This is a genomic window from candidate division WOR-3 bacterium, from assembly GCA_039801905.1.
GTDB lineage: Bacteria > Hydrothermota > Tepidihabitantia > Tepidihabitantales > JBDRVQ01 > JBDRVQ01.
On record JBDRVQ010000004.1, the window covers coordinates 1 to 57,671 of the forward strand.

Genomic DNA, 57,671 nt, shown 5'->3' on the forward strand with positions numbered 1-57,671 from the left:
TTATTCAGGCGACATAAAAGTCGCCTATTAAAAGAAGGGTCTTTCTTTTAAGTTTCGCATTTCCAATAACTTAATTATTTTAGGTTAAATTGAAGTGAGCCCCACCACCGCCTCCTTCACCACCCCCCTACCCACTTCTTATCCGGCATTTTATCCCTAATTTAAGGGGGGATTTTATCTCCAATTAAAGTTCCAATCTCTTCCCCAATTTCTCTCCGGAAAAAAGGGATAGTTTTATCCCCACTCTCTTCTCCCGAAAAAGGGAGAAGAAAATCTCCAATCCCATTCCCAATTCAAGGTCTAATCCTAATAGGGAAAGGATTAGGGGTAAGGCATTCGGTTTTTTCTATTTTTGATTTCTAAATCCGATGTGAAAGAAGTTTAATTAGAAATAGGTCTTTCTTATTTGCAGGTTCCTTATATTATTTTGGTAAGGAGGGCGTCTTAGGGCCTGTTTTCCTTGACGGTTGAAGATAATTGGCTATTATGAAGGATGGCCAAAAGGGTCTTCCTCTTAGATGGTCATTCCATTGTCTACCGTTCCTATTATGCCTTCATCCGTAATCCATTAAAAAATTCTAAGGGTTTAAATACTTCGGCGGTCTTCGGTTTTGTCAATACCTTAAAGAGGTTATTTACGAAGTTCCATCCGGAATTTATCGCCTGCGCCTTTGATACCGGAGAAGAGACCTTCCGCCATAAGGAATATAAGGAATATAAGATTGAAAGACCGGAAAGTCCAAAGGATTTGGAATGGCAGACACCGGTAATTAAGAAGTTATGTTCCGCCTATGGGATAAAGGTATTTGAGATGCCCGGCTATGAGGCGGACGATGTTATCGCCAGTCTCGCTTTAAGGTTAAAAGATAAGTCTTTTGAGGTTTATATCGTCTCTTCGGATAAAGATTTACTCCAGTTGGTATCAGATAAGATTTTTATGTATGACCCTTATAAAGATTTGCTTTATGACCCAGAGAAAGTAAAGGAGAGATACGGGGTCTCGCCGGAAAAGGTCTCCGATATTCTGGCGCTGGCAGGTGATAGTATTGACAATATCCCAGGGGTGAAGGGGATTGGTGAGAAGCGCGCCCAGGAGATAATTTTAACCTACGGCAGTTTAGAAGAGGCTTTGAAGAAGGATGAGCGGTTAAAGGGACATGAGGATGAAGTTCTCCTCTCTAAGAAACTCGTTGCCTTAAAGACCGACCTCTTCCCGGAAATTTCCGAAGATGATTTGCGATTGGAGGAGAGGGATGAGGCGACAATCAGGGAGATTTTTACCGATTTGGAGTTTTTCAATCTCTTGAAGGAATTTGGAGAAACCGCACCCGAAGAGAAGGTTATTGTCCAAGAAGGATTACCGGAGATCGGAAAGGAGATGGCTTTCTTTCTCTTTGAAGACTATTTTTATCTCACACCGGATGGGAGGAAAGTCTTTAAGGTCTCTAAAAATAGGGGAGAGGATCTCTTAAAGAAGGGAGAGGTCTTAAAAATCTTTTATGACCTAAAAAGTTTATTGCATAAAGGGATGGAGGTAAAACCTCCGCTCTTTGACATTAAGATTGCTTACTATTTAATTGAACCGACGAGAAAGCGCTACGAACTAACCGATTTGATTTTGATTCGGAAGAAGAGATTGGTGGAGCGTCTCAGACCGGAGGAGGCGGTCCTTTATCTCTTCTCCCTTTATCAGGATTTGGCACCGGAGATCTCTGCCCGGGGTCTTGATTATCTATTCTCGGAGATTGAGTTGCCTTTAATCTTCTGCCTTTATGATATGGAAAAAAGGGGAATTAAGATTGACCTTCCTTATTTTGAACAATTGGCGAAAGAGGCGGAAGGAGAGATGGAAAGAATTGAGAAGGGAATCTTTGCCGATGCCGGAATTAGATTTAATGTGAACTCCCCTTCCCAACTCGCCACTATCCTCTTTGAGAAGTTGAAGTTACCCCCCAAGAAGATGGGAAAGAGATTACCTTCTACGGACTCTTCGGTCCTTTTGGAACTTCTGGGTAAGCATCCGATAATTGAGAAGTTATTAAAATATCGGGAATTGAGTAAGATGAGGAATACTTATCTTTTACCCATCCCTGACCTTCTCAATAAAGAGACCGGACGCCTCCACACCACTTTCCATCAATGGGGAACGGCAACCGGTCGGTTATCTTCCTCAGATCCGAATTTGCAGAATATACCGATCAGGGGGGAATGGGGAAAGAGGATAAGGAAGGGTTTTGTGGCGGAAGATGGTTTTCTCTTCATCTCCGCGGATTATTCTCAGATTGAGTTGCGAATTTTAGCCCATTTTGCCCAGGAGGAGAATTTGATTGCGGCATTTGGGCGGGGGGAGGATATCCACACCGCAACCGCCAAGGCGATTTTTAAGAGGGAGGAGATTGATGAGAATTTAAGGAGGATGGCGAAGGCGGTCAATTACGGTATAATTTACGGGATGAGTGAGTTTGGTCTGGCGGAAGGGATGAAGATTAGTCGGGAGGAGGCGAAGAGATTTATGGAGGAATACTTTAACCTCTATCCCAAGATAAAAGATTGGCGAGAGAAGATAATTAGGGAGACAAAAGAAAGGGGCTATACCAGAACCCTTTTCGGCCGGATGAGACCCATCTCGGAGATTTTTTCTAATAATAAGACGGAACAAGAACTGGGACAGAGGTTGGCGATAAATTCTACGGTTCAGGGTTCGGCGGCGGATATTATTAAGAAGGCGATGGTTGAGATTTACGAGGAATTGAAGGCAAGAAGATTTCGGGGCGGGATATTGGTTCAGGTGCACGACGAACTCCTTTTTGAGATTGAAGAGGAAAGGATTGAGGAGGCGAAGGAAATAATTAAGGAGAAGATGGAAGGGGTGGTGAAACTAAATTGCCCCTTGGCGGTCAATATCGGTATTGGCAAAAATTGGGACTGCCACCCTTAAAATGGGCGGTTTGGGATTTTTGGAGAAGGGAGGATTTATGTTAAAGATCTTATTTTGCTTACTATTTTTTACTTCCCTTTTTGGGGAATGGGTGAAAACCACGGTCGGAAGCGGAATGGGTTGGGCATCCAGTTTGGTGATTACCCGGGGACGAAATGACGACACGAACCGGATTTATGCGGCAGGTTGGAATCGGCTTTATGAGTTCACCTGGCGGAATAATAGTTGGCAGGGTTTAGATATGGGAGTGACTTCGGGCTGGGGAGTGAGTGCGGGTATGGGAAGGAATGATGGGCGGATAAGAATCTATGCCACATTTACCGTTGTCAATCCCCAATACGGTGGCGTTTACGAATATTCTTGGGAGAACGGAACCTGGCAGAGGAGTGTTGTCGCCACCTTCCCTTCCGGTCCCAGTTCTTCGGCTGGGCATGCGGTTGCCTTAGGTCCGGCAAGGAATGATGATACGATTCGGGTTTACAGTTGCGACGGCAATAACGGCCGGACCTTTGAATCAACCTGGAATGGGACAAGTTGGGTGACCAACCAGATTTTCAACTGGGCAGGAACCGATATGATTATCGCTCCGGGACGAAATGATGGGATTTACCGAATTTATTTAACCAAGCAGGGAACGGCGATTCGGGAATATACCTGGAACGGTCAGAGTTGGGAGTATCAGGAGTTGGATACATTGAGGGCTTATTATGATGTTGCCGCGGGAGAAGGGAAAAACGATTCTGTTTTAAGGATCTATGCCGGTTTGGGTTCCAGTCCTTATGCGGTCTATGAATTTACCTGGAACGGAGAGAGGTGGGAAAAGGAGCGGGTGAGAGGTTTTCCCCGGATTCCGAGGTGTGTGGTGGTGGGAGAGGCAAGGAATGACGGGAGAAAAAGGGTTTATGCCGGTGCCACGGGGATATTATCCGCTTTGGAATATACCTGGAACGGAACGGAATGGGATTCTTCTTGGGTTGATAGTTCACAAATTTCCGGTCGCACCTACGGCGATGCGATAATTGGGGACGGCCGAAATGACGGGACAAACCGGCTCTATTTTGGCTGCTCGGATGGTTATGTTTATGAGTTCACTTATTCTTCCCTGGGGATGGAAGGGGAGAAAATTAGCGGGAGAAAGGATTTTGTGAAAAGGAAAAGTCAATTCTCTTTTCCCGAAGGAGGCGGGAAGGTTTTCACAACCGCGGGACGGTTGGTGAAGGAGGTAAATGGTTTGGGGAAAGGGGTCTACTTTTTAGTAGGGGAGGAGAATGATGGGTTAAGGATAAAGAAGGTGATTTTAAGATAGTTGACAAAAAGAGAAAATTTTACTAAACTATTAAGTTATGGACAGTTTAATAAAACTTCTTCTCGCCGCACTCCTCTTCTTCAATTGTTTCTCCTATGCCCGAAAAGAAGAGAAAACTAATCCGGAAAATTTGCTCTCTCAGGAAACTGATGTCTCAGTCTTAGCAGAAAGATATTGCGAAAAGAAAAATATCTCTCAGGAACGGCTCGTCTCCTATATCCATTCTTTCATCCCGACGGTGAATACCTGGTCGGATATTAAAAAGATAAGCCCCGGAAGTTGGCCGGAGGTGGAAAAGAAGGTAGATGCTCTTTTAGCCAAAGAGGGGATGAGGCTTTTTACGGTCTTCAGCACTTGGTTTATTGGTTGGAATTTTGCCTATCTCCTCTGGCGTTTCGGGACAAAATGGTAAAAATTAACTTTTTTATTTGTCACCATAAACTTTAGGAGGCTTTATGGAAAAGGAGTTAGTCACCTTAGCCTTAGAGGTGATGGATAAGGAAGGGGTCTCGTATGGTGATTGCCGGTTGGTGAGAATTGAAGAGGAGACAATTTATCAGGAGAACGGGCGGATTGCCACCTTAAAGAGAGACGAAGACCGGGGGATTGGCATTCGGGTGATTAAGAATGGTGCCTGGGGTTTTGCCGCTACTTCGCGTTTGACCAAAGGGGATGTGATAAGAACTGCCAAATTGGCAGTCCGGGTGGCGAAGGTCTCCGGTAAACTAAAGGAGAAAGATGTCATTTTGGCGCCCGCGGAGAAGGTTTCGGATACCTATACCACCCCCATCCAACGCGACCCATTTTCGTTCCCTCTGGAGGAGAAGATTAACCTTCTAATCAATTGCGATGAGATTATGAAAAAGGTGGAGGGGGTGAAGCGCCGAAGAGGGGAGTTATATTTTTATAAGAAGTTCCAAATTTTTGCCTCTACCGAAGGTTCTTTCATTGAGCAGACAATTTATCATTCCGGTGGCTACATTGAAGCCCTGGCGGTGAAAGGTAATGTCACCGGGGAGAGGTCTTATCCGGGAATGCGGGGACATTATAAAAGCGCCGGTTATGAGTTTATTGAGGGATTAAAATTTCCAGAACATGCCCTGAGGGTTGCCGAGGAGGCGGTCGCTTTAACGACCGCTCGGGATTGTCCGGAGATGGTGACCACGGTCATCCTTGATGGGTCAATGGTGGCAATTCAAGTCCATGAGACGGTTGGCCACCCAACGGAATTGGACCGGGTCTTAGGAACAGAGGTTTCCTTAGCGGGAACGAGCCATTTGACTCCGGATAAAAAGGGGAGTTTTAAGTTTGGTAGTGAGATTGTGACAATCACCGCGGATGCGACCATCCCCGGTGGTTTGGGGACATTTGGCTATGATGACGAAGGGGTGAAGGCGAGTTCCACTTATCTGATTAAAGATGGAATTTTCACCGGTTATCTCACTTCCCGGGAAACGGCGGCGGTTTTTCAAGAGAGAAGCAACGGGACAATGCGTGCCACTTCTTGGGCTTTTATCCCCTTAATCCGGATGACCAATATCAATCTCCTGCCCGGAAAGGGAAAATTAGAAGACCTAATTGCGGATACGAAGGAAGGAATCTATTTTGAGTCGGCTGGCGCACCGAGTATTGACGATAAGCGATTAAATTATCATATCTCTTCGGAGGTTGGTTGGTTGATTAAAAATGGAAAGAAGGTGGAGATGATAAGGCGGCCGGCCTATTCGGGGATTTCTTATGAGATCTGGCGGAATTGTGATGCGATATGCGGCGAAGAGGAATGGGAAGTTTGGGGTGTGCCGAACTGCGGTAAGGGTGACCCGATGCAGGTGGCTCATGTTGGTCACGGTGCCAGTCCGGCAAGATTCCGTAATATTAAAGTCGGAAAATGAGGGGGGAGAGATGATTGACCGGATAAAAACGAAAGAATATTTAGATTTGATTATTAAGAGAAAGGATTTTGACGAGATTGAAGGGGGGCTTTATTACTCGGAAAAAGGGACAACCCGTTTTGCCAATTCCATCATCCATCAGAATATGGTAGTGGAAGAACCTTATCTCTGGTTACGGGGAGTGGAGAAGAGAAAGGTGGCTGGAGTTTCCACCAAGGATTTCCAAAAGGAAGGGATTGAGAAGGCTCTGGTGAAATTAAAAGAGAATCTGAAAGGGATAAAACCGGATAAGGAATTTAGGGGTTTACCAGAGCCCCCAAAAGGGATGCGGATAAAGATCACGAGAGAGCCGGAATTTATTTCCCCGGAGGAAAGGGGGAAGGCGGTAGAAAGGATTGTTGGGGTTTGTAAAAAGTATAACCTCCAGGCATTCGGCGTGATTCACAATACCCGCATCTCTTTGGGGGTGGCGAATTCCAAAGGGATTTTTAACTACGGAATGACGGGAATAAATTTTGTTTCGGTGACGGCAATGGGAGATTCCGCCGCTGGCTACGCGGTGGATATTAGGAAAAAGTTTTCCGAAATTGATTTTAAGGAATTGGCAGAAGTTGCCTGCGAAAAGGCTTTGCTCTCTAAGAATCCGAGAGAGATTGAGCCGGGAAGATATACTGTCCTTTTGGAAGAACCGGCGGTGGGGGAGATGCTCTCTTTCTTAGCCTGGCTGGAATTTGGTGCGAAACGTTTCCGAGAGAAGTCTTCTCTCCTTTCCAAAAAGATTGGTAAGGTAATAACCGGCAGGAATATCACCATTTACGATGACTGGGCAGAAGAGGGAATGCCCGGTTTTGCCTTTGACTTTGAGGGTTATCCGAAAAAGCAAGTGGTCTTAATTAAAAATGGAATAGCCAAGGGAGTGGTCTTTGACTCTTTTTACGCCCAACTCCTCAAAAAGAAAAATACGGGACATTCCTTACCCCAACCTTCTCCTTGGGGACCTTTGCCGGGCAATTTAGTAATAGCAAAAGGTAAGGATAAGAAGGAGAATTTGATCAAGGAGATTGAGAAAGGGATTTTAGTGACGAGGTTTTGGTATGTGCGGGTTGTGGATCCGGATAAGACCTTAATCACCGGCATGACCCGGGATGGGACATTTATGATTGAGAAGGGAAAGATTACCTACCCGGTTAAGAATATGCGGTTTGTCGTAAATATCTATGAGACCTTAAGCAAGGTGCGAAAGATTTCTTCTGAGCGGAAACTCTACGGTGAGGATATCTTCTTTGTTTTGGCACCCGCGCTTCTGATTGACGAATTTAACTTCGCCTCCAAGACGGAATATTGAGAGAATGTTAAGACTATTGACAAAAGAAAAAATTTTGCTAAAATATAAGTTATGAAAAAGAGGAAAGGGTTCACCATTTTGGAGTTAATGGTTGTCATTTTCATTCTGGGCATTCTCCTTTCTATGCAAGTCCCCAACTTCCGGCTGATAAGAGAAAGGGCAAGACAGACGGCGGTGAAGGCAAATATGCGCTATGTCCAGGTGGCGATTGAAACCTTTTTCTTAGAAAGGGGTCATTACGCGGATGATTTTTATGAGGATGGCTACGGTTATATCTTCCCGGGTGGGGTCTACGAACAAAAATTGGGAAAGTTTCCTACCAATCCTTACACCGGTCAAGAGATGACCCCAGAAGATTTTAACGAAGAGGACTACGATAGCAAAGAAGAATGTTCTGATACCCGAGAGGGTGGTCCCAACGATTTATTTGATTACGCCCCCGGTCAGATGCGCTATGGGGCATATTATCCCCCGGGGATGTCTGAGCCGTCAAATTGGGGATTAGTGGGTTTCAATGGTTTCGGCGCGAGTATTCGTTCCTACACCCCGGATGGGGAAGTGGTGATTTTTGTCTTGCATAACTAACTATGAAAAGGAAAGGGTTCACTTTGTTAGAAATTATGATCGTCATCTCCATAATTGGGACCCTCCTTGCTTTTTTCGTGCCCCCGCTCGTCTCCCGAATCCAGCAGAATGCCCGGATTACCGCGACAAAGCGGAATCTTATGGAACTGCGAAAGGCGATTGTCGGCAATCCGGAGATTATCGGCGGTGGTCAATATTTAGACTTAGGATTTAAGGGCGATGTGGGCCGTTTGCCTCGTCATTTAATTGAACTCCTTACTAACCGTCCGGATACAGTGAGAGGATTTGAATATCCAGGAAGGGAATCAATTCCGGCTTGGGACCCTTTCACTAAAAAGGGTTGGCATGGTCCTTATGTGCGGGATGATGGCAAATTGGGTTTCTTAGAAGATGCCTGGGGTAATCCGATTCTTTATCACATCTCACCGAGTGGGGAAACGATAGGTTTAAAGAGTGCTGGTCCGGATGGTGAGTGGTATCCACCACCAAGCGGCTCAGCCGAGAATGACGATATCATTGTCTTATTTTAAATAATGAGGAGAGGTGTTACCCTTTTGGAACTTCTGGTGGTGATGGTGATCATTGGGATTTTGGCTACCGCTGCGGTCAGGACTTGGGATGTGACGATGGAAAAAGGTAGATATGAGGAGACCTTCCGGGAATTGGAAGAAATCTCTCGGGCGATTGTTGGTGATGAGCGGATTGTTGTTTCCGGAGAAAGGGTAGACTTCGGTTTTGTTGGTGATTGTGGGATGCTGCCGAGGAATTTAATTGACTTAGCCCAAAGACCGGATTATGTGGATTCCGCCCTGTGGCGCGGACCCTATGTGAAACCGACCTTTGCCGAAAATCCAAGAAGTTTCCTCTTTGACGCCTGGGGCGACTCTTATATCTATATTCCGGAAAGTCTCTTCATTAGGAGTTTTGGTGGAGGAAGTGATATTGATTACCGGAGGTGGATAACCAAGAAATTCGCTACCAGAATTGGTGACCTCTTAAATAACCGAGTTGCTGGAGTTATTGAGGACGCCTTTGGTAATCGGCCCAAAAATAGTGATTTGACACATCTCTCCCTCTATCTCTTTTATCCCTGGCAGGGTCATACCTTAGTGGATTCTATGGAATTTGACCCTTTAAGACCGGGGGAATTTTCTTTTGAACCGGTGCCGCAGGGGAAGGTGAGATTGGTGGCGGTTTATCGGGGAAGTGTGCCATCCGATTCTATTGACCGCTACCTTACGGTCTATCCGAAGATTGGTAAGCAGGATTTGATTATTCGGTTTGGTAATGTCCTATTTTAATATGAGGAGAGGCGTTACCCTTTTGGAATTAATCATTGTGATGCTCATCATTGGGGTCTTAGCGAGTGTTACCCTTTCGGCAATTGACCGGGTTCGGGAAAGAGGTCTTTTTGATGAGACGATGGCGGAGATGAAGGCGATTGTTAAGGCGATTACCGGAGATCCAGAACTATTGAGCGACGGCAAAAGGATTGATTTTGGTTATGTCGGTGACCTGGGGAAACTGCCGGATAGTTTAGGAGGTCTTATCCGTCCCGAAGGGGAATTGTGGAAAGGTCCTTACTATAAGATTAGTTTTAGGGAAGATGAAGAGAGTTATAAGAAGGATGCCTGGGGTAGATATTACCAGTATTCCCCGGAGGATTTAACGATAAGGAGTTTTGGTAACGGTCAAGTTACCCTCACCTACCGAATTGCCGATAGTTTATCCGACCTCTTTAATAATACCGTTTACGGTCAGGTCCTGGATCGGGAAAATACCCCACCTGGAGATTTAGCGGAAAGACTAATTTTGAAAATTACCTATCCCAGAAATGGGGAGATGAGAGAAGATTCAGTCCAGCCTAACCGGGATGGTTTTTATCAATTTAGCGGTGTACCAATTGGTAGACACTGGTTAAAACTTGTTACCCCTTATGAAACCTTGGGGAAATATGCAATAGTGACGCCGAAGTCAAAAGTTCTCGTTGATTTTCGGGTGCCGAGATTATTTAGGGGGAACTTAATTTATCTCTCTTCGGATACCCTAACCTCCTCGGACACAGTTCTCTTTTGGGTTCATAACTGGACAAAGGATACAATTAAACTGTTTTATCTTAACGTTTTAGATGTGATGATACCCGAGACCGTAGTCTGTTATAATAAGGTCACGGCTCGGGATTCGGTTTGTTATTTGGGCGATAAGATAAAGGAGGGAGAAATTGCCCAATTTATGGGTGGTGATATTGATACCCTATTGGTCTTTCCCGAAGAGAGGTTAAAGTTTACGATCGGTAGTTTCACTGATACCTTGACGCCGCCTAATACTAAAAATATGGCAGAGAGGAGAATAAAGATTCGTTTTAGTGATGGTTCCTTAATTGATTTTAAGGTTGGGGATTAATATGTTTTATTGTGGGGGAGGATAAATGGCTGATTTTAATATTAAGAAGATTTTTAAACCAGAAGGTAGAGGCGAGTTAAGTATTGATATCGGAACCGGTTCGGTTAAATTCGTTTTGATGGATAAAGGAAGGGTTGTTGATTACGGTTTACGGGAGATTACAGAGGTGACCGATGTGCCGGGAGTGATCCGGGATTTATTACGAGATATAAAACCTTCTCAGGTCTATACCTTCGTCTCGGGCCCGGCAGTGAGTATGCGGCAGGCGCCATTCCCCAGGATGTCAAGGAAAGAGTTGAGAGATTCCATCCTTTTGCGTCTTGACCGCTATTCACCATTTTCTTTAGATGAGGCGATTTTAGATTTCCACCCCTTAGGTGTGGTGATGGAAGCAGGCGCTCCACGGGATAATGTGATGGTGATTGCCGCCCGAAAGGATGTGATCTCCGACCACATCTCAACGGTGAGGAAGGTTGGTTTGGAGCCGACCGCGATCTCGGTTGTGCCTTTCGCCCTGGCGGGAGCGGTGAGGCAATTTGTGAAACCCCGACGGGAAGAGGTGATTTGCGTTTTGGACATCGGCTCGGAATTCACCGATATCGTCTTTATGCGTGGGGAGAATATTGAACTCGCCCGGACGGTGACCGTGGCCGGCAAGAGTATTACCGAGGCGATGACCATTTCTATTGCCACAGAGGAAGGGCAACTTTTCCTCACCGCCGAAGAGGCAGAAAGATATAAAAGAGAATACGGTATACCGCCGGAAGATTCCGAAGACCGCTTACCTTCAGGAATTAAGGTGAAGAGAATTTTCGCGGTGCAGAGGACCGCCTTGGAGCGATTGATCGCGGAATTGGACCGGAGTATTGATTTCTACAAACGGGAGTTTTCGGTTCCAACCATCTCCCGGATTCTTTTGTGCGGAGGCGGTGCGCTGATGCGGGGATTGCGAGAATATATGGAAGCTAACCTAAAAATTCCCACTGAGATTTTTGACCCGTTTAAAGCCTATAACCTTTATAAACCCGGGACGAAAGAAGAGATTGGTCCCCGTTTGGTCGCGGCCCTCGGTTTACACTTTGACCACCGGGCAATTAATCTCTTACCAACCGAACTGAAGGCAAAACGTTATCAGAAGCGGGATATCGCCTTAGTGGTAGGGATGATGGTTATCGCCATTCCCATTTTTATCCTTATCTATCTCTTTTTAACAACCCAAGAGGTTGTGGATAAAGGGAAGTTGCGGAGGGTGGAAAAAGAATTGAGGGAAGAGGAGAAAATTGCCCAGGAACACCTTGCCCTTTCCAAAAGAGTTTCAGACTTAGAGGCAGAAGGTAAACTTTTACGGAGCATCGTGGGTGAAGAGGAGATCACCGTTCCTTTCCTAAAATATATCAGTCGAGCTATTCCGAGTAATATCCAACTGACCAGCCTCACTTTTACCGGATTGAAAACAGTGAAGATGAAGGGGATTGTGACCGGCTTACCAGAATTTCAGGAGATTGATTTAGCCTCCTTTATGGTTAACCTGGAATTGGGGAAGGAGATGAAAGGGGTAAAACTGGTAAGTAAGACGAAGACGATTCTGGAAGGGGAAGAGGTATTGGAATTTGAATTGGAATGTGAAAAGGAGTAGAATATGAATATTAAAGAGAGGGGTGTTTTGTTAATCGGCATAATCGTTATTATTCTGATCTTTCTTTTCTTTGTCTTTGTCCTCTACCGACCACGCATCAGTTCGCGGATGGCGGTGAATGCGAAAATTAAGGAGATGCAGAAAAGGATAAGTGAAATTCGTGCCCTGGCTCGGGAGATTGAGAGATTAAGAATGAAGATTGAGGAGTTGGAGGAGGCAAATCGGACCTTTATGGAAAAGGTGGCACCGCGGCGGGCAACCTTAGAATTGGGAAAGAGATTGGCGGAAGAGGCAAAGAGATATAATGTTCGTTTTATCGCGGTTCGGCCACCTGGACTTGATACCCTTTTAACCCAAGAAACCCCGGAAGTCCCGATCCGACCTCTTCCTTTAGAAGTTACCTGTCAAGGGAAGTATCTGGATATCGGACATTTTATTGAATCACTAAAAGACTTCCCGTTTTATGTGAAGGTTCACGAATTGGATATGACAAGTAAAGCGGAGTTACGGCCGGAGATTGAAGCGAAATTACTAATTAATATCTATACCTCCAGTCTCTTGGATAGGAGGGAGATGTGAGACGCGGTATCGTTCTTTTAATCATCATTGGCCTCCTTATTTTCCTCGGCTACCGGGTTCTTTCCAAACCGTCAAGACGACCCGCAACCTCTCGCCGGACCACTACCGATACCGTAGCGACCCGAAGACGAACTGGTCGTCGGGCTGGAACTTTGGAAAGAAAGAGAACCTCTCGGGAAGAAAGACGGTTAGAGAGGCAAAAGAGGAAAGAGGAGAAGAAGAGATTAAGAGAGGAGAGGAGACGGAGAAGATTAGAAGAGAAGATGCGGAAGCGAGCAATGCGCCAGAGAAAGGGAAAGAGGGTCGGTTATAACTTGCTCCAGGCAATTTTTTATAGTGAAAGCGGCAGTTATGTGATTATTGATGGCAAAACCTATAAGGTTGGAGATGAGATTAGCGGTCGCCGGATTGTGAAGATTGAGAAAGATAAAATTATTGTTGAATACCATGGGGCACAAAAGTCTGTGAAAGTGGGAGAAAGTATTACCCCACTTTCTCTAACTCCGACGAGAAGGAGGTGAGGAAGATGAGGCAGAGAATAATTATCATTTTAGTAATTATCATTGCGGTAGTTCTTATTTTAACCCTCACCCGGGGAAAACCCGAAAGGAAAAGGGTGGCGGAAAGAAAAACAACTTCTCTCACCGCCAAGCCGAAGGAAGAATTGGCAAAGCCGGTACCCGAGGTGAAGGAGGAAAAGAGAAAAGAAGAGAGGAAACCGGCTACCACCTTAATCCCGGCGGAGAAAGAGGTGAGTGAAGGATGGGGAGAGGATCCATTCGTGCGCGATTTCTCTTTTTTAACAGAGATTAAAGACCTCCGTTTAACGGCGATTACCATTTCCGAAAGTAAATCCTATGCTCTGATTAATAATATGATTGTGAGCGTGGGCGATGAGATTGCCGGGAAAAGGATTGTGGCAATTGATAAGGATAAGGTAGTGGTGGAAAAAGGTGGTAGAAAATTTGAAGTCTACTTAGGTCAGTAAAAGGAGAGGAAGATGAAGAAATTAGGAAAAATACTTTTTATTTTCACACTTCTTTTTGCCGCCTCTTTTCTCTGGGCGATAGAGAAAGAGGTAAAGAGAATAAGTATTGACCGACTTTTAGAAGGCACACGCGTTACCGTGCAGACGATCGGTTCTCCCAACATCGGTACCTTCTATCAGGAGGAACCGCCTGCGGTGGTGATGGATATTTTTGATGCTGTGAATAAGATTGAGCCGGAGACGATGAAATCAGAGATTCCCCCTGTGAGGAAGGTAATTGTGAAGCAATGGAAGGAAGAGCCCAAAATTGTTCGGGTGACAGTTGAATTGGACCGTCTCTACCGTTATCGGGTAGGAAGGGAGAAGGATTTTATCTATTTGGAGATTACTGATGAACCTTTTGAGATGAGACCGGAGAAGAAGGAAGAGGAAAAGACAGTGAGTCTGGATGTGAAGAATGCGGATATTATTGATGTCTTAAGAATGCTGGCGAGTCTCTTCCAGGTTAATTTTGTTTCCTCCCCAGAAGTGAAAGGAACAATTACTATGCGCTTAGAGAGAGTTCCCTTTCCCATCGCCCTTGATGCTATCTTAAAAGCGGTGGAATGTAATGCGGTTGATTTGGGGGGAGGGGTGATTATGGTGAAACCACGGAAGAGGGAGATGGAAGGAGAGTTGGCAACGCGGATTTACTTCTTAAACGATGTGGAAGCGGATGATGCCAAAAAAACTGCGGAAAGACTCCTTTCCGAAAAGGGTAAAGCGGAACTCTCTTACCGCCGAGTTGGAGAAGGTGGTGGTTCCAAGAGGGCGTCCATTTTAGTGGTTACTGATATTCCCGAAAGGTTGGCGAAAATTGATGAGGTGATGCGGGAATTAGATAAGCCTTCTCCCCAGATTACGATTGAGGCAAAATTTATTGAAACAACTTTGAATGCCGATGATATCTATGGGGTTGACTGGTCAATTCGCGCCGCGGCAACAACGGAACCACCGGAGATTGGTAAAGAAGCGGCATTGCCCATTATGATGAACGAGATGGTTTTGGGTAAAATCACATTTGCCCAAATGTCGGCGGCTCTTGATTTAATCCGGAGCCGGGGGAAGGCAAAACTTTTGGCTAACCCGAAGACCTTGACCCTTGATAACCAGACATCAGAGATTACGATGGGGGTAGAAATTCCGATTCTGCAAGTAAAAGTTGACCCGGAGACCAGAGAGCGGACCTATACTTGGCAGGAGAGGTATATACCAATCGCCCTCTCGGTAACGCCTCATCTCACGGAGGACGGTCGGATTAACATGGAGATTAAGACGCGTATTGAAGCAATCACCGGTTGGAAGATTGCCCAGGAACAGGAACTACCGATCGTCGCCAAACGTGAGGCAAGAACTCAGATTAGTGTTCGGGATGGCGAGGTGATTGTGATTGGTGGCTTGGTTAAAGAGCAGGAGACCCAATCTGTAACCAAGGTGCCAATTTTGGGTGATATCCCACTTTTGGGTAATCTCTTTACCCACCGCAGTACCAAGAAAGAGAAGAATGAGTTGATAATCTTTATCATTCCAAGGGTTTTACCAGCAGAAGGATAAAGTTATAGGATAAAGATTTCTTTTCTCTTCTTCCTCTTTGGTCTAATTATCGGTAGTTTCCTTAATGTTTGTATTTATCGGATACCGAGGAAAATCTCAATAGCCTTTCCTCCTTCCTTCTGTCCGAATTGTAAAAAGAGGATAAGACCTTATGACAATATTCCGGTATTAAGTTATCTCTTATTGGGAGGTAGGTGTCGCTATTGTCGGAAGAGGATTTCTCCAATTTATCCAATCGTTGAATTCTTAACTGGAATTACTTTCTATCTTTTATACTTAAAACTTTCCCTTTCCTTTTCCCTCTTTATCTCCTTGGTCTATTTTTCCCTATTACTGCTCACCGCCTTTTTGGATTGGCAGGAGAAAGCAACTTATGACCTAATCATCTACTTGGGCGTAATCTTCGGTTTTCTCTTTAACCTCAAAAACCCAATTTTTTCCCTTATTGGAATACTGGTGGGTGCTTTCACGATTTTTCTCTTTCGACTCTTGGGGTTTCTCTGGCGCAAAAAGGAGATGATGGGAACCGGTGATATATTTTTAGGGGGGATGATTGGTTCTTTATTGGGTTGGCAATTTACCTTACTGGTAATCTTCCTGGGTGCCTTTTTCGGGGTTTTAATCTCTTCAATCCTTATCGCCTTGAAGGTCTGGAAAAGGGATAGTTATATACCGTTTTGTAGTTTCTTATCTTTGGCTACTGGTTTGGTCTTTTTCTTTGGGGATAAGATATTAGATCTTTATCTCAATTTTTTTCGCTTCCGGGCTGGATGAAGTTTCTCTTTTAGAATTTAATCACCTTCTGCCAAAGGCTACCTTCCTTGGTCTTAATCCGGACGAAGTAGACACCAGCGTTATTTGCCTGCCAGACGAAGTGGTAGTTTCCCGGATTAGAAATCCCTTCCTGCAATTGGGCAATCTGCCGACCCGTAGCATCATGGATGGAGAGAGAGACTTCGCTTCTCTTTTTCAATTCGTAGGCGATATTTAAGGATTGGTTAAAGGGATTAGGATAGCAGGAGATTTGGGTTAAATTCTTTAAGGGTGTCTTCTCTTCTTCCATCCCGACCATTTCGTGGAAGCCGGCATATTTGGCGATATAGTTATTAGGACCGCCTGCCGCCAGTTCCATTATCGTGACCCAGAGGGTAGCATTTCTTGGGTCGTATTCCACACCGCGGGCGTTATAGAGTTCGGGAATTAAGAAGCGTTGGAGGATGGTGAGATTATCTCGGTTCATCTCGTAGACACCAACACTGTCAAGGGCGGTGCCTTGGGAGTTGAAGGAGGTATAAACATGGATGAGGGTTGGGAGATTGGGGTTGGAAGGGGTTCTTTCTAAGGCGAGACAGCGGGGACCATAATTGGCACTTAAAGGAACATTCATTCTTCTTATCTGATTTCCTAAGGTGTCAGTAACATAGATATAACCGGGTAGGGCACCCAAAGCACTTCTGCGGTCTGCCAGATATAAGATGCGGTTATTCTCATCCCAGGCAAGTCCGGTTGGATAGTCATTAGCCGGGTTACTGAAATATCTGAGAACCGAACCAGTAGCGGATATTTTATAAACTCTTTTTGTCTGATTGGAAGCAACCCAGAAGGTATTGTCATAGGCACAGTATTTGATATCGGTGCAGGCACTTTCGTTATTTGGGGTTGGGATGGTGCCTAAGGGGGTGAGGAGAGAATCGGAGGAGAACATATAGATATTTCTCGCTCGGAAATGGCAGACATAGATTCGGTTATTGGTCGGGTTGTAGGCGATACCATAAAGACCAGCAGTGCTCGGCACACCAGATACCTGGGTTGGACCCCATAATCTGGTTCCTGGTTGCTGAACGGGTTGACCAATGGTTAAGGTGAAGGTTCTGGTCCAGGATGTTTCATTACAGACTAAATAGAGGGTTAAATTGGCGGTATAGCCTCGCGGTGTAGAAGAACTGGCACTTAAAACAAATGGGTCGGAAAGGTTATTGGTGCTATCATTACCCGGCACATTACCGAAATTGGCAAGAGAGTCAGAGATAGTAAGATATGGGTCATTTTCTCTTAGTGTTCCCCTCAGATTGGTTGCTTGGATCGCGGTGGTATTTTTTAAGTAGGTGATTAGATTGCCGGTTTCACCTGGGTCAAGCCGACCATTGCCATTTTCACCAGTAATCGCGGTGCGGGCGAGGATGATATTTGGTTTATTGGCGGGCACCATCGCATCTAAGATCTTCTTGCAATTTAACCTTCCCCAGCCGTAGTTATTATTAGGATAGGTGCCGCCTTGGGAAGGGCGGTCGGCATTATTGGTGATATAATTAAATGCCTGGTCTGGGGTTAAACTGGGCATCTTTTCCAGCATTAAGGCGACTGCGCCACCAACATGGGGAGAAGCCATTGAGGTTCCGGACATTGTACCATAACTACCACCAGGAAGAGCGGAACGGACTGTGCCCGGAGCGGAAATCGCGGGATTGATTAAGTTCCAATCGCTTCTGGGCCAGTTGGCGGGATTGTTCCAGGGGTCTTGGTTTGGTGCCGGTCCACGGCTGGAATAACTTTCAATATCATCATTGGAGTTGGTGGCACCAACGCCAATCACGATGGGATAACTCCCTGGAGCATTAGAAGTTCCGGAGGAAGGACCGCTATTGCCAATGGAGGCAACAACAATAATGCCAAGATTTCGCAAATTGACAATATAACTCCACCAGGTGGTTGTCGTTCGGCCACTTCCCCAAGAGTTGGAGATGACATTGGGACGACCGGTATTGGCAAACCAGTTAAAGCAAGCACTTATCCAGGATGCTTGACCAGAACCATTAGCATCAAATGCCTTGGCGCAGATGAAAGTAGCACCCGGGGCAACACCGATGTCGTTGGCGAAAGGTCCTAAACCATCACCCCCGGTCATTGTGCCCATGGTGTGGGTGCCGTGACCATTGTCATCATAAGGGGAACTTTGACCATTGACCGCATCGTACCAGCCATTGGTGGAGCGCCAGCGACCACCAAATGCCGGATGGGTAACTTCAACTCCGGTATCCATATTGGCAACAACCACCCCTTGACCGGTATAGCCATCCATCCAGCAGGTATCCGCTCTCACTTTGGTGATGTTCCATTCCGGGGTTTCGGTGGCATCTTGCTCGGTTGTCTCCCCGAGCCAGACATCATCAAGTTTGACAATGAAGTCATCCATCACAAAGTCAACATCTTCCCGATTGGCTAACTCTCTAATCACTTCTGGGGTTGTCTTTAAGGCGATATCAGAAACCAAAGAAAAACATCTTATATCTTCGGCTTTTACAGTTTTGAGATATTCCAAGATGCCTTTCTGCGCTCTTTCGGCAACAAATTTTAAGTATTCAATCTTTTCGTCATAGGTGGCATCGGGAGGTAAGAGAGAAAGGTCGGCTTGTTCTTTGGTTCGCACGATGATGCCGATCATATCCGAAGGGGAAGCGTTTTTTAAGATTGCCTCAAGTTCTGGGACAATCCTCCCTGCCCAGAGGCAGGCGGCTAAGAAGAAAAGGATAAATAGCCTTTTCATTTAAGACCTCCAAAAGGCTTTTTAATATAAAGCATTTTTTCCTCATCCAGCCCGGAAGCTGGATTGGTTAATTTTAATTGAGGAATGGAAAAAGTCAAGGATACACTTGGCTATAATGTTCCTAAATAGTCTATAGACCATTCAGGCTTAGATCGGAAGAAGATTGTGGCTAAAGCAAAGGTATTATGGAGACAGAATATAAAATTTATGTTAAAAAACTATTCGCTCAAATTAAGAAGGTAAGTATTTATGGCAATCGTCCTCTCTCAATCTTATGCTCAAAAAACAGACTTCCCCAATACGCCCGACAAGTCCTTTTAGAAAACCTATTAAGAAGGGTGGTGTGATTAAATATAAAGTAAAAAAGGTTTTGCTTTTTTAGAGCCGCTTAAAACTATTCAGAATTATCTTGACCAGGACTAAATTTCGCAAGTTTTTCATAATTTTTATTATTCCATCCTAATTAAATTAGGCGACATAAAAGTCGCCTAACAAGAAAAGCCCTTTCTTTTTAAGTCTTTTATTCTCAACAATTTATTGCTTTTGAGATAAATTTTAAGTGAGCCCTACCACCGCCTCCTTTATTACCTCCCCTCCCACCTTTTATCCACGCTTCGGACGATGCTTTCGGGAGTAATTTTTCCGGGAGTTAGATCTCTAATTTTTCCCCTAATTTCTTTCGGAAAGAGATGCCTGGTTTTCTCACTGGTTTCTTCTTTCGGAAAAGGCATATGAAAATTTCTAATTTCTTACCTAATCCCCGGACTAATTTTGAAAGGGGAGGAATGGGTAGCGAGATATTCGGTTTTTTAAATCTCTTCTGTTTGACAAAGCCTCAAATGTCAAGTAAAATAGATTATGAAATCATTTTTGGCCGAGATTTTTACCGGTTTAGATATTGACTATGGTGATATCCGAGTTGAGGAGAGCGCGGTCTCAAGTATTGTCTTTCGGGGCAAGGAGTTGGACGAATGCCGGCAGAATTTTGAAAAGGGTGGCATCTTACGGCTTTTTAAGAATGGGAATTGGGTCTCTGCCAGTTTCAATCGGATTGATGAGGGCTTAAAAGAATTGGCGAAGAAGAAGGCAAAGGAGTTAGAACTCTTGCCGCCAAAACGGCTTTCGCTTTCCCTTCTTCCCAGAATTGAAATTTATGCGGAAAAGCAAAGGGAAGATTCTCTCCCCTTAACGGCAAAGGTAGAATTATTAAGGGGTTATAATGAGATTCTCCTTCGCTTTCCGGGAATTGTCTCTACTCTTTCTGGTTATGGCGAGCGGGATAAGAAGATTTATTTCTATTCTACGGAGGATAGATACATTGAAGAGGTAAGTAGATACTTTCGGATTTTTTTACAGGCGATTGCCCGGGATGGCACAAATATCCAGGACTATGCCGAATCTTTTGCCTCCCGAAGAGGGATTGCGGATTTACAAGGGAAGGAAGAGGTGGTGGAGAAGATTGCCAAGATGGCATTGGATTTATTGAAGGCGGAAAAGGTTGATGCCGGAGTCTATACCTGTGTCATTGACCCACGCCTGGCTGGAGTTTTTGCCCATGAGGCGTTCGGTCACCTTTCGGAAGCGGACTTTCTCTACACAAACGAAAGGCTGAAGGAGTTATTGAAGATTGGCACGACCTATGGGGTTTCGGAACTGGCAATTGTTGATGACCCAACGATAAAAGATGAGTGGGGGAGTTATCAATTTGATGATGAAGGGGTAGAAAGTAGAAGAACTTCTCTCATTCGGGAAGGGAAGATCTCTTCCCATCTCCATTCCAAAGAGACCGCCTCCGCAATGGGTGAGGATTTAACCGGGAATGCGAGGGCAGTTAGTTATCGCTTCCCACCGATTGTCCGGATGTCTAATACCTTTATTGAACCCCGGGATAAGAAATTGGAGGAGATGATTGGGGAGATTGACAATGGGCTCTATGTGGCCGGGACCAGAGGCGGAACGACCGAATTGGAGTTTTTCACCTTCTCTTCCCAATTTGCTTATAAGATTGAGAAGGGAAAGAAGACAAAGTTGGTACGCGATGTGATAATTCAGGGGAATATCTTTGAGACTTTAAGGAATATTGATATGATTGGCAATGATTTGATTTTCTGGCCCGGGGGTTGTGGTAAGGGGGGACAATCGCCTCTGCCCGTCGCGACCGGTGGTCCTCACATCCGGATTAAAAATTGTCTGATTGGAGGAAAATGATGGAAGAGGTTATTGAGAAATTGAAAGGAAAGGTTGAAGGTTTTGAGATCTTAAAAGACGAAACCTTAACCACCCTCTGTGAATTTCGGGGAGATGAGCCCTATTCCTTGGCGACAAAAGAGGAGGAAGGTTTGGGTTTGAGGGTGATCAAGGATGGAAAGTTGGGTTTTGCCAGCACTACGGATGGAAGCCGAATTTCGGAACTGGTGGCATCCGCGATCCAGACTGCCAATTACGGAGAGAAGGTGAATTTTACTTTTCCGAAGGAAGTTCCTCCGGGAAAGTGCCGACTGGTTAACGAGAAAGTTAAGAAGATCTCTTCGGAACAAATCTTCTCTTTGGGAAGGGAGATTATCGCCGAGACGAAAACACGATTTCCCCAATTTAAGATTGACTTAAACTTACACCATACTATCTTCCGGCGCCGACTTGTCAACTCCTCCGGATTTATTGGGGAATACGAAAGGGTCTTTTACTCCCTTTCTTTTAGCGGGTTGATTGTGGCAGACGATGGTTTGATTTGGATTTATGACTATAAGAATCTCTCTTCGGGCGAACCTTTCTCCCTTTCCGAGTTTGTTGATCAGCAGGTCTTTTTAGCCCAGAATTCTTTGAAGAAGGGGCGCTTAGCGACCAAGACCTATCCGGTAATCTTTGCCCCTTCTTATGGTCTGGTACAATTCTTTTTGCCACTTTTGGTGGGGGTGAACGGGAAGAATTTTCAGAAGAGGATCACACCCCTCTTGGGTCAGGAAGGGAAAGAGATCGCTTCCCCTTTGCTTTCGGTTTATGATGATGGTCTTTTGGATTACGCTTCTGGCTCTGCCCCTTTTGATGGGGAAGGGATAGCCAAAAGACAGACGCCTTTAATAGAAAAAGGGGTTTTTAAGAATTTCCTTTTTGACTTGAAGACCGCTCACCACTCGGGTCGGCAAAGCACCGGGAATGGGGAACGCCATTATAGTAGCGAACCCAACCCCGGTTTGAATAATCTCTTCGTGGCGCCGGGAAAAGACGAACTTTCCGAGGCGTTGCGGGAAGTTCAGGAAGGGCTTCTCGTTTATGAGGTAGTAGGGGGAGGGCAGTCAAATCTCCGGGCGGGGGATTTCTCTTTTAGTGTCGGTTTGGGCTTTAAGATTGAAGATGGGGAGATTAAAGGACGGGTGAAGGATTGTATGCTCGCCGGTAATTTTTATGAGGCACTAAGGAGGATCTCCCGAGTCGGGAAGGATTTGAAGGATCTGGGCAATTTCTATCTTCCCTTTATCAAATTGGAAGATATGAAAGTGACTACCAAATAAATTTGGAGGATTTATGGATTTAGACCGTTATCGGATAGCACCGGAAAGATTAAGAATTAATGTTGACCCAAAAATTTTAGGTTTTGGGACCACGGAAGAGATTCCTTTCTGTGAGGAGATTGTTGGTCAGGACCGGGCGGTGGCGGCATTGCGGATGGGATTAGAGATTGAGAGTATCGGTTATAATATCTACGTCACGGGACCGGTTGGTACCGGAAGGACAACGACGGTGAAGTGTCTCTTAGCGGAGGCGGAAAAGGGGAAGAAGGTTCCGGATGATAAGTTGTATGTGAATAATTTCAAGGATCCGGATTCCCCAAGATTGATTCGGTTGCCCGCGGGAAAGGGTAAGGAGTTTAAGAAGGATATGGAGGATTTTATTGAGCATCTGCAGAAGAACATCCCCTTGGTCTTTGAAGGCGAATCTTATCAGAAGAGGCGAAATCGGTTAGTTGAGAGTTTTAAGGAGTGGAGTTCTAAAAAGACGATGGATTTTGAAAAGAAATTGGAGAAGGAGGGTTTTGCAATTGTGCAGCCCACACCCTTTGTCCGGCCGGAGATTGTCTATAAGTTGGGCGAGAGTTTAGTGAAGATTACCGATCTGATTTATGCGGTGGAAGAAGGGAAAATAAGTCAAGAAGAATACGAAAGGATTAGAGGGCGGTATCAGGAATTGGTGGAGGAGTTGAACAATATCTTTAAGGAGTTGCGGGATAAGGAGAAAGAGACGAGGGAGAAGTTAGCCAATATGGACCGGGAAGAGGTGAAACCTTTACTTTTAGACCACATCCAGGAAATGAAAGAGAAATACAAAAACGAAAAGATTTCTCTCTATTTAGATGAGGTTTACGAATCAATCCTTAATAATCTCTCCCTCTTTCGGGAGAAGAAGGAGGAGGTTCCTTCCGTTGACCCATTTTTGGAATACCGGGTTAATTTATTGGTTGATAATTCCGAAGAGAAAAATGCCCCGGTCATTTTTGAGACTTCCCCTACTTACAAGAATCTCTTCGGGGTAATTGAAAGGGTTTGGGATGCCCGGGGGCAATGGCGTACCGATTTCACTAAGATTAAGGCGGGTTCTTTGGTTAAAGCCGATGGTGGATTTTTGGTCCTCAATGCCTTAGATACTTTAATTGAACCTGGGGTCTGGAATACCTTAAAACGGACTTTAAGAAACCGGAAGGTGGAGATTCAGAACTACGACTTGTATTCTCTATTTTACTATTCCGCCCTGAAACCGGAGCCGATTGATATTGATGTGAAGGTGATTATGATTGGTGACCCAATATTATACTCCCTTTTAGCCACCTACGATGAGGACTTCAAGAAGGTTTTTAAAATCCGGGCGGATTTTGATTGGCAGATGCCTTTTGACGAGAAGATGGCAAAGGAATACGCCAAGGTGATAAAGGCAATTATTGTCAAGGAAGGACTCTTACCTTTTGACAATACCGGGGTTAGCGAGATAATGAATTTCGGCATCCGTTTGGCCGGAAGGAAGAATAAAATTTCTGCCCGTTTTAATGTCATCGCTGATCTCTTAAAGGAGGCATCCTACTGGGCAAAGAAGGGGGGGAAGGATAAGGTTTCAGCCGAAGATGTGAAAAAGGCGATTGAACAACGACAATTCCGTTCCCGGTTGATTGAAGAGAAGATTCAAGAGATGATTGATGAGGGGACTTTACTGATTGATACCGAAGGGAAAGTTATCGGTCAGGTTAATGGGCTTTCCATTTATGATACCGGGGAATATGCCTTCGGTCGGCCCACCCGCATCACCGCCCGCACCGCGGTGGGCAGTCAGGGGATAATTGATATTGAGCGGGAGGCAGAACTATCAGGTAAGATTCATAGTAAAGGGGTTTTAATCCTTTCGGGCTATTTAAGATACAAATACGCTCAGGACCATCCCTTAATTATTAGTGCCAGTATCTGCTTTGAACAGTCCTATTCCGGGGTGGAAGGTGACTCGGCTTCTTCGGCGGAACTGTGTTGTCTCCTTTCTGCCTTGTCAGGACTTCCTCTCCGTCAGGACCTCGCCATTACCGGTTCGGTGAATCAGAAGGGTGAGATTCAACCAATCGGTGGGGTGAATGAGAAGATCGAAGGTTTCTTTGAGGTCTGCAAGAAGAGAGGATTGAAGGGGACGGAAGGGGTGATCATTCCGGAAAGGAATATTGAGGATCTGATGTTAAAGGATGAGGTGATTTCTGCCTGTCGGGAAGGGAAGTTTCATATTTATGCGGTAAAGACGATTGACGAGGCGATTGAGATCTTGACCGGAGTGCCGGCGGGAGAGAAGGACGAAAAGGGAAATTATCCCGAAGGGACGGTTAATTACTTAGTAGCAAAGAAGTTGAGGGAATACGCCTTAAAATATAAGGAATTTATCGGGGAAGAGAAGCCGGTCTAATTTATCTTTTGAGGTAGAAGTTAAAAGGGATGGAAACCCAAACCCGAACGGGAATATCCTTTTGCCGGGCGGGACTAAATTTTGCCTGCCGAGCGGCAACTAATGCCGCCTCATCCAAGGCATCGTTACCCGAAGATTTTAAGATTTGGGCATCAATCACTGAGCCATCAACCTCAACTAATACCTTAACAATTGTCTGTCCTTCAATCCTTGCCCGGCGAGCCATCTCCGGATATTCGGGTTTGGGAATAGAAATGGGGTTCGGTTTTATCTCCACTTTGGCATAAGGGACAATCTGGGGTGTGGTCTCTTCTTTTGGGGGAGGGGTTGTCTCAACCGGTGGTTGGGAAACGACCGTTTCCGGTTTTGGTTTTACCGCTGGAATTGTCTCGGTTCTTCGGGCTAAGGTTTCCGCTCTTGGTCTTTGGGCAAGAGTTTCCGGTTTGATCCTCTCTTCTGGAGGAGTTAATGTCTCTTGGGGAACGAGAGTGGCTTGGGTTGTACTCTCTGGTTTAGTCGCCGCATAAGATATCTTCTTGGGTTTCGGTCGGGAGGAGAGAGCCAGAAAGAGGGATAATGCCAATACTAAAACTATCCCTACGCCAATTAAAGCGGTTTTCGGAATTTTTGGCAGTTTCTTTATCTTAGGATAAGCAACTTTTACCTTTTCTTCTTTCACCGGGATTAACTCTTTCCCTTTACTCAAGATGACTTTTACAACTTCGCCTTCTTTTAAGGTCTCACCAGGCAGGGGGGATTGTTGAATGATAGAATCTTTGGCATAAGTTTCAGAATACTCTTCCCCTTCAATAAGCAGTTTAAGGTTCAGGTCCCAAATAATTTTTTCGGCTTCCTTTCTCTTTTTCCCCAATAATGACGGGACAACAATTATCTTTCTCTCAATCGGTTTTTTTCCTTTACTCAAAATTACCCGAATCGTGCTTCCCTCGGGTAATTCTTCACCCGGGTCTGGGGTTTGACTCAAAATGCAATCTTTGGGAATTTTCTCGGAGAAGTCCTCCCATTCTATAACCAACTTTAATCCGAGTTTACTTAGTTCTTTTTCCGCCTCGGAAATTGTCTTACCGATGAGGTTGGGAGATCGGACCGGCTCTTTGCCTTTACTTAATACCACCCGGATCAAGCCCTCAGTCACTACTGCTTCGGGTTCGGGTGACTGCTTGACGATTCTCCCTTTCGGAATAACGTTATGATATTCCCAAGATTCAGTAACTAACTTTAAGCCTAAATTAGAAACAATCTTTTCCGCCTCGGATAGGGTCTTGTCAATCAGGACTGGGGCTTTAAGTGGTCTTTTCCCTTTGCTGATGACGACCTTTACTTCTTCTCCTAATTTCAATTTCGCTCCCGCGGCTGGAGTTTGGCTCATCACTACCCCGGGAGGCAATTCTGAGAATTCTTCCCCCTCTATTTTAATTTTTAGTCCCAAGGAGGATAGAATCTTTTCTGCCGATTTTTTCTCTTCGTTGATTAAAAGGGGAACTCTCACCAACTCCGGTCCTTTACTCTCAATGATTTTGAGAATATCACCTTCTTTCAATTCGGCACCGGCTTCGGGGATCTGCTTAAAGATTATTCCGGCCGGAAATTCATTGGCGTACTCTTCTTCTATGATTAACCTTAAATTGAGGTCGGCGATAATTTTTTCTGCCTCTTCCTTCTTCTTTCCGATAAGGGGAGGGACTTTAATAATTTTCACCACCGCTGGTTTCTTGCCTTTACTGAGCACCACTTCCACCACCCCTCCCGCTTTTAAGTTTTTGCCGGACGGTGGATTCTGGTCTACGACGGCATTAGCCGGGATATTTTCCGAGAAATCTTCCCTTTCAATTTTTATTTTAAGTCCGAGGCTATTAAGGGTTCTTTCTGCTTCTTTTAATTCCTTACCGATGAGGTTGGGGACGGCAATTAGTTTTTCCCCTTTACTTAAAATCACTTTTACTGTTTCTCCCTTTCTTAGAGATTCGTTTGGAGATGGGGATTGGCGGAGGATTCTTCCCAGGGGGATATCTGGGGAATAATCTTCTCCGGCTACGACCAGTTTCAGTCCTAAGGGGTAGAGGATTTTTATCGCCTCGCCTTCGGTCTTTTCGGTCAGGTCGGGGACTTTAATGAGGGGGAGACCCTTGCTTAGGGTCACCTTTACACTTTCTCCCTCTTTCAATTGGGTTTCGGCAGGGGGCGATTGTTTTAGGACGCATCCCTCTTCAATGGTTTCGGAATAGTCTTGATTTTCAACCAGTAATTTTAAGCCCAAATTCTGAAGGAGGCTTTCCGCTTCCTCCTTTTTCCTGCGGACTAATGATGGGACCTTGACGACTTTCACGACAGGTGGTTTCTTCCCCTTACTCAAAATGACCTTCACCGCCTCCCCGGATTTCACTTCCGTCCCCCCGGCTGGCTTCTGGTTAATGATACTATTGGCGGGAACTGTCTCCGAGAAATCTTCCCTTTCAATTTTTATTTTGAGTCCGAGGCTATTAAGGGTTCTTTCTGCTTCTTTTAATTCCTTACCGATGAGGTTGGGGACGGCAATTAGTTTTTCCCCTTTACTTAAAATCACTTTTACTGTTTCTCCCTTTCTTAGAGATTCGTTTGGAGATGGGGATTGGCGGAGGATTCTTCCCAGGGGGATATCTGGGGAATAATCTTCTCCGGCTACGACCAGTTTCAGTCCCAAGGGGTAGAGGATTTTTATCGCCTCGCCTTCGGTCTTTTCGGTCAGGTCGGGGACTTTAATGAGGGGGAGACCCTTGCTCAATATTATCTTTATCGTTTCCCCTTCTCTCAATTGGGTATTAGGCGCGGGAGTCTGTTTTAAGACCATACCCTCCGGTATCTCTTCGGAATATTCCTCACCTTCAAAGATGATTGTCAATTTATTTCTTTTTGCTTCCGCTTCCGCTTCCGCTTTTCTTTTGCCGACCAGATTGGGACAAAAGACTAATCTTTTTCCTTTACTTAAAATAACCTTTACACTTTCTCCTTCTTTCAATTGGGTGTTAGGTTCGGGCGACTGTTTTATGATAGAGCCTTCGGGGATGGTTTCGGAATAATCTTCTTTTTCGATCATTAATTTCAGGCCCAAGTTAGTTAAGGTCAATTCCGCTTCCTTTTTTGCTTTGCCCACCAGAGGAGGGACCTTAACGATTTTGACGAGCGGAGGTCTCTTTCCTTTGCTGAGAATAACTTTAATCACCTCCCCGAATTTCACTTCCGTACCCACGGCTGGCTTCTGACTGATGATACTATTGGCGGGAACTGTATCTGAGAAATCTTCCCCTTCAATCTTCAGTTTTAAACCCAGAGGAGCAAGGAGTCTCTCCGCTTCCTCTTTCCCCTTACCGATAAGGAGGGGCACGGGGATTGGTTTTAACGCCTTCCCTTTGCTGACGATTATCTTTACCGCTTCCCCTTCTCCCATCAATGTCCCGGGTTCCGGGGTTTGGTAGAGGATTAAACCTTCGGGGGTGATTTCTGAGGATTCCTCCCCTTCCAGAAGGATATTTAATTTCTGGGCATTGGCGATCGCTTCCGCTTCCTTTTTCGTTTTTCCAACCAAGGCTGGGCAGGGAATGGTTTTTACCTTTTCCACGATCGGTATCTTTTCCTCGGGGGGTTGGGTTAAGGCGGCGAGAAATTCTTCGCAGGTCTGGAAGCGTTCGTTGGGCTTTTTGGCTAATGCCTTTTCCACTATCTTTTCCCAGGCGAGAGGGATTTTGGGATTTTTCTCCCTAATTTTCGGGGGTGGGGAGAAGAGGTGCTGCTCTTCTACCGAAGAGGTCTCGGTCCTCTTGAAAGGTACTTCCCCGGTAGCCATTTCGTAAAGGGTAATTCCCAAAGAATAGATGTCGGAGGATTTATTTAGCGGTTTATTTAATATCTGCTCCGGGGACATATAAGGGGTAGTGCCCACCCGAATTTCTGAGGCGAGACCCACTCTTTCCCCACTAATAATCCGGGCGATGCCAAAATCGGTGACCTTAACCTCCCCCGTGGAGGTGAAGAGGATATTGGATGGTTTTAAGTCAAGATGGAGAACGCCCAGGTTGTGGGCATAACCAACCGCTTCTAAGACTTGGCGAAAGATAGAAAGAATCTGCTCTTCGGGTAGCGGTCCTTTTTTAATCAAATCGCTTAGCGTTCTTATTCTTTGCCCATCGGGAAGCGTCATCCCTTCCAGGTATTCCATTACGATATAATAGACTCCTTCCTCCTGGAAGAAATTATGGATGAGGACGATATGGGGATGTTTTAATTTTGCTTGGGTTTCCGCTTCTTTGAAGAAACGTTCCTTAAATTTTGGTTCTTTGGTTAAGAAGGTGTGGAGGGTCTTTAAGGCAACCGGTTGTTCTAAGACGCGGTGGATCGCTTTGTAAACGGTGCCAAAACCACCCTCACCGATTTCTTCAACGATTTTATAATAACCAAAGCCCACAATCCTTTCCGCCATAATCTTATCCTACGGAAAGAGTAGTGAAAAAATTAAAAATGTCAACTATAATTTTCTTTTAATATATTATAATATGAAAAGGGTAAAAATGAAAGTGAAAGAGAAAAAGAGCGGGATAGGGCAAGAGTTAAAAAGTCTACATAAAAGTTTCCACTTGATTCTCACCCTATCCCGGTTTCTTCCTCCCCCAAGGGTAATAGAGAAATCCCATTTAATGGGTATAGTTGACTCCCAGGAGAGGAAAATACCAAAGAGGAGGGATTTATGCTTAACTTAAATCCCAATAACATAATCCCCTTTGGCGTCGACCCTTCAAGGGCCGAGTTAGCCATAGTGAGTATAAACGAAAGACCCACCCTTTTCAAGATAAGAAATAACCAAGATGGCCATAGGGAATTCTTGAAGAGAGTGGTGAAGATGAAAGAAGAGACAGGAAAGACTCCGGTCTTTGCCATTGAAGGAAACTCCCCCTTTGTTCTTGGTTTTACATTCCAGGCTTATCGTCTTGAATTCCCTACTTATGAAATAACGCCTTATCATCTTCATGAAGTAAGAAACCTTCTCCTCGGAGAAGACCAAAACGATTATCGGGATGCCAAGGCCGCAGCAATGGCAATAACCCAATTACCTCAATTGTTAAAACCGGTAAAAAATGATTTGCTCTGGTTCGCCTTGAAAGTTTTAGTTTCTACCCGCCTCCGCTTAGTAAGAGACCAAACAAGGGACATTAACCTCCTTCATAACCATTTGAGCCAAATCTGGGGACCAGTTTATAAAAAGTTCTTTCCCATCCTTAACTCACCCCAAGCCCTTACCTTTTTTTCCACCTTTCCCACCCCGGTTGGCGTTTACGGAGCAGAAGAAGAGGTCTTAAATCTACTACAGGCGCAAGGATTACTTTACTATCGGGTAAAATGGGGTAAAAAGAAGGTAAAAGAGATAAAGGCAGAAGTTAAAGAGATGGACTGGAAAAGAGATGAGTATTTAACCGAACTTGGTCTAATAGTTAAGTCCTTTGCCACTGATGCCTTAAAGAGACTTCGGAGGATTAAAGAGATTGAAGAGAGGTTAAAAGAAAAGGCGAAGGGATGGAAAGAGGGAGAGATTTCTTTACTGAGGACAATTCCTGGTTTTGACTGGGTTTTAGCCTGTTCGGTGGTGGTATTGATTGGTGATTTATCTCGGTTTGAGAGGAAAGCGGATTTTATTGCTTATTGCGGATTAGTCCTTTGTAGTAAAGAGAGTGGGAAAAAGAAAGGGAAGAAGAAGAGGAAGCGAAGGAATAAATTACTCTCCCATCTTTTTTACCAGGCGGCATTGGCTTCTTTGCGGAGTAGCGAGTTATCAAGGAAGTATTACCAGAAGAAGTTACAGGAAGGAAAGAAAGGGAAGCAAGCGATTAGGGCATTAGCAAAAAAGTTAGCAGAGATTACTTATGCGGTTCTTAAAAATAAGGAGCCCTATGATGAAACAAGGCTCCTGAATTAACTATTGACTTTACATAGAGAATCAAGGAGAAGAATCTATTAATCGGACAGAATGATTAAAATCTATCCAACTTTTAGTAAAAAATCTCTTGCTATTTTCTTTTGTTTAATTAGAATAGTAAATAAACCTTTTGGTTAATTTTTTGTCTAAATATTATGGATAAGGAAAAGAAAAGGTTTTTCTTATTAAAGAAGGCGCTATTCCTCTTCACTACTTTTTCTTTTATTTCTTTGGGGGCAGAAACTTTAACGCTTGATGAATGTATTGCTTGGGCAAAGGCAAATAACTTACAACTTTTGGTATCCCGGATGGCAGTGGAACGGGCAAGAAAGGATTTGACTTTAGCCCGGGCGGATTATTACCCCACTCTTGGTCTATCCAGTAGTTATCGTTACAGTAGTAGTTCGGCTCCTGAGGAGAGAGATTGGTTATCTTCTGGGAGGGGAAGTTTTGCCACGGGATTGAGTCTCCAATATCCGCTCTATAAAGGGGGGGCGATTAGAACCGGAGAGAAGATTGCGGAGATTAAGTTAAAGATTGCCGAAGAGAATTACCGGCAGACAGAAAATGAAGTTATTTATTCCTTGAAGCAAGTTTTTTTTAAGATTCTCCAGATGGCAGAACAGATTTCTCTAATGGAGGAGGTTCTCAAAAGGCGCCAGGAAAATTTAATTTTGATTCGGTTAAATTATAATGTTGGTAGAGAGAACGAACCGGATGTGAAGCAGGCGGCTGCCAATTTAGAAGAGACGGAATACGAATACTTAAAAGCCCAGAAGAATCTCTCTTTGGCGAAAAAGGAACTCGCTCAGATTCTCAATCGTCCCGGAGAGGAGATAGAGATTTTTTATGAAGATAGAGAAAAAAGTTTCCCTTCGCTTGATAGTTTATTAAAAGAAGCGGAGGCGAGAAGGCCGGAGATGATTGTTGCCCAAAAGAATCGGGAGATTGCTCAAAACCAGGTTAAATTAGCGAAGAGTGCTTATTTTCCGACTCTCTCTTTCTCTTCTTCTTATGGTTGGCAGGGAAGTAAAATTACCGACCAAAAAGACAATTGGGGATTAGGGGTCAACCTTTCTTTACCCCTCTTCAATGGCTTTGCCACTAAGGCGAAGGTGGCGGAGGCAAAAATTTCCTTAAAGCAAGAGGATTGGCAAATGTCAAATTTGAGATTAAAAATCAGACAGGAGGTGGAGGAGGCATATACGAATTGGCAATTAAGCGAAAAGAACGTAGCGGTGAGGAAGAAGATGTTGGCGGTGGTGCGTTCTGCTTACCAACTAACAAAATTACAATACGAACAAGGCAGAACCACTTATTTCTTTTTACAACAAAAGGAAGGAGAATTGACCCAGGCGGAGAATAATTATCTTAATGCCCTTTATAATTTCCGCCTGGCGATTGCCACCTTAGAAAAGGTTTTGGGAAGGAGTGATTGATGAAGAAGTTTTTTATCTTTATTTTAATTTTAATAGTGATAGTGGTGGGTTTTTTCTTTATCCGCAGACGCTCAGTAAAACCGAAGGAGGAGATATCTTCCGTTTTGGAAGTGAAGAGAGGGGATATTGAGGTTAAGGTTTTGGCGACCGGAACCATTCAACCCTATACCCGAGTGGAGATTCGTTCCCCGGTGAGCGGTCGGGTGGAAAGGGTGGAAGTAGACGAAGGGGATTTGGTGAAGAGCGGTGACATTTTGGCTTGGATTTCCAGTGAGGACCGGATTGCTTTAATTGATGCGGCCCGCTCCGCCTTAGAGACGGCACAGAAAAGTAAAAACGAGGAAGCGATAAAAGAGGCAAAAGTTGCTTACGAAATTGCCGAAAAGGCTTATAAACCAGTTCCTTTGACTAATTCCCTAGCAGGAGAGGTGATTAGTCGTGCCTGTGAACCGGGTCAGAATGTGACACCCCAGACTGTGCTTTTTGTCATTTCCGACCGACTGGTGGCGAAGGTTCGGGTTGATGAGGCAGATATTGGTAAGATCACCATAGGCCAATCGGCAATCATTACCCTTGATGCCTTCCCCAATGAGCCGGTTGCCGCCCGGGTAGCAAAAATCGCTCGGGAGGCACAGGTGGTCTCGGATGTGGTGGTCTATGATGTTCTGGTTGAGCCAATAAGTGTGCCGGCACGTTGGGCATCGGGTATGACCGCTAATGTCTCCTTTATGGTGATGAGTAAGAAAGGGGTTTTAACTTTACCGAATGCGGCAATAAGGGAAAGAGAAGGTGAAAAGTTTGTGATGGTGATGAGGGAAAATCGGCCGGAGCCAAGAAGGATTGAAACCGGCGCTACCGATGGGAAGTTGACCGAAATTTTAGCGGGATTGGAGGAAGGGGAGAAGGTTCTAATAGGTGGTAGTTTCCCTGGAAGGGGGGAGAGGAGAAGTGAGGCGGAGCGTCGTTTCCGGCAGATGATGAGGCAGATGCCGCCAGGAGGCTTCCGTTGATTGAGTTAAGAAACATCACCAAGATTTACCGGTTGGGTAAGGTTGAGTTACGCGCCTTAAATAATATCTCTTTTTCTATTACCGATGGTGAATTCATTGCCATTATGGGTCCTTCGGGTTCGGGAAAATCAACCCTCCTTAATATCCTCGGTTGTCTTGATGTGCCCACGGAAGGGGCATATTTAATTGATGGGGTGGAGGTGAGCAAACTTTCGGATAGGCAATTGGCGCAGATTCGGAACGAGAAATTTGGTTTCGTCTTCCAAAATTATAACCTCCTTCCCCGCCTCAATGCCTGGGCTAATGTGGAATTGCCTCTCATCTATTCGGGGAATTATCATCGGCGGAAGGAGAAAGTTTTCCGCGCCTTAGAGGTGGTGAATCTGAGAGAACGGGCGTTTCACCGGCCGAGTGAACTATCCGGTGGGGAGCAGCAGAGGGTGGCAATCGCCCGGGCTTTGATTAATGAGCCGTCAATTATTCTGGCTGATGAGCCAACCGGCAACCTTGATTCCAAAACCGGGAAGGAGATAATGGAGATTTTGACCGGATTGAATGAGAAGGGGATTACGATTGTGATGGTCACCCACGATAATAACATTGCCAATTATGCCCAAAGGATAATTCGTTTACGCGACGGCGAGATTATTGAGGACGAAAGAAGAAAAGAGATGGTTTCTCTTCCCAAAAAACCGAGCCCCACCTTTCAGCGTAAGAGAAAATTTTCTCTGGCGGAATTGAAAGAGAGTGTTAAGATGGCAATCTTTTCTATCTTAGCAAATAAACTGCGTAGTTTCCTAACGATGCTCGGGATTATCGTTGGCGTTGCCGCGGTGATTACAATGATTGCTCTTGGGCAGGGTGCCAGCGCCCAAATCACCCAACGGATTAAACAGATGGGTTCAAATTTAGTGATGGTCAATCAGTTCCGGCGGATGGTCGGTGGGGGGAGTGTCACTCCCCTTTCTTATAGCGATGCCTTGGCAATTAAGGAAAAGATTACTTCAGTTGCCCGGATTGATGCCTCCTTCCGGCAGCGGGCGCCGGTGGTTTATGGCAACTTAAATGTCAATACCGAAATAAATGGCGTGACGCCCAATTTCCCTATCGTCCGAAACTTTCCCGTAGAAAGGGGTTCTTTCTTTACGGAAGAGGATAATCAATTGATGCGCCGGGTGGCGGTTTTGGGCAAGACCGTGGTGAAGAAACTCTTCGGCGAGGAAGACCCGATTGGGCAGTACATAAAGATTAGGAGGGTGATCTTCCAGGTGATTGGGGTGATGAGTGAGAAAGGGAGTAGTGGATTTCGGGATGAGGATGATGTGGTCTTTATCCCTCTGCGCACCGCCCAGAAGAGGTTATTCGGTTTAGATCGGGACCGGGTGATGGAGATAAATATTGAAGTGAAGAATGAGAAGATGATTGATACCACTATCAAAGAGGTTACTCAACTTCTAAGGGAGCGGCACCGGATCCGGGAAGGAGAAGAAGATGATTTTAATGTCCGCTCCCAGGCGGAGATTCTTTCTACGGTGCAGGAGACGAGTCGCACCTTTACCTTACTTCTGGCGGGAATTGCGATTGTCAGTCTCATCGTTGGGGGAATTGGGATTATGAACATTATGTTTGTTTCGGTTACCGAGAGAACCAGGGAGATTGGGATTCGCAAGGCGATCGGCGCCCAGCGGATTGATATCTTAGGGCAGTTTTTGATTGAGGCGGTGATTGTCTCTCTGTCCGGTGGGATAATCGGGATTCTCTTGGGTATTGGCGCGAGTAAATTGGTCAGCCGGTTTGCCGGTTGGACAACAATTATTACCCCGACTTCTATTTTATTATCCTTCTTCTTTGCCTTTCTCGTGGGATTTTTCTTTGGGGTCTATCCGGCACGGAAGGCTTCGCTTCTCAATCCGATTGAAGCCCTCCGCTACGAATAGAAATTTTTTTGGGAAGAGAAACGTCTCTTATTTTCCCTATGCTGATGAGTCTTAAAATTAGTCCGCCGATGAGAAATTTTATCATTTCCCTCCCTGGACCTTTTTCCCCCACCTTTCTTTTTCCCTTTCCCTTGCCATTGATTGGGCGTTTCATTCTTCCTTTTATTAAACTATAAATTAGGTCATTTAAAAGAGGAGAAAGGGCTGGGAGGTGGTGGTAGGGGGGATAACCTTTGAAAGGTGATATCTCCTATGATACAACCCAACCAATCACTTTCTTAATCTCTTCTATCCCAATCGCCCCTTCCCGTAAGATGCGGGGTGGGGTTTGGGTGAGGTCAACAATAGTTGACTCTTTACCGATTTCGGTCTTTCCGCCATCAAGGATTAAATCAATCTCTTCCCCAATACTTTTTATCACATCCTCAGCGGTTAAGGGGCTTTTCTCACCATGGCGGTTAGCGGAGGTGAGGGTGAGAAAGGTTTTACTTCTTTCTATTATCTTTAAGGCAACGGGCGAACGGGGAATTCTCACTGCGATATTATCTCGGTGACCGCTCAAAGTTAAAGAGAGGGAAGGTTTTTTCTTTAAGATACAGGTGATTGGACCCGGGGAGTATCTTTTGAATAGTTCTATTGCCAAAGCGGGTATCTCCTCACAGATTTGGTAAAGGTCACTAATATCTTTTATCCCAACTATTAAACCTTCGCTCAAAGGACGTCGTTTCACCAAAAAGACCTGGCGCACCGCGGATTCGTTTTTAATATCACAGGCAAGGCCATAAACGGTTTCCGTTGGTAAGGCGACTAGACCCCCTTCTTTAATAATTCTTACCGCCTCTTCTATTACCGTCTCTTCGGGCTCTTTCGGATTTATTTTAATTATTTTCGCCATCCGTTTTCAGACCTTCCACGGCGATGATTTCGTAATCCTCCCCTTCCCAATTTATTCTCTCGCCCGTGCGCTTTCCCAAAAGGGAGCGACCGAAGGGGGATTGGTAGGAGATGATATTCTTTTCTAAGTCAATATCCCAGGGACCGAGGATGGTCCATTCCTTAATCTCATTGGTCAATAAATTTCTTATCCTTACTCGGCTCCCGATTTCTACTTCGGTCAAATCTCCTTTGGGGAAGGTTATCGGCACCGCCTTGGCTAAATCTTCCTCCAATTTCTTTATCCGGTTCATTAACCGGTTCCTCTCTTCCTTGGCGATTTTGTATTCGTAATTCTCCGAAAGGTCGCCATAACTGCGGGCTCGGGCTAAGGCTTCGGCATTCTTCTTCAACTCAACCTGCAAAAGGCGCTTTAACTCCTCCTCCATTCTCTTTATCCCTTCTTCGGTATTATAAATGACATCTTTCTCCTCTTTAAGACCACTCAACTCTTTGATCGTCCTCTCCATTTCCCCCTTTTCGTAATCAAGGAGGGAAGGGAGAAAAGGGAGGGAGGAGAGGATTCTTCTCCGCTCTTCCTCATTCATCTCCCGAATCGCCTCTTTAACAAATTCTTTATCCTTTAGGAGTCTTTTATGGTAGCGCCAGAACTCTTTATATTTTTTATTACCCAAAAGTTCGTAAAGCCGGAGGAAGAGCGCTTTAGTGATAAATCGCCCTTTGTAGTTTTTTACTAGCCAATAGAAGTGGAAGGGATAAAAGTGATAAGAGGTGAAGACTTCATAAAGGATAGTTTCCAAGTCCGATTCTTCCATATTTTGGGCTAAAAGATTAAAGAGTTTCTCTTCCCTTGTGGCGAAGAATATCTTAAAGAAAATCTCCGACCAGTTTTCCCTCTCCTCTTTTATCTTTTGGAGAAATTCCTTCCGTAAGGGATGGGTTAAGTTCTCTATCATTTTTATCATCTCCTCTTCCCTTTCCGGAATTTCCCCAAGAGAGAAAATTACCTTCTCTTCTTTCTTCTCCTCTTTGGCTTGGAGTTGGTCGGTCCATTCGTAAACCCTTTCTTTTTCCTGTTTGCTTTGGATTTGAGGATGGGCATTGATTTCCGTTTTCACCTTTTTCCAAAAGTTTTCCCAGTCGGTGACAATCCCTGAGAGGTGGGATTTGATTTCGGAAAGTCTTAACTTCTTAAAACTTTTCAGGAGGAGGAGGAATAAGGCGCCGGGGTCGGTTTCGGATAATCTTTTTAACTCTTCCGGGTTCGTTTCCTTTTGCACTAAATAATGCTCAAAAGGAAGGGGGGTAAAATTTTTGAAGAGGTAGGCGATGGGGATTTTCTTTTCTTCCTGGGCAAATTTCACTAAGACCTGCTCCAAAAGGAAATCGTATCCTTTTATCCTTCCCAACCCCTCTTTATTAGAAAAGATGAAATTCCCAACGGTAAAACGGGCAAAGTTCTCCACCGTCTCAATCCCTTCTTTAATATCCTCGTCACCATCAAGATGGCTCTGGGAGATGTAATCTTCAATCTCGGGAATTGGGTAGGCAACTTTTAATAGGTTAATTGCCTCCTTTCGCAGATTGAAGTCCTTTGGCAGATACTGGGATTGCATCTTTAAGATGGTTAAGGCAGAGGGGTAGTCTTTTTTCTCTTTTAAGTAGTCAAGGATTAAGGAGAAGAGAGAAGAAGGGAGGGGCAATTGATTTTCCTTTTGGAGAAAGGAGAAGATTTCTAAAATTAAATTGGCAGGCGGGTTTTTCTCTAAGACCGAGAGCAAGAAATCTTCTAAGTTTCCCCGTTTTATCTCTCTCCTTAATGGTTTTATTATCTCTTCCATATTAAGGGAGGGAGGAGAAGGGAAATGGGGTGAAGGTTAAAATTAAGATGAGGAGGGCGATCAGGGCAAAGATCTTTTCTCTTCTCTCTAAGCCGGTTATCTCGTCTTGGACTGGTGGGTGACGGAGACCTAAGACAAAGACTAAGAAGATCCAGAAATACCATCCGGGCCAGCGGATACCCAAAAGCGCCATAAGACCAATGATAATAAGCATCACGATTTTCATCTTCTTATAAAATACGGCGTAGGCGATATGACCACCATCCAACTGCCCTAAGGGCAAAAGGTTCATTGCGGTAACGAAAAATCCGAGCCAACCGGCAAATGCCATGGGATGGAGAAGGATATCGGTTTTTGGTGGGATCTGGGGGAAGAAGATCTTAGAAAGGAGGGTGAAGATCAGGGAAGAACCGAGTCCGATTCCTCCTTTTAATTCTTCAGAGGAGACAATTTTTGAATATTTAAGTCCGATGATGGTGATGGGGATGGCAATTAAGAAACCAGTCAAAGGACCAGCGAGCCCAACTTGGATTAAAGCCTTGCGGGAAGGGATTACCGATTTTATCCGGATGAAGGCACCCATCGTACCAATTAGGGGATGGGGGACAGGAAGGAAATGGGGTAAGGTAGCCGAAACCCCGTGCCGGCGGGCAGTTAAATAATGTCCCAATTCGTGACCACCGAGGATGGTTAAAAGGGAGAAGGAGAAGGGTAAGCCCAAAATTAAATCTTTTGGCGAGGCGAATGGATTGCCACCCCGATTGAGGGAGCCGATAAGAATGGTAGAAAAAATTGTTAAAAGGAGGAGGATGAGCGGTAAGAGGTATTCGGTCTTCTCTTCCTTGGGGACAAAACCGGAGACCAATCTAATTACTTCCTTCTCTCCTTCCTTCCGGAAGAAAGGGAAATAGCCTGCTCTTTGCAAAATCTCTTTTAAGGAACGGATACTCTCTTCTTTTGGTTCTAAGATCTTGCCCGAGATTTCATTCTCATCCCAGGTTTCAATTAAGAAAAATCTTTCCAGTTCTTTAAGAAGTTTCTCTTCCATTTTCCCTCCGGCTCAATACCACCCTGGTGATTACTTCTTTCACTTCATTCATCTCCACTCTTTTCCCTAAGATATTTTCCATTGCGGTCATTGGCAAATTCTTTTTGCCGCAAGGATGAATGAAGGAGAAGGGTTTTAAGTCATTTAAGACATTGAGGGCAATCCCGTGATAGGTGACCTTATCTTTGAGGGCAAAGCCGAAGGAGGCAATCTTTTTCCCTTGGACATAAATTCCGATATTCCTTTCGTCCGCGGTCGCAGCAATGCCAAAGATTTTTAAGGTTTGGATTATCACCCCTTCCCAATAGTTAATAAATCTTCTAATCCCAGCCATCCCTTCCTTTAAGAAGAAGATGGGATAGATTAAGAGTTGACCGAACCCGTGGTAGGTGATATCACCACCCCTTTCGGTGCGGTAGAAAGAGATTCCCATCGCCTGCAACTTTTCTACTGAGACCAAAAGATTTTCCATCTTCCCATTCTTTCCTAAGGTAATTACCGGAGGATGGATGACAAAAATTAAGGTATCGGGAATCTCGTCCCTTACCCTTTGCTGATGAATCTCCTTTTGGAAATCTTCTGCCAGTTTATATTCACAAACTCCTAAGTCAATAATCTTCATAAGGTATGGATACTCTTTCCTAAAATTTTTTCTAAGGTCTCGGAGATGATTTCGGAAAGGGTGGGATGGGGGTGAATTAAGTTCTCAGTCTCTTCTACCTTTATCTTATTCGATAAGAAAAGGGTAATCTCACTAATTAACTCCGAGGCAAGAGGGGAGAGGAGAGAGAAGCCTAAGATTTCCCCGGTTTCAGAGAGAACCACCTTGGCGAAACCTTCGGTCCGGCCCAAGGTATAGGCGCGACCGATAGCACTTAAAGGAACTCGGTAGACTCTTGGGTTTAACCCTTTTTCTTTTGCCTCCCTTTCCGAAAGACCAACTACCGCCACTTCGGGGTCGGTATAGATGCAATTGGGAATGAATCGCTTATAATCTTTGGGAAAACTTCTCCTTCCCAAGGCGATAATCTCCGCTAATTTTTTTCCTTCAAACATCGCCTTATGGGCTAAAAGGGGTGGAGAAGAGCAATCACCAATCGCAAAGACATTCTTTAAGTTGGTCTGAAAATTCTCATCGGTGATGATAAATCCCCGGGCATCTTTTTCTATACCAACTTTTTCTAAGCCTTCGGTATTCGGCTTTCTGCCGATTGCGACCAGGACCTTTTCCGCCTCAAGGCGCAGTTTTTTCCCTTCCCTATCTTTTATTAAAAAAAGTTTCTCATCTTCTCTGCCCAAAATCTGAGAGGAGAGATAGAATTTTATCCCTTCTTGCTCTAAGATTTTTTGGAGGCGCTGGGCAATCTCCTCATCAATTCCGGGGAGGATTTGATTTGTAATCTCAATAACTATCACCTCACTTCCCAATCGGGAATAGATGGTTGCCATCTCCAAGCCAATTGCCCCGGCGCCAACCACCAAAAGGCTCTTAGGAATCTCTTCGGGCTGGAGAAGGAAGTCGGAATTGACTACGCTTTTGCCATCAAAGGGAATTTCTTTTAAGGCACTTGGGAGAGAACCGAGGGCTAAGACGATATTTTGGGCGGAGATTACCTCTTTACTATTTTTTAATCTAACCTTCCCTTCACTAATAATCTCTCCCTCTTCCCGAATCACCTCACAATTTCTCTTTTTTAAGAGGTATTCAATGCCATTGGTGAGCCGATTCACATTTTTGAAGACCCAGCCTCTCATCATCGGGATATCAATTGCCGGCGGGGAGAATTTAATACCCGCAGAATCTAACTCCGCACTCCGTCTTAAAATCTCAGTTAAGTGGAGATAGGCTTTGGTTGGGATACAGCCTAAATTGAGACAGACGCCACCAATCTTTTCCTTTTCAATCAGGGCGACCTTTTTCCCCAATTGACCGGCACGGAGGGCGCAGGTATAACCCGCTGGTCCACTCCCGATAATGAGAATATCAAACATAATGAATATTAACGAGAAATTAAAAAGTTGCAAGATTATTTTTAAGGCGACATAAAAGTCGCCTATTAAAAGAAGGGTCTTTCTTTTAAGTTTCGCATTTCCAATAACTTAATTATTTTAGGTTAAATTGAAGTGCACCCCACCACCGCCTCCTTCACCACCCCCCTACCCACTTCTTATCCGGCATTTTATCCCTAATTTAAGGGGGGATTTTATCTCCAATTAAAGGTCCAATCTCTTCCCCAATTTCTTCCCGGAAAAAAGGGATGGTTTTATCCCCAATCTCTTCTCCTGAAAAAGGGAGAAGAAAATCTCTAATTACCTTCCCAATTTCCGGTCTAATTTTGGGCGGGAAAGAATTGGGAGTGAAGTATTGAGTTTTTTGGTTTTCCTGCCTCACGTCGAGCGCGTATTAGGTCTCTTGACAAAAGACTTTTCTTGGGTATAATAGAAGTATGAAAGATAAAGAGATAAAAGGAGGGGAGATGCTTAAAAAACTATCTTCAATTTTTATATTGCTATTAGTAAATAGCCGATACCTCTTGGCAAATCCTCAACATCCGAGAACCCGGGAGCAGGTAAAAGTACCTTTTGATGTCAATGAAGTTATTGAGCGGGTTTCCCACAATAAGATGAGGGAAAGGGAGGCTCTGAACGGTGAATTTCTGATTGATACCACTATCGTTTATGGTTCAGCACCGTATGAGCAACGTTCTCCTTCAGTTGCCTTTGATGGCACAAACTATCTTGTGGTTTGGCAAGACACCCGGAGGGGTGAGTATGACATTTATGGTGCCAGAGTAAATCCGTCTGGAATTGTTATTGATTCGTTTGCGGTATCCGTGCAGACTGGAGACCAATATTCCCCAGCATTAGCCAGAGGCTTAGGAAATCAAGTTCTCATAACCTATTCCGGTTGGACTGGTGAATATCAAGGTAGAACTTATAACACCTATCGCATCTGGGGCAAGTTCTATCCATTTATTGGAATTGAACAGGACCGCTATCCGCCTTTATCTGGCCGCTCACCACTAAAAATCTATCCCAATCCGGCAAGTTCCGTTCTCTGTGTCCATTGCCCGTTTTCCGTGAAAGGGATAGAAATCTATGATGTTTCCGGAAAGTTAATATCTGTTTACCGCTCTCCGTTCTCCCTTAAAGAAAAAGAGGTCAAAATCTCACTTAAAGGAATTAAGGACGGGGTCTATTTTATAAAAATTGGTAAAGAGGCTAAAAAGTTAATAGTGAAGAGGTAATAGAGGCAGCTAATCTCTCTTTTTTCTGCTTTCCTTATTAAAGACTCAAAGGTGAGGTTACTCTTTCTTGACTATTTCTCCATTCGGAACCGACCCATCCTGGTGAGCGGCGTAAGCACTTCCGATGTTTATTTTGTCGCTGTGGGAGAGGGATAAAGAGAAAATAAGGATTTGCTTTTTGATGTTCTCTTGACAAGAAGAAAAAAAGGTTTAAGATAAGTTATGGAGGTGTGTATGCGGCGGCATTTCATTTCATTTCTTTTTTTCTCTCTGCTCTTTGCTTACCGCTACGCGGTGGTGGTAAGTGAGGCAACTTATAATCTGCCGGAATGGCGAATGGTGGTTGATTCTCTCGCAAATAAACATTCCGCAGCGGTATTCCGTTGGACTTCCAGTCCCCGGGATCTCTTACCCCAACTTGTTTCTTATTTTCCCGATTATGTTGCCTTTGTCGCCCGCCCAGTAAGTGAGGTGAATGCCAATTTCGTCCGGACTTGTCATCAGATGACCAGGGAGTTTGATTCCGACCCTTATGGGGATGCGGTTTGGGGGATAATCACTGGTTATACTGCGGATGATGCCTTAAGGGTCATCCGGTTTGACAGTCTCCTGATAAGAACCTTTCTCGGAGGGACAAATTGCACCTGGGGTGACTGGCTTGAGAAGGGAATCGCTACTTATGAGGCGGAATATAACCGAATTCGGTTCCATTTTCCGGACCGGAGAATTCTTGACACCATCTGGCCGGAGAGATGTCCTACTGATAGATGTACCCTTTTGGTCAATTATTTGAATTCCGGATTTAACGACTCGGTTCCGGGTAGGCCCAGGATTTCCGGACCGGTTGATATATTCGTCACCAGTGGCCATGCCGACCAACATACCTGGCAACTCCATTATCCATCTTCTGGTTCGGAGGGTTTTTTCCGTTCTTCTCTTGGTCAATTGCGCGGTGACCCTTACAGTGGCAGTTCCCGCAATGTCAATTCTTCTAATCCGAAAATTTACTTTCCGGTGGGAAATTGTCTGATGGGCGATGTCTCGGATATGGACTGTATGGTCTTAGCCTGGTTCCATTCCGCCGGGGCGATTCAGATGACCGGTTATATTGTGACGACCTGGTATGGTTATATGCTCTGGGGACTCCCGGCTTATTTCCATTTGCTCCAAAATCGCCATAATTATGCTCAGGCTTTCTATCTCAATAATCAGGCGTTAATCTTTGACCGGATTAATAATACTCCCGGAACCAATCCCTCTGGTCTAGACTATGATAAGGATAATGTGGCTTTTTATGGGGACCCAGCCTGTCAGGTAAAAATCTATCCGGTGCGTGAACCTTGGTATTCGGAATCAATTGCGGTGCGACCCGGAGAAAGGGTGGATACCTTTTTGGTTAAAATCCGAGCCAACTACGACTCTTCTGCCTTGGGTTTCAGTGGAGTATCGGGAAATCGCCATCCGATTGTCTTCTTACCGGTGAGGGTGGAAAGTGTTTATGTGGAAACGACCGATGCCCACCAGGTAGTGATTACGGATAATTTTGTCCTTCTTTATGTCTGGTATCAGGGGCAGAGGAGATTTTTGCGGGGCGAAGAGAGGTTTGTCCGATTCACCGCTAAGCCGATTCCTGTTGCCTTAGCCGAGAGAAGGGATGAGGGGAAGGTTTTCTGGATCACCTCAGGAAAATTCCTTTTTGGTGAAGAGCCGAAACTCTCTTTTCTTTTAGCCAAAGATGGGGTTTACCATCTGGCGGTTTATAACCAAGAGGGGAGACTCCTTTGGCAGAAAAGGGAAAAGAAGAGAAGGGGTCTTTATTCCCTTTCCCTGCCTGAGGGATTAAAATCCGGTGTCTACTTCTTAATCGGGAGGTTTGGTAAGGAAGTGATAAGAGAGAAGTTTCTCCGGCTGCGATGAAAGAGAAATCTTTTCTTTTAGGGAGTTTCATTTTTATCTCTCTTCTTTTTGCCGCGGATTGGGAACTGATTGATTCGGTTAAGTTGCGGACAATCATTCCCCCAAAGAAAGGCTTTTATATCGTTTTTGACGACCCGATTGAGAGCCTTCTTGTCTATCTTCCTTATGATTCCTTAACCCCTCGGGCAAAGGAGGCGGTGGCAAGGTCTCCTTCCTGGTTGAAAAGTGATTTGGCGGATAACCTCCGGCGTCTCAGCCCGGAGCGGCAGGATCTTTATGCCAATCTCATTCTTTCGGCTTCCTCTCCCTTTGTTGACGAGATTTCCTTTCAGGTTGCCCATATCCCTTTTTCTATCTTAGGTTCTGACAATTTCTATCCCCAACTTTTAATTGAGAATGTAACCGACCTTTATAAGATTGATTCCCTCTTAGATTACGCCGAGATTTTAGACTATGGGGTTCCGGGTCTGGATACCGATTACTATTCCACAATTCGTTATCGGATAAGAAACGAATCCGGTGATACGATAGAAGTTATTCAACCAAAGGAGATTTACTATTGGTATATTTTACACCCCAAAATTTCCCGCGAGTTTTCAACATATGTTGATTCTCTAACCGGTGAACCATTACCCCCTCCCCGGGGTAAATTCTGGCGGAACTATCTTTTTTATCATAGTGATCCGGGTTATCCAATCTTAAAGGACTATCTCTTAGGAATTAGAACCCTTTGGAATTCTTTGAGGAATGATACCGCCAATAACGGGGCGATTGGGGCGATAAATAATTGGCTGAGGCGGGTGATGGAGTTCCGGAGTCCCCAGCGCCGAACTTATCAGCCGGTGCAAATCTATACCCAACACCACGGGACTTGCACCGAATGGGGAATCTTGACCCCAGCCGTTGCCCGCGCCGGTTTAATCCCTTGTGTTCAGACCCGAGCCTACGGCAATAATCACTGCTGGAATGAGTTCTACGAAAGGCGCTGGGTGCAGTGGGAACCGGTGAATAAGATGATCAATGATACAACGAGATACGATCCGGCGTGGTGGAATTTGGCAGTCGCTAATAACTGGCGGGGTGATGGTTTTTGGTGGACGGTGAGTGAAAGATATACCCCTCATTGCACATTGACGGTAAAGGTTTTGGACCGGGATAGTTCTCCGGTTGACGGCGCCCGGGTTCTGATTGCTGGTGGTCCCCAGCCGGTGAATTGGTTCTGTGCCTTTGCTTATACCAACCAAAATGGGGAAGTGAGATTCACCCTTGGTGACACCAATAGTTATGATTGTGCGATTGAGAGTGAATTGGGTAATATCTCCTTTACCCGGGTGATTAATCAGGCAAGAGCGAATACCCATTACCAAATAGTTTTTAACCTTTCTGGTTCAATGCCCCACTTAAACCTCACTTCCGATACCTTGCCCCAGAATCCACTCAACCGCTACCGGGTGGAGATTTCTCTTCGGGTGGAGAACGAGATAATTTTTGGTTTTCATCCGGATGATAATTCTTTCTTTGCCCAGAGAGGCGAATTGGGTAATGTTCACTTTTTTATCGCTGATTCTTCAAACTTCTTTCGCTATTTAAGGGGTGAAAATTTCCGAGCATTTCTCATTTCCGAGGGCATCAGGCAACTTGATACCTCTTTTATCTTTCCTACTGACCAACCTTATTATTTAATCTTCGCTAATGACGAGCGGATTGGCAATGGTGTTGCCTTAACGCTCACGGTGCGATTATACCGAGTAGTAAGCGGCGCGGAAGAGAGAAAGGAGAGTTCTATTCCTCCTCACTTCCCATTTTCCTTAAGGAAAGGTTTAAAGGTTTTTAATATTTTGGGGAAGCGGGTCAAGAATCCCGAAGAAATCCGGACCGGGATTTATTTTATATTAGAGAAAGGGGGAAGGTGGAAAAAGATAATTTTGCGCTGAATAAAGAACTATTTCCCTTCCAAAATGGCTAAGGGTAAGAGCATCTCTTCTAAGGAGATGCCGCCGTGCTGGTAGGTTGCCTTATAGGTCTTTTCGTATTCGGTCGGTTTGGTGGGGTAGATGAAGTAAAAGTCGGATTTGGCAATGGCAATTTTCACATCCGGTGCCTCCTTGGGTAGTTTTAATTTCTCCGGGGGAAAGAGGAAGGCATTCCGACTCTCAATTCTCAATGCCGAACCGTATTTGTAGCGGAGGTTAGGAGAGATTTCCATCCCGCCGTAAATGACCGTTGGCCTTTTCACTTTGATGAAGCCGTGGTCCGAGGTGATGACCACTCGGCAGTCGCGCCTTGAGAGTTCTTTTAGGAATTGATAAAATGGGGAGGATAAAAACCAGGTCCTTGTTAATTGGAGGAGGCTAAATTCGTTCTCTAAGATTTCATCCAAGATTTTACCGGAATGGGCGGAGTGGATGAGAAAGTCAAGGAAGTTGATAATGATACAAGCAAACCTTAAATCCTTCCGCAGAAGCATCCCCCGGTTTTCTTCCAAATCACTACTCTTTAAGGCTTTGAGGTAACACCAATTGCCCCCAACCCTTTCCCTTTCTAATAGTTTTTGGAGGAGTTCCTTTTCGTAGCGGTTCTGACCGGTATCATCAAATACCCAATAGTGAGGATACTTCTCGTAGATGGTTAAGGGTAAAAGGCCCGAGAGTAAGGCGTTACGGGAATAGGGGGTAGCGGAGGGTAAAAGGGAGAGGTAGTAAAACTGGCGGAGGTTAAAGTCTTCCCGCAAGAGAGGAACTAAGAGTTGCCATTGGTCAAGGCGCATAGAATCAAAGATGAAGAAATAAAGGGGTTTATCTTTTAAGTTGGGTAAGAGGAAATGGTGGAAGACCTGATGGGAGATAACCGGTGGGTCTTCCTTTCCTTCCAGCCAGAGGGGATAGGTTTCTGAGATGAATTCACCAAAACTTTCATCCGCTTTCCGGATGAGGTCATTTATGGTCTCCTTCAAGCCTTCTTCCCCAAATCTTTCCAAGAGGAATCGCCACTGGATGAGATTGAGATAATAGTCAAGCCATCCGGTAAAATCTTTTGGTTCCCTCTCTTCTCTCAGGAATTGGAGATAATCCCTTTGCAGCCTTTCGCTAAAAATCTCTTTCTTCTCCAAGAGCCTTTTCAGTAAGGAAACAATTTGGGTCGGGGAGAAGGGCTTGACAATAAAATCGTCAACCAGTTTGGCATAAGCCTCTTCCATCAGTTCCTCTTCGCTCCGCTTTGTCACCATCACGACGAAGATGGAAGGGTCAAAGTTTTTAATCTCAGAAACAACTCTTATCCCATCCATCCCCGGCATCATCTGGTCAACTAAAATTAGGTCGTAACTATTCTCTTTTGCTAACCTTAACCCATCCGGACCATTGGCGGCGGTATCAACCGCATAACCCTTTTCTCTTAAAAGATAGATATAGGGTCTTAAGGTTTCAATCTCGTCATCAATCCAAAGAATTCTCATTTCGGAAGGGGCAAAAGGATTGAGAAGGTTGTTTTCCCTTTTTTGCTTTCTATCAGTGATAATTTCCCTTTGTGATACTCTTCAATAATTCTCTTTGCTAAGGCGAGCCCAATCCCCCAGCCGTGTCTTTTTGTGGTCACACCCGGCTTAAAGATATCTTTTATCTTCTCCCTCGGGATGCCTTCCCCGGTATCCGTGACCAGAATTTGATAATAGGAGAGGTTATCTGCCTTTTGGCCCGTAAGGATGATTGTGCCCACTTCCTGACCGATGGCATCAATACTATTCTTTAAGATATTTTCTAAACTCCAGGAGAGGAGGATTTCGTCTAAGGGAAGGGTGGCGTCTTCTTTTATTTCAAGGGTCATTTTGATATTCTGGGGGGCGCGTTTCTGTAAGAAAAAGAAGGCGGATTCAATCACTCCCTTGATGGAAGTGGGAGATAACTTTGGTGGTTGACCAATCCGGGAGAAGCGCTCTAAGACCTTTTCCATCTTTAAGACATCTTCCGCCATCTCTCTTAAGATTTTCTCTTTGGCGGGTGGGTTCAATTCTTGAATGGAGCGAAGCGTTTCCAACCAGCCGGCAAAGGAAGAGATGGGGGTCGCTAATTGATGGGCGGACTCTTTAGCCAGAAATGCCCAGACCTTTTCCTCTTCCCCCCTTTTGTAAACCAGAATTGACCAGGCACCAATTAAAAGGAAAAAGATGAGGAAACCAATTTGGAGGTAGGGGAAGACGGAGACGAAACGGGCGGTTTGGGAGACACCGTAATAGATTTCCCCCAATACCTGTTGGTTACCATTCTCATCGGTAAAGGTGAGGAGGATGGGTTTCTTCTCCCGCCGCAACCTTTCTTTTATCTTTTTTAATTTCTCCGGGTTTAAGTTCTTCCCTAAATTCCGATAGCCAACAATCTCCCCTTTCTCATCGGTGATGATGATGGGGAAGTCAATCTTTTTAATCACCTCTTCAAAGATAATGTCTAAGGCTGGGGAACTGGTCTCTTCGGTTTCGGTGACCCGGGACATATATTCCGCATAGATGCGGGAACGCACCTCAGTTTCCTCAGCCAGTTTGCGCAAGAGGAAGGAGGAGAAGAGAAACCAGAAGATGGCTAAAAGGAAGGAACCAAAGATGAAGTAAACGATGATAAACTTCTTCCCGAAACGGATTTGATTTTTCATACCTCAATAAGCCCCCCGCTGGGAAAGCACGGCGGGGATCGTTTTCAGGATGATTTTGATATCCATAAGGAGGTGCCAGTTGTGGCAGTACTTTTCGTCTAAGGCGACCCTCTGGGCATAAGAGGTATCGGTGCGACCTGAGACCTGCCAAAGACCAGTCACCCCGGGGAAAAACTTAAAAGGCAGGCGGGAGGCATTCTCGTAATATTTAATTTCATCTTCCACAATCGGCCTCGGTCCGACGAGACTCATCTCTCCCTTTAAGACATTAAAGAGTTGGGGAAGTTCATCAATACTTAAAGAGCGGAGAAATTTACCCAAGGTTGTGACCCGAGGGTCATTTTTTAATTTATAGGTCCGGGCGAATTCTTCCCGCAGTTTTGGGTTAGACGCTAAGATGGCGGCTAATCTCTTATCCGCATCCTTCACCATCGTCCGGAATTTAAGGAGATAAAAACTCCTCCCTTTCCGACCAATCCTTTTATGGCGATAGAAAATCGGTCCCGGGGAATCAAGTTTGATGCAAAGGATAATGAAGAGAAGAAAGGGGGCAAGGAGGGTGATGATGCAGAGGCTCAAAAGAAAATCAATCACCCTTTTGAGGCGCATCGTCAGAGTGAAAAAGGGGAAGTCCTCTACCCTTTTTAAGGGACAGCCGGCAAAATAAGAGAAGAGACGACAGGATTTTAAGAGGAAAAAATCGGCTAAATAATTTTTCATCAGGTTCTTAATTTCCGTATCCACCTCCTCCAGGATTAAGGCACGGAACTCTTTAATCCGGCCTAATCGGTCAGCAATGGTCGGTAGATAATTCTTCATCTCTTCTTTTGTGATTACTTTTACTGGTTCTAACCGACACCAATCCAGAATTTTGGGGTAGGGATTACTTTGGTGATTTGTTACTAAAAGAATGGGAATTTTTCTTTGCGGCCGAAGGATTAAATTTAAGACCGGTTCCAAAATATTTAGCGAAAGCCATAAGATAAGCCAGGAGAGAAATGGGACACTCCCTAAATTTAACCCTTTGCCTAAAAAGAAAGAAAGGAAGATTAGCAGAAGGAAGATAATTTGGGTCTTAGGGTTTGTCCCATAGAAGGGGGGTAGCACTGATTCAAAGATCCCAAAAAGATAACTGAAGAAGAGAAAGGAGAAATAGAGGATGATTAGTAGAATAAAGGGAATCCGGAAGATTATCCCGGGTAGAAAAAAGAAAAGGAAAGAAAGAATAAATATAAAAGACAAGGAACTTTTTAAACTCTCTTCCTTCTCTGCCATTTTCTTTTTAAGGATACCCGAAAAATCGTTTTTGTCAATTCCGATTGACTTTTCCCTTTTTCCCTTTATAATTAAAAAGACAGGAGGGAATATGTATTGCCGATCTTGTGGTAAGGAAGTAGCAGAAACCGCGGAGATCTGTGTCCAATGCGGGAGTAAACCCTTAGCCGGTAATAGATACTGCCAGAACTGCGGCGCGGAAGTTGATCCGAAAGCCGAAGTCTGTATTAAATGCGGGGTGCGATTGACAAAGGCAAAGGCAATCCCTGAGGGACAGAAGGATTGGCTCACCGCCTTACTCCTATCCATCTTTTTGGGCTATTTGGGTGTTGACCGCTTCTATTTGGGTTATATCGGACTCGGTATCCTAAAACTCTTCATCTCCCTTGTCACCTTAGGTTTTGCCGCTTGGATTTGGTGGATTATTGATATCATCTTAATCGCTACCGGTCGGTTAAAGGACGCGGAAGGCAGGGAACTTTATAGGAAATAAGCACCATACCCCTTTTTGATAAAGGTCGCTTCACCTCTCGGTGAAAATCCAAAAGATTTTTTGGCAATTCTGGCAGAGGAGAAACTCTCTCTTCCCATTTCGGGAATGGGCAACATAGGTGAAGTTGATAATGGGTGCCGAGAACTGGCAATAGGGGCAGAGGGCAAAATCTCTTACCGCTTCCCCTCTTTTATAAGAATAGGGATTTTTTTCTCTTACCGCCAGGGCTTCCGGGACAGTGATGGGCATCTTATCCTTTTCCGGAGAAGGGGTAGGGGTTATTCGGTATAAAGAGATTCTTCCTGGATAATGTTCGTCTTGGATAATCCCTTTCTTTTTTAGCGATTGAATTGCCCGATTGACGGCAATCCTCCCTTTTTTAATCACGGCACTGATTCTCCTCTGGGGGAGATAACACCGATTCTGGTTTAGAGACCGGAGGAGAAAGATTAGGACCTTAAGTTCCGTCTCCTTAAAATCTGCTAATTGGTCAATGAGATGGTTGGGAAACTTGGTCCAACCCTTAGACATCTTTTCCCCCTTTTAGGCGAAGGGCAAAGAATGGTTTTAGTGAATGCTGGGGAAGTTCAAAATGGAGAACTGGGGGCAAGTCGGGATATAAGACGATGCGAGAGATCCCGATGAGGAGAAGTTGTTTAATTAAGAAGAATCTTTCTTCGGGACTTTTGACCAGTAAATCAACCGCTAACCCTTTGAGATGGGGGGAATTTTTTTCGCCCCCAACCTTTTTGTTATAATTCTCACAGCGATAACCGGAGAGGATGATTAAAGGAAAAGGTGAGGAGCGGGCTAAACGGAGCAAAATCCTTTTCAAGGCAATAAGGTTTTTTAAGTATGCCGCCGGAATCTCCTGGCAGCACCGGCAAAATAAAGAGTCAATTTTAGTGAAGGAGATTTCTAACTCCTTCCCTTCTTTTAAGATCGTTTCTTTCATAAATTCCTCCATTTTAATAAACTTGTGGAAGGGGGAACTTCTTCCCCCTTCCATTCCCCTCATTACGGCACCGGTGGGAGAGTGAGGCCGAAGATGTCAACCCGGATTCTTTCTAAGACCGCAGCAGAGAGGGCACGGGCAATCCACTTATTTTCCGCAATCCGGACCTCGTTATAGAGGACATCGCCACCAAAGTTATTGACCAATCGCCAGATTTCCCGGGCATAAGAGAGATACATCGGATAGAGGGTAATCGGTACCCCTTCGGCGTCTAAGACCGTCTTCGCCGCTTCTTCTAAGGCAACAAGATTCGGGAAGATATCCGCCACTTGCTCCACCATCTTCTCCTTCTGGCCGCTGAAGCGCTGTCTTACGACATCCGGGTCTACTTTCACCTCGTATTTCTCCTTTCGCCTTAAAGCATTTCTAACTGCCATACCTTTCACCCCCTTTCCCACCCAGGATTTGTCCTTTTCCGGACCGAGTGGGAAACACTTACCAATTTTCAAAGAGCCTTGAGGTTTTTACCCCTCTATAATAAATACGGAAATGACCCTAAAAAAAGGACACTAAATTTTTCCTTATTTTATAAGTTTTTGAAAATGAAGGACCTAAAAATTAGGGGTTTCTTTAAGCTTTTTAATTTTCTGCCAGACCTTTGACTTATTTTGATATTCCGGGTAATTATGGTAGATATATTCTAATAGAGTTAAGAGGGGATATTTACCATATTTTAATTTAATTTCTTCAATCCCCTTAATAATCTCTTTATCCACACCTTTTATTAACCCCTTAGCAAATTTTATCCCTTTTTCGGTTAATCGGTATTCAGTGAGGGTTTTATCCGGTTCAAAGAAGTCGGTAATCTCTTTTTCCATTAGAGAGAGGCGGGTCTTTTTCGCCACCTTTTCTATGAAACCCTCTTCCTGGAGGAGGTTTAGGTCTTCGTATAACCTTTTATCAAAAGGACCGAGCCGGTGGGGGGTAAAGGAATAGAATTCCTTGAAATAATGGGAGAGTTGTTTCTCCTTTGCCAATAAGAAGAGGTATTTCATCAATCGGGTAATACCCATTATCTTCTTTCCCAGGGCAAAGAGGAGGAGGATTAAGAAATCTGCTCTGCGGGTTAGAGGGAGGACGACTTTCTCCTCCACCTTCTTTTGCTTTAACTCCGCCAATTTCTTTTCTATCCTCTGCCAGACCCTCTTTTTAGTATCTTCGGGCATTGGGGGCGAGGAAAAAGTTTGCCATAAGAAGAGAGAGAATTTAATCTCTTCTTTCAATCTTTCCTTTTCCTTTTTGGTCAATTTTGGATATCGGGCAAGGAACTTTTCTACCAAAACCTGGTCCGTTAATCTCTTTTTCTCTTTCTTATAAAACCTATCAAACTCCCCAACCAGTGAAGATAGCCAATCACTTTTCATCTTTCCCTCCAATAAAGTTATACCTCTTTCTTAACCAGGGGGAATTTTTTAAGGCATTTCGGAATTCCTTTTTTGCTCGGAATAAAATCTTTTTCACATTCTCTTCTCTTTTCCCTAACTTCTGGGCAATCTCTTTTATCTCGTAACCTTCTAAATAATATAAAATTAAGACGGTCCCGTAATTCTTGGGTAATTTTGAGAGTGCCTTAATCAATTCTTCCCAATCCCTTTTCTGCCCGAGTGAATCTTCGGGGTTGGGATTATCCCTGGCTAAGGAGAATGCTTCTTTGGGAGATTTTTCTATTGCCTCTAAACTTTCTCCCTTTGTCCTTTCCCGGTGGATTTCCGTGATTTCATTCCTGGCGACAATAAAGAGCCAACCGGCCAGAGTGCCACTTCTTAGTGTGGGGAGGAGGGAGAGGAACTTTTCAAAGGTGCGGGCGACAACCTCTTCGGCATCGTCTTGATTTTTGAAGACCTTGAAGGCATAGGCATAGATTAGCGAGCGGTAGTGCTCATAGATTTTAGCGATAGCGGATTCGTCCCCTTCTTTCGCCCTTTCTAATAAATCATCCGGCATCTTTAAGTGAAATCAATTCTTTGGTAGTCTTCTTCGGTTAAGCCGTAGCGTTTTAATATCTCAAAATTCTTCAAGAGGGTTGCCCTTTCCTGGTGATGGTCTTCGGGGTGATAGATAATAAGAGAATCCGCATAGGTATTTAATAGAGTTAAGAGTTCTTCTTTTTTCATCTTCTCAATTTTGAGATTAAGGGCGTATTCTTCAATTAACTCTAAGAGATTATTAAGTGCCTCGGCGGCAGTGATTAAAAGGATTGGCTTGTCGGGGTTAATCCCTAAATTTTTCAAAAAATTTTTGGTATCCATCTAAATTGCCCCCTAATTCCTTTAAGTTAGAAAATACCTCTTAGACCTGGTCTTTAATAATCCTTTTTTCCAGTAGAGGATATCCTTAGGTAAATCGGTGATAAATTTTACTATTCCCCCTAATTTCGTCTTCTCATTTGTGGTATAAAGGGAATCCAAGAAGGTGGAAGATAGTTCTCTCTCCTTTGTTGGTTTCTCTTCACTACCCAATTCTGATTGCCACTTTTCCTTCTGTCCCCGACCCGCATCCGAAGTGACAAGAACAAATTTTATTCGGGTGAGAATCCGGAAGAGCAAACTATGGAAAAGTGTTTCGGTAAGTCTTCCGTGAAAACTTGTCTTACAACTTATCACTACTATCGGATAATTATCACTAGCGTCAACGGCGACTAAATCAATATCTCCCCATATCCTCTCCTCCTTTGATTCCTTGGTAGGGATTGAGAGATATTTATAGAGTTCTGGATATCTTTGGGGGTTATTTTCAATCTCTTTCCCCCATAAGACCTTTACGCCATCTTTTTCTAATTCTCTATTAAGATAGTTAGCCACCCAATTCTCCAACTCCTTGCCACTTTTTGTGACAAAACTTTGCCTCTCTTCTACGGTTTTATAAGGTTTCATAAAACTTTGACCGTTTCTAATATCAGTTGATTTATTTTCGCTTCCTTGATCAGTCTCTGTTTGGCAATTTTACAATAATTTTCGTCAATCTCTACCCCAATTCCTTTTCTCTTCGTTAAGACACAGGCGATGAGGGTTGTGCCACTGCCTAAAAATGGGTCAAGGACGGTGTCACCAATAAAACTGAATAGTTTGATACACCTTTTTGGCAATTCCAAAGGGAAAGGGGCGGGATGGCCAACTCGTTTTTTGCTCTCACCGGAAAAATTCCAGACGCCATTGGTCCAAGATAAAAACTCCTCTTTCGTGATATCGGTCTTACCGTGATTTTTCTTCTTCCATTTCTCTTTATAAAGAATGACAATCACCTCTACGGGGGCGATGACATAGGGGGCACTTGGTGAAAGCCAAGAACCCCAAGCGGTACGGCGGGAAATATTCCCTTCGTTCCAGATGATGGTGGAATGATACTTAAAACCAATTCTTTTTGCCAAGGTGGTAATATCGGCATAGACCGATTGCTGTCCCCCCTTATTTTTATCTAAGGGGATATTTAAACAAAATCGCCCATCATCCTTTAACACCTCGTAGCATCTTTTGAGCCATTTCTCGGTCCATTGGAGATAGTCCTCATAAGAGATTTTGTCGTCATAGAAGTTATAACTGATGTCAACATTATAGGGGGGAGAGGTGATAATCAAGTCAATCGTTTCTTCTTTCAGGTAAGTAGTTTTCAGAAAATCATCGTGGTAAATGGTCACTTCTGGGGTTTGGAAATAAATGGGAGAACTGAGATCTCGGATTAGAGATTTTTTTCTCTTTCCAGAAGAAGAATAATTTTTCTTTTTCATTATTTTACTTAATTATAATCCCTAACTGGGCTCTGTCAAGATAAATAGAAGATTTTTGGGTGGTTATGGTTTCTTAATTATCTTTTTGCTGTTAGGATAAGAGATGGGAAAACTATTCAGCGAATTGCCACTGGCATCGGTTTTGATTAGATAGACATCCGCTTCCCCGGCGCCGAAGGAGTAAGTTATGCCGGTGATGATGTATCCACCATCTGCGGTCTGTTGCAGTGAAAAACCGTAGTCGTAGAGTGAGCCCCCAAATGTCTTTTCCCACTGGGGATTACCAGTAGCATCGGTCTTGATTAAATAGACATCACTTCCCCCGGCACCCAAGGAATAGGTTGCGCCCGCAATGATGTATCCACCGTCTGAGGTCTTTTCTACCGAATAGCCATAATCCTCATCCGAGCCACCAAAGGTCTTTTGCCATTGGAGAATGCCTTGGGCATCGGTTTTGATTAAATAGATATCATTTCTCCCCGCACCATAGGAACGGGTATAGCCAGCGATGATATATCCACTGTCTGAGGTTTGCTGGATGGAATAGCCAATATCATTAAATAATGAGTCACCAAAGATTCCAATCCATTGCTCATTACCCAAGGCATCGGTTTTTATTAGATAGACATCCCTTTCCTCAGGACCGAAGAGTTCAGTATAGCCCGCGATGATATAGCCACCATCCGAAGTTTGCTGAACCGAATGACCACCATCTTCAAAGAAACTGCCGAAGGTCTTTTGCCATTGGAGATTGCCTTGGGCATCGGTTTTGATTAGATAGACGTCACTCTCCCCGATACCAAAGGAATAGGTTAAGCCGGTGATGATATATCCACCATCTGCGGTCTTTTGTACCGAATAGCCGTAATCATCATCCGAGCCACCGAAGGTCTTTTGCCATTGGAGATTGCCTTGGGCGTCGGTCTTGATTAGATAGACATCACTTCCTCCGGCACCAAGGGAATAGGTTAACCCGGTGATGATGTATCCCCCATCTGATGTCTGTTGGACCGAATAACCTTCATCTCCTTGTTGACCACCAAAGGTCTTTTGCCATTGGAGATTACCTCGGGCATCGGTTTTGATTAGATAGACATCATACCAACCAGCGCCAAAGGAATAGGTTGAGCCGGTGATGATATATCCACCATCCGCGGTCTTTTGGATTGAATAACTTCCATCCCATTCCGGACCACCAAAGGTCTTAGTCCAGCCACCCCAAATCGTGATTCGCCGACCATCCGACCAATCTGAGGTGAGCCCGTTTATATCTTTCGCTTGTGCTTTCACATAATAAGTGCCGATCTGTGTCCAAGAGTGGCTCATTGAAACCGAATCGCCACTTGCGACCCAGGGACTCCAATCTGAGGTATCGCCATCACCCCAATCAAACCGATAAGAGAGGCTATCATTATTAGGGTCGGTAGTCATTGTCTTGAAAATATATAAACTGTCTATCCGGCCGGTTAGAGGTCCGGCTGGGACTCTTGGGGTATGGGGTGGGTTGTTTCTCTTTTTACAATTAGCCCCCAGGATTAGGAGAATAGATATTATGGTTAAGGTTCGCCTCATATTACCTCCTGTCATTTAGTATAATGAGAAAGTTAAACTTGTCAACCATCGCTTTTTATTTATAAAACTCAGTCCTTCTCTTTGGCGATAGATTTTCCGCAGGGGAAATAAGAATTGATACCTTCTTTTTAAGAAAGGATTTTTCGGAAAATTAAAAATAATTAAAGTATTTAATTAGGAAATTTTTATCTTTTTATCTCTCTAACTTAATCCTCCTCATACTCCTCAATTTTGGGTGATTTCTGCCGAGATTCAAAAAGGGTATAGACTCCGCTGTATAGCATTCGTCGGCTTCGCTCCCTTGCCGCTTTCCTTCTTTCCAGCAAATCTTCAGTTAAACCGTAGGTTAAGAGTTCCCCTTCCACTGTCTCCCTCACCTCTTTGACGAAGGATTTTATATCTTCTTTTGCAATCCCATTTTCACGCGCCCATTTTTCCACCAGTTCGCTGGGACGGAAGGAAGAGAGAGATTTATCATCTTTCCAGGCTTTTACTAATTCCTCTAAGCAATAATCAGCACACTCTACTACTTTTGCGTAATCATAATTAGCCATATATCCTCCTTAACACATTAAGCATATCTTTTCTCTGTCTATAAAGATACGAAAAAACAGGGAAAAAGTAACTTTACTTTCTCTTCTTAGCGGCTGCTCTTTAATCGGGTCTAAAAACTTCACCGAACATTTCCCATCCATAACCCATTTCTGCCAGTATTTCCCGCATCTTCTTCGCCATCCGATACTTACATTCTTTTGCTGCTGCTTCAGTAGGATGGCCGGTGATTTTAATTATCTCTTTGTAAGATAGGTCAGGAAATAGGGTGATGAGTAAAAGCATCTCCCTCTCTTTAATGCTCATCCGAGACATCGCTTCAATTAGGATTTCGTGAGCCCGTTTCTGGCGATAGGCCTCAATCGGTGT

Annotated in this window: 47 protein-coding genes (1 of these 47 running past the window's edge); 26 read left to right on the plus strand and 21 right to left on the minus strand. The window is 44.5% G+C overall.

Annotation, left to right across the window (positions count from 1 at the left end):
* The first annotated feature begins 493 nt into the window (after positions 1 to 493).
* The 15 genes from ABIL00_01360 to ABIL00_01430 all read left to right on the plus strand — a co-directional run bounded on the left by ABIL00_01360 (position 494) and on the right by ABIL00_01430 (position 16,039).
* Positions 494 to 2,938, plus strand: coding sequence for a DNA polymerase I (locus ABIL00_01360; protein ID MEO0109415.1), 2,445 nt, complete (start codon positions 494 to 496; stop codon positions 2,936 to 2,938).
* A gap of 37 nt (positions 2,939 to 2,975) precedes the next feature.
* Entirely contained in the window at positions 2,976 to 4,244 is a 1,269-nt protein-coding gene (locus ABIL00_01365) for a hypothetical protein (protein ID MEO0109416.1), read from the plus strand.
* Between the two features lie 37 nt (positions 4,245 to 4,281).
* The gene (locus ABIL00_01370; protein ID MEO0109417.1) at positions 4,282 to 4,656 is read left to right on the plus strand and encodes a hypothetical protein; all 375 of its coding nucleotides are present in this window, start codon (positions 4,282 to 4,284) and stop codon (positions 4,654 to 4,656) included.
* A 43-nt stretch (positions 4,657 to 4,699) separates the two neighbouring features.
* Complete coding sequence (locus tag ABIL00_01375; GenBank protein ID MEO0109418.1) at positions 4,700 to 6,136, plus strand: TldD/PmbA family protein; 1,437 nt, start codon at positions 4,700 to 4,702, stop codon at positions 6,134 to 6,136.
* A gap of 532 nt (positions 6,137 to 6,668) precedes the next feature.
* Positions 6,669 to 7,481 (plus strand): metallopeptidase TldD-related protein, encoded by an 813-nt coding sequence (locus ABIL00_01380; GenBank protein MEO0109419.1) that lies wholly within the window; start codon positions 6,669 to 6,671, stop codon positions 7,479 to 7,481.
* Between the two features lie 51 nt (positions 7,482 to 7,532).
* The gene (locus ABIL00_01385; GenBank protein ID MEO0109420.1) at positions 7,533 to 8,066 is read left to right on the plus strand and encodes a type II secretion system protein; all 534 of its coding nucleotides are present in this window, start codon (positions 7,533 to 7,535) and stop codon (positions 8,064 to 8,066) included.
* Positions 8,067 to 8,068: 2 nt separating this feature from the next.
* A complete protein-coding gene (locus tag ABIL00_01390) occupies positions 8,069 to 8,596 on the plus strand; it encodes a prepilin-type N-terminal cleavage/methylation domain-containing protein (GenBank protein MEO0109421.1) in 528 nt (175 codons plus the stop codon).
* A gap of 3 nt (positions 8,597 to 8,599) precedes the next feature.
* A complete protein-coding gene (locus tag ABIL00_01395) occupies positions 8,600 to 9,367 on the plus strand; it encodes a type II secretion system protein (GenBank protein MEO0109422.1) in 768 nt (255 codons plus the stop codon).
* A gap of 1 nt (position 9,368) precedes the next feature.
* Positions 9,369 to 10,469, plus strand: a complete 1,101-nt coding sequence (locus ABIL00_01400) for a prepilin-type N-terminal cleavage/methylation domain-containing protein (GenBank protein ID MEO0109423.1) — start codon at positions 9,369 to 9,371, stop codon at positions 10,467 to 10,469.
* A 25-nt stretch (positions 10,470 to 10,494) separates the two neighbouring features.
* The gene (pilM, locus tag ABIL00_01405) at positions 10,495 to 12,105 is read left to right on the plus strand and encodes a type IV pilus assembly protein PilM (GenBank protein ID MEO0109424.1); all 1,611 of its coding nucleotides are present in this window, start codon (positions 10,495 to 10,497) and stop codon (positions 12,103 to 12,105) included.
* A gap of 3 nt (positions 12,106 to 12,108) precedes the next feature.
* Positions 12,109 to 12,684: a type 4a pilus biogenesis protein PilO gene (gene pilO / locus ABIL00_01410; protein MEO0109425.1), complete on the plus strand. Its 576-nt coding sequence runs from the start codon at positions 12,109 to 12,111 to the stop codon at positions 12,682 to 12,684.
* Positions 12,681 to 13,205 carry a hypothetical protein gene (locus ABIL00_01415; protein ID MEO0109426.1) on the plus strand — a complete coding sequence of 175 codons (525 nt, stop codon included), beginning with the start codon at positions 12,681 to 12,683 and terminating at the stop codon, positions 13,203 to 13,205. Before pilO ends, ABIL00_01415 begins: the two co-directional genes overlap by 4 nt.
* Positions 13,206 to 13,210: 5 nt before the next feature.
* Positions 13,211 to 13,672: a hypothetical protein gene (locus tag ABIL00_01420; GenBank protein MEO0109427.1), complete on the plus strand. Its 462-nt coding sequence runs from the start codon at positions 13,211 to 13,213 to the stop codon at positions 13,670 to 13,672.
* A 12-nt stretch (positions 13,673 to 13,684) separates the two neighbouring features.
* Positions 13,685 to 15,265 (plus strand): AMIN domain-containing protein, encoded by a 1,581-nt coding sequence (locus ABIL00_01425; protein MEO0109428.1) that lies wholly within the window; start codon positions 13,685 to 13,687, stop codon positions 15,263 to 15,265.
* 45 nt (positions 15,266 to 15,310) lie between these two features.
* Complete coding sequence (locus ABIL00_01430) at positions 15,311 to 16,039, plus strand: prepilin peptidase (protein ID MEO0109429.1); 729 nt, start codon at positions 15,311 to 15,313, stop codon at positions 16,037 to 16,039.
* 10 nt (positions 16,040 to 16,049) lie between these two features.
* Here ABIL00_01430 and ABIL00_01435 read toward each other — a convergent pair whose 3' ends face one another.
* Entirely contained in the window at positions 16,050 to 18,809 is a 2,760-nt protein-coding gene (locus ABIL00_01435) for a S8 family serine peptidase (GenBank protein MEO0109430.1), read from the minus strand.
* 858 nt (positions 18,810 to 19,667) lie between these two features.
* Here ABIL00_01435 and ABIL00_01440 point away from each other — a divergent pair.
* Genes ABIL00_01440 through ABIL00_01450 form a run of 3 tightly spaced genes read left to right on the plus strand, consistent with a single transcriptional unit; the run spans position 19,668 to position 24,734 of the window.
* Positions 19,668 to 21,017 carry a TldD/PmbA family protein gene (locus tag ABIL00_01440; protein ID MEO0109431.1) on the plus strand — a complete coding sequence of 450 codons (1,350 nt, stop codon included), beginning with the start codon at positions 19,668 to 19,670 and terminating at the stop codon, positions 21,015 to 21,017.
* Positions 21,014 to 22,318, plus strand: coding sequence for a TldD/PmbA family protein (locus tag ABIL00_01445; protein ID MEO0109432.1), 1,305 nt, complete (start codon positions 21,014 to 21,016; stop codon positions 22,316 to 22,318). The genes ABIL00_01440 and ABIL00_01445 overlap by 4 nt, the downstream gene beginning before the upstream one ends.
* Positions 22,319 to 22,331: 13 nt before the next feature.
* Positions 22,332 to 24,734, plus strand: a complete 2,403-nt coding sequence (locus ABIL00_01450) for an AAA family ATPase (protein ID MEO0109433.1) — start codon at positions 22,332 to 22,334, stop codon at positions 24,732 to 24,734.
* A gap of 1 nt (position 24,735) precedes the next feature.
* Here ABIL00_01450 and ABIL00_01455 read toward each other — a convergent pair whose 3' ends face one another.
* Positions 24,736 to 29,208 (minus strand): TonB family protein, encoded by a 4,473-nt coding sequence (locus ABIL00_01455; protein ID MEO0109434.1) that lies wholly within the window; start codon positions 29,206 to 29,208, stop codon positions 24,736 to 24,738.
* Positions 29,209 to 29,472: 264 nt separating this feature from the next.
* Between ABIL00_01455 and ABIL00_01460 the strand changes: the two genes are divergently transcribed.
* The 4 genes from ABIL00_01460 to ABIL00_01475 all read left to right on the plus strand — a co-directional run bounded on the left by ABIL00_01460 (position 29,473) and on the right by ABIL00_01475 (position 35,082).
* Entirely contained in the window at positions 29,473 to 30,696 is a 1,224-nt protein-coding gene (locus ABIL00_01460; protein MEO0109435.1) for an IS110 family transposase, read from the plus strand.
* A gap of 155 nt (positions 30,697 to 30,851) precedes the next feature.
* On the plus strand, positions 30,852 to 32,135 hold the full coding sequence (locus tag ABIL00_01465) for a TolC family protein (protein MEO0109436.1): 1,284 nt from the start codon (positions 30,852 to 30,854) through the stop codon (positions 32,133 to 32,135).
* Positions 32,135 to 33,145, plus strand: coding sequence for an HlyD family efflux transporter periplasmic adaptor subunit (locus ABIL00_01470; protein MEO0109437.1), 1,011 nt, complete (start codon positions 32,135 to 32,137; stop codon positions 33,143 to 33,145). The genes ABIL00_01465 and ABIL00_01470 overlap by 1 nt, the downstream gene beginning before the upstream one ends.
* Positions 33,142 to 35,082, plus strand: a complete 1,941-nt coding sequence (locus ABIL00_01475; protein MEO0109438.1) for an ABC transporter permease — start codon at positions 33,142 to 33,144, stop codon at positions 35,080 to 35,082. Before ABIL00_01470 ends, ABIL00_01475 begins: the two co-directional genes overlap by 4 nt.
* Before the next feature lie 250 nt (positions 35,083 to 35,332).
* Here ABIL00_01475 and ABIL00_01480 read toward each other — a convergent pair whose 3' ends face one another.
* From ABIL00_01480 to lpdA, 5 genes are read right to left on the minus strand one after another with little or no spacing between them, the layout of a single operon-like run.
* Positions 35,333 to 35,977 (minus strand): L-threonylcarbamoyladenylate synthase, encoded by a 645-nt coding sequence (locus ABIL00_01480; GenBank protein MEO0109439.1) that lies wholly within the window; start codon positions 35,975 to 35,977, stop codon positions 35,333 to 35,335.
* A complete protein-coding gene (locus tag ABIL00_01485) occupies positions 35,961 to 37,817 on the minus strand; it encodes a GreA/GreB family elongation factor (GenBank protein ID MEO0109440.1) in 1,857 nt (618 codons plus the stop codon). Before ABIL00_01485 ends, ABIL00_01480 begins: the two co-directional genes overlap by 17 nt.
* A 1-nt stretch (position 37,818) precedes the next feature.
* Positions 37,819 to 38,865, minus strand: a complete 1,047-nt coding sequence (locus ABIL00_01490; GenBank protein MEO0109441.1) for a site-2 protease family protein — start codon at positions 38,863 to 38,865, stop codon at positions 37,819 to 37,821.
* Entirely contained in the window at positions 38,846 to 39,487 is a 642-nt protein-coding gene (gene lipB / locus ABIL00_01495; GenBank protein MEO0109442.1) for a lipoyl(octanoyl) transferase LipB, read from the minus strand. Before lipB ends, ABIL00_01490 begins: the two co-directional genes overlap by 20 nt.
* A complete protein-coding gene (lpdA, locus tag ABIL00_01500) occupies positions 39,484 to 40,857 on the minus strand; it encodes a dihydrolipoyl dehydrogenase (GenBank protein MEO0109443.1) in 1,374 nt (457 codons plus the stop codon). The genes lipB and lpdA overlap by 4 nt, the downstream gene beginning before the upstream one ends.
* A 455-nt stretch (positions 40,858 to 41,312) precedes the next feature.
* Here lpdA and ABIL00_01505 point away from each other — a divergent pair, with 455 nt between their 5' ends.
* The 3 genes from ABIL00_01505 to ABIL00_01515 all read left to right on the plus strand — a co-directional run bounded on the left by ABIL00_01505 (position 41,313) and on the right by ABIL00_01515 (position 45,964).
* Complete coding sequence (locus tag ABIL00_01505; protein MEO0109444.1) at positions 41,313 to 42,113, plus strand: T9SS type A sorting domain-containing protein; 801 nt, start codon at positions 41,313 to 41,315, stop codon at positions 42,111 to 42,113.
* 234 nt (positions 42,114 to 42,347) lie between these two features.
* Positions 42,348 to 44,030: a hypothetical protein gene (locus ABIL00_01510; protein MEO0109445.1), complete on the plus strand. Its 1,683-nt coding sequence runs from the start codon at positions 42,348 to 42,350 to the stop codon at positions 44,028 to 44,030.
* Positions 44,027 to 45,964 carry a transglutaminase-like domain-containing protein gene (locus ABIL00_01515; protein MEO0109446.1) on the plus strand — a complete coding sequence of 646 codons (1,938 nt, stop codon included), beginning with the start codon at positions 44,027 to 44,029 and terminating at the stop codon, positions 45,962 to 45,964. The genes ABIL00_01510 and ABIL00_01515 overlap by 4 nt, the downstream gene beginning before the upstream one ends.
* A gap of 8 nt (positions 45,965 to 45,972) precedes the next feature.
* Here the strand turns inward: ABIL00_01515 and ABIL00_01520 are convergent, their stop codons facing one another.
* From ABIL00_01520 to ABIL00_01530, 3 genes are read right to left on the minus strand one after another with little or no spacing between them, the layout of a single operon-like run.
* On the minus strand, positions 45,973 to 47,484 hold the full coding sequence (locus ABIL00_01520; GenBank protein MEO0109447.1) for a bifunctional response regulator/alkaline phosphatase family protein: 1,512 nt from the start codon (positions 47,482 to 47,484) through the stop codon (positions 45,973 to 45,975).
* On the minus strand, positions 47,481 to 48,671 hold the full coding sequence (locus ABIL00_01525; GenBank protein MEO0109448.1) for a HAMP domain-containing sensor histidine kinase: 1,191 nt from the start codon (positions 48,669 to 48,671) through the stop codon (positions 47,481 to 47,483). The genes ABIL00_01520 and ABIL00_01525 overlap by 4 nt, the downstream gene beginning before the upstream one ends.
* Before the next feature lie 3 nt (positions 48,672 to 48,674).
* Complete coding sequence (locus ABIL00_01530; protein ID MEO0109449.1) at positions 48,675 to 49,946, minus strand: sugar transferase; 1,272 nt, start codon at positions 49,944 to 49,946, stop codon at positions 48,675 to 48,677.
* Positions 49,947 to 50,037: 91 nt separating this feature from the next.
* On the opposite strand from ABIL00_01530, the gene ABIL00_01535 reads away from it, so the two are divergent.
* Entirely contained in the window at positions 50,038 to 50,439 is a 402-nt protein-coding gene (locus ABIL00_01535; protein MEO0109450.1) for a TM2 domain-containing protein, read from the plus strand.
* Positions 50,440 to 50,469: 30 nt separating this feature from the next.
* Here ABIL00_01535 and ABIL00_01540 read toward each other — a convergent pair whose 3' ends face one another.
* From ABIL00_01540 to ABIL00_01590, 11 genes are all read right to left on the minus strand, one after another.
* Positions 50,470 to 50,970 (minus strand): helix-turn-helix domain-containing protein, encoded by a 501-nt coding sequence (locus tag ABIL00_01540; GenBank protein MEO0109451.1) that lies wholly within the window; start codon positions 50,968 to 50,970, stop codon positions 50,470 to 50,472.
* The gene (locus ABIL00_01545; GenBank protein ID MEO0109452.1) at positions 50,963 to 51,394 is read right to left on the minus strand and encodes a D-Ala-D-Ala carboxypeptidase family metallohydrolase; all 432 of its coding nucleotides are present in this window, start codon (positions 51,392 to 51,394) and stop codon (positions 50,963 to 50,965) included. Before ABIL00_01545 ends, ABIL00_01540 begins: the two co-directional genes overlap by 8 nt.
* A gap of 62 nt (positions 51,395 to 51,456) precedes the next feature.
* Positions 51,457 to 51,831, minus strand: coding sequence for a hypothetical protein (locus ABIL00_01550; protein ID MEO0109453.1), 375 nt, complete (start codon positions 51,829 to 51,831; stop codon positions 51,457 to 51,459).
* A gap of 174 nt (positions 51,832 to 52,005) precedes the next feature.
* Positions 52,006 to 52,818, minus strand: a complete 813-nt coding sequence (locus ABIL00_01555; GenBank protein ID MEO0109454.1) for a hypothetical protein — start codon at positions 52,816 to 52,818, stop codon at positions 52,006 to 52,008.
* Positions 52,808 to 53,398 carry an RNA polymerase sigma factor gene (locus ABIL00_01560; protein ID MEO0109455.1) on the minus strand — a complete coding sequence of 197 codons (591 nt, stop codon included), beginning with the start codon at positions 53,396 to 53,398 and terminating at the stop codon, positions 52,808 to 52,810. The genes ABIL00_01555 and ABIL00_01560 overlap by 11 nt, the downstream gene beginning before the upstream one ends.
* A 2-nt stretch (positions 53,399 to 53,400) precedes the next feature.
* Positions 53,401 to 53,703, minus strand: a complete 303-nt coding sequence (locus ABIL00_01565; GenBank protein ID MEO0109456.1) for a hypothetical protein — start codon at positions 53,701 to 53,703, stop codon at positions 53,401 to 53,403.
* A 21-nt stretch (positions 53,704 to 53,724) separates the two neighbouring features.
* Complete coding sequence (locus ABIL00_01570; GenBank protein ID MEO0109457.1) at positions 53,725 to 54,327, minus strand: BsaWI family type II restriction enzyme; 603 nt, start codon at positions 54,325 to 54,327, stop codon at positions 53,725 to 53,727.
* Positions 54,324 to 55,178: a site-specific DNA-methyltransferase gene (locus ABIL00_01575; GenBank protein MEO0109458.1), complete on the minus strand. Its 855-nt coding sequence runs from the start codon at positions 55,176 to 55,178 to the stop codon at positions 54,324 to 54,326. Before ABIL00_01575 ends, ABIL00_01570 begins: the two co-directional genes overlap by 4 nt.
* Positions 55,179 to 55,241: 63 nt before the next feature.
* Positions 55,242 to 56,750: a hypothetical protein gene (locus ABIL00_01580; GenBank protein MEO0109459.1), complete on the minus strand. Its 1,509-nt coding sequence runs from the start codon at positions 56,748 to 56,750 to the stop codon at positions 55,242 to 55,244.
* Between the two features lie 206 nt (positions 56,751 to 56,956).
* Positions 56,957 to 57,304, minus strand: coding sequence for a hypothetical protein (locus tag ABIL00_01585; protein ID MEO0109460.1), 348 nt, complete (start codon positions 57,302 to 57,304; stop codon positions 56,957 to 56,959).
* 100 nt (positions 57,305 to 57,404) lie between these two features.
* Positions 57,405 to 57,671: the end of a sigma-70 family RNA polymerase sigma factor gene (locus ABIL00_01590; protein ID MEO0109461.1), read on the minus strand. It continues 723 nt past the right edge of the window; the window shows 267 of its 990 coding nt (coding positions 724–990); its start codon lies off the right edge, out of view; its stop codon occupies positions 57,405 to 57,407.

Excerpts from the sequence above, each read along its gene's own strand:
- ABIL00_01360 (MEO0109415.1), top strand. The coding sequence starts at position 494 with ATGGCCAAAAGGGTCTTCCTCTTAGATGGTCATTCCATTGTCTACCGT.
- ABIL00_01365 (MEO0109416.1), top strand. The coding sequence starts at position 2,976 with ATGTTAAAGATCTTATTTTGCTTACTATTTTTTACTTCCCTTTTTGGG.
- ABIL00_01370 (MEO0109417.1), top strand. The coding sequence starts at position 4,282 with ATGGACAGTTTAATAAAACTTCTTCTCGCCGCACTCCTCTTCTTCAAT.
- ABIL00_01375 (MEO0109418.1), top strand. The coding sequence starts at position 4,700 with ATGGAAAAGGAGTTAGTCACCTTAGCCTTAGAGGTGATGGATAAGGAA.
- ABIL00_01380 (MEO0109419.1), top strand. The coding sequence starts at position 6,669 with ATGGGAGATTCCGCCGCTGGCTACGCGGTGGATATTAGGAAAAAGTTT.
- ABIL00_01385 (MEO0109420.1), top strand. The coding sequence starts at position 7,533 with ATGAAAAAGAGGAAAGGGTTCACCATTTTGGAGTTAATGGTTGTCATT.
- ABIL00_01390 (MEO0109421.1), top strand. The coding sequence starts at position 8,069 with ATGAAAAGGAAAGGGTTCACTTTGTTAGAAATTATGATCGTCATCTCC.
- ABIL00_01395 (MEO0109422.1), top strand. The coding sequence starts at position 8,600 with ATGAGGAGAGGTGTTACCCTTTTGGAACTTCTGGTGGTGATGGTGATC.
- ABIL00_01400 (MEO0109423.1), top strand. The coding sequence starts at position 9,369 with ATGAGGAGAGGCGTTACCCTTTTGGAATTAATCATTGTGATGCTCATC.
- pilM (MEO0109424.1), top strand. The coding sequence starts at position 10,495 with ATGGCTGATTTTAATATTAAGAAGATTTTTAAACCAGAAGGTAGAGGC.
- pilO (MEO0109425.1), top strand. The coding sequence starts at position 12,109 with ATGAATATTAAAGAGAGGGGTGTTTTGTTAATCGGCATAATCGTTATT.
- ABIL00_01420 (MEO0109427.1), top strand. The coding sequence starts at position 13,211 with ATGAGGCAGAGAATAATTATCATTTTAGTAATTATCATTGCGGTAGTT.
- ABIL00_01425 (MEO0109428.1), top strand. The coding sequence starts at position 13,685 with ATGAAGAAATTAGGAAAAATACTTTTTATTTTCACACTTCTTTTTGCC.
- ABIL00_01435 (MEO0109430.1), bottom strand. The coding sequence starts at position 18,809 with ATGAAAAGGCTATTTATCCTTTTCTTCTTAGCCGCCTGCCTCTGGGCA.
- ABIL00_01440 (MEO0109431.1), top strand. The coding sequence starts at position 19,668 with ATGAAATCATTTTTGGCCGAGATTTTTACCGGTTTAGATATTGACTAT.
- ABIL00_01445 (MEO0109432.1), top strand. The coding sequence starts at position 21,014 with ATGATGGAAGAGGTTATTGAGAAATTGAAAGGAAAGGTTGAAGGTTTT.
- ABIL00_01450 (MEO0109433.1), top strand. The coding sequence starts at position 22,332 with ATGGATTTAGACCGTTATCGGATAGCACCGGAAAGATTAAGAATTAAT.
- ABIL00_01455 (MEO0109434.1), bottom strand. The coding sequence starts at position 29,208 with ATGGCGGAAAGGATTGTGGGCTTTGGTTATTATAAAATCGTTGAAGAA.
- ABIL00_01460 (MEO0109435.1), top strand. The coding sequence starts at position 29,473 with ATGCTTAACTTAAATCCCAATAACATAATCCCCTTTGGCGTCGACCCT.
- ABIL00_01465 (MEO0109436.1), top strand. The coding sequence starts at position 30,852 with ATGGATAAGGAAAAGAAAAGGTTTTTCTTATTAAAGAAGGCGCTATTC.
- ABIL00_01470 (MEO0109437.1), top strand. The coding sequence starts at position 32,135 with ATGAAGAAGTTTTTTATCTTTATTTTAATTTTAATAGTGATAGTGGTG.
- ABIL00_01480 (MEO0109439.1), bottom strand. The coding sequence starts at position 35,977 with ATGGCGAAAATAATTAAAATAAATCCGAAAGAGCCCGAAGAGACGGTA.
- ABIL00_01485 (MEO0109440.1), bottom strand. The coding sequence starts at position 37,817 with ATGGAAGAGATAATAAAACCATTAAGGAGAGAGATAAAACGGGGAAAC.
- ABIL00_01490 (MEO0109441.1), bottom strand. The coding sequence starts at position 38,865 with ATGGAAGAGAAACTTCTTAAAGAACTGGAAAGATTTTTCTTAATTGAA.
- lipB (MEO0109442.1), bottom strand. The coding sequence starts at position 39,487 with ATGAAGATTATTGACTTAGGAGTTTGTGAATATAAACTGGCAGAAGAT.
- lpdA (MEO0109443.1), bottom strand. The coding sequence starts at position 40,857 with ATGTTTGATATTCTCATTATCGGGAGTGGACCAGCGGGTTATACCTGC.
- ABIL00_01505 (MEO0109444.1), top strand. The coding sequence starts at position 41,313 with ATGAAAGATAAAGAGATAAAAGGAGGGGAGATGCTTAAAAAACTATCT.
- ABIL00_01510 (MEO0109445.1), top strand. The coding sequence starts at position 42,348 with ATGCGGCGGCATTTCATTTCATTTCTTTTTTTCTCTCTGCTCTTTGCT.
- ABIL00_01515 (MEO0109446.1), top strand. The coding sequence starts at position 44,027 with ATGAAAGAGAAATCTTTTCTTTTAGGGAGTTTCATTTTTATCTCTCTT.
- ABIL00_01520 (MEO0109447.1), bottom strand. The coding sequence starts at position 47,484 with ATGAGAATTCTTTGGATTGATGACGAGATTGAAACCTTAAGACCCTAT.
- ABIL00_01525 (MEO0109448.1), bottom strand. The coding sequence starts at position 48,671 with ATGAAAAATCAAATCCGTTTCGGGAAGAAGTTTATCATCGTTTACTTC.
- ABIL00_01530 (MEO0109449.1), bottom strand. The coding sequence starts at position 49,946 with ATGGCAGAGAAGGAAGAGAGTTTAAAAAGTTCCTTGTCTTTTATATTT.
- ABIL00_01535 (MEO0109450.1), top strand. The coding sequence starts at position 50,038 with ATGTATTGCCGATCTTGTGGTAAGGAAGTAGCAGAAACCGCGGAGATC.
- ABIL00_01540 (MEO0109451.1), bottom strand. The coding sequence starts at position 50,970 with ATGTCTAAGGGTTGGACCAAGTTTCCCAACCATCTCATTGACCAATTA.
- ABIL00_01545 (MEO0109452.1), bottom strand. The coding sequence starts at position 51,394 with ATGAAAGAAACGATCTTAAAAGAAGGGAAGGAGTTAGAAATCTCCTTC.
- ABIL00_01550 (MEO0109453.1), bottom strand. The coding sequence starts at position 51,831 with ATGGCAGTTAGAAATGCTTTAAGGCGAAAGGAGAAATACGAGGTGAAA.
- ABIL00_01555 (MEO0109454.1), bottom strand. The coding sequence starts at position 52,818 with ATGAAAAGTGATTGGCTATCTTCACTGGTTGGGGAGTTTGATAGGTTT.
- ABIL00_01560 (MEO0109455.1), bottom strand. The coding sequence starts at position 53,398 with ATGCCGGATGATTTATTAGAAAGGGCGAAAGAAGGGGACGAATCCGCT.
- ABIL00_01565 (MEO0109456.1), bottom strand. The coding sequence starts at position 53,703 with ATGGATACCAAAAATTTTTTGAAAAATTTAGGGATTAACCCCGACAAG.
- ABIL00_01570 (MEO0109457.1), bottom strand. The coding sequence starts at position 54,327 with ATGAAACCTTATAAAACCGTAGAAGAGAGGCAAAGTTTTGTCACAAAA.
- ABIL00_01575 (MEO0109458.1), bottom strand. The coding sequence starts at position 55,178 with ATGAAAAAGAAAAATTATTCTTCTTCTGGAAAGAGAAAAAAATCTCTA.
- ABIL00_01580 (MEO0109459.1), bottom strand. The coding sequence starts at position 56,750 with ATGAGGCGAACCTTAACCATAATATCTATTCTCCTAATCCTGGGGGCT.
- ABIL00_01585 (MEO0109460.1), bottom strand. The coding sequence starts at position 57,304 with ATGGCTAATTATGATTACGCAAAAGTAGTAGAGTGTGCTGATTATTGC.